The organism is Actinacidiphila rubida (assembly GCF_900110255.1).
GTDB classification, from domain to species: Bacteria; Actinomycetota; Actinomycetes; order Streptomycetales; family Streptomycetaceae; genus Actinacidiphila; species Actinacidiphila rubida.
Genome location: NZ_FODD01000055.1, coordinates 1 through 42570 on the forward strand (window position 1 = coordinate 1; position 42570 = coordinate 42570).

The 42570-nt window shown below is 72.4% G+C and carries 42 protein-coding genes; 26 read left to right on the plus strand and 16 right to left on the minus strand.

Features of this window, described 5'->3' with window-relative positions; all coding sequences use genetic code 11:
• The first annotated feature begins 455 nt into the window (after positions 1 to 455).
• Together BMW99_RS34735 and BMW99_RS34740 are read left to right on the plus strand one after the other, a co-directional pair.
• A complete protein-coding gene (locus BMW99_RS34735; protein ID WP_069466736.1) occupies positions 456 to 1085 on the plus strand; it encodes an HD domain-containing protein in 630 nt (209 codons plus the stop codon).
• A 13-nt stretch (positions 1086 to 1098) separates the two neighbouring features.
• Entirely contained in the window at positions 1099 to 1590 is a 492-nt protein-coding gene (locus tag BMW99_RS34740; protein WP_069466737.1) for a nucleotidyltransferase domain-containing protein, read from the plus strand.
• A gap of 90 nt (positions 1591 to 1680) precedes the next feature.
• Here the strand turns inward: BMW99_RS34740 and BMW99_RS34745 are convergent, their stop codons facing one another.
• Positions 1681 to 2397, minus strand: coding sequence for a histidine phosphatase family protein (locus BMW99_RS34745; protein WP_069466735.1), 717 nt, complete (start codon positions 2395 to 2397; stop codon positions 1681 to 1683).
• Positions 2398 to 2547: 150 nt separating this feature from the next.
• On the opposite strand from BMW99_RS34745, the gene BMW99_RS34750 reads away from it, so the two are divergent.
• Positions 2548 to 2997, plus strand: coding sequence for an HIT family protein (locus BMW99_RS34750; RefSeq protein ID WP_069466734.1), 450 nt, complete (start codon positions 2548 to 2550; stop codon positions 2995 to 2997).
• A gap of 91 nt (positions 2998 to 3088) precedes the next feature.
• Entirely contained in the window at positions 3089 to 3589 is a 501-nt protein-coding gene (locus BMW99_RS43245) for a DUF1963 domain-containing protein (protein ID WP_079138960.1), read from the plus strand.
• Here the strand turns inward: BMW99_RS43245 and BMW99_RS34760 are convergent.
• Positions 3517 to 4281 carry an SDR family NAD(P)-dependent oxidoreductase gene (locus BMW99_RS34760; protein ID WP_069466733.1) on the minus strand — a complete coding sequence of 255 codons (765 nt, stop codon included), beginning with the start codon at positions 4279 to 4281 and terminating at the stop codon, positions 3517 to 3519. The genes BMW99_RS43245 and BMW99_RS34760 overlap by 73 nt on opposite strands.
• Positions 4282 to 4538: 257 nt before the next feature.
• On the opposite strand from BMW99_RS34760, the gene BMW99_RS34765 reads away from it, so the two are divergent.
• The 3 genes from BMW99_RS34765 to BMW99_RS34775 all read left to right on the plus strand — a co-directional run bounded on the left by BMW99_RS34765 (position 4539) and on the right by BMW99_RS34775 (position 6914).
• Positions 4539 to 5126 carry a TetR/AcrR family transcriptional regulator gene (locus tag BMW99_RS34765; RefSeq protein WP_069466732.1) on the plus strand — a complete coding sequence of 196 codons (588 nt, stop codon included), beginning with the start codon at positions 4539 to 4541 and terminating at the stop codon, positions 5124 to 5126.
• Between the two features lie 59 nt (positions 5127 to 5185).
• A complete protein-coding gene (locus BMW99_RS34770) occupies positions 5186 to 5983 on the plus strand; it encodes a formylglycine-generating enzyme family protein (RefSeq protein ID WP_069466731.1) in 798 nt (265 codons plus the stop codon).
• A 79-nt stretch (positions 5984 to 6062) separates the two neighbouring features.
• Complete coding sequence (locus BMW99_RS34775; protein ID WP_069466730.1) at positions 6063 to 6914, plus strand: class I SAM-dependent methyltransferase; 852 nt, start codon at positions 6063 to 6065, stop codon at positions 6912 to 6914.
• Positions 6915 to 7012: 98 nt separating this feature from the next.
• On the opposite strand, the gene BMW99_RS34780 is transcribed toward BMW99_RS34775, so the two are convergent.
• Together BMW99_RS34780 and BMW99_RS34785 are read right to left on the minus strand one after the other, a co-directional pair.
• Positions 7013 to 7684, minus strand: coding sequence for a cysteine hydrolase (locus BMW99_RS34780; RefSeq protein ID WP_069466729.1), 672 nt, complete (start codon positions 7682 to 7684; stop codon positions 7013 to 7015).
• 155 nt (positions 7685 to 7839) lie between these two features.
• Positions 7840 to 8616 carry a polysaccharide lyase family 7 protein gene (locus BMW99_RS34785; RefSeq protein ID WP_079139126.1) on the minus strand — a complete coding sequence of 259 codons (777 nt, stop codon included), beginning with the start codon at positions 8614 to 8616 and terminating at the stop codon, positions 7840 to 7842.
• A gap of 313 nt (positions 8617 to 8929) precedes the next feature.
• On the opposite strand from BMW99_RS34785, the gene BMW99_RS34790 reads away from it, so the two are divergent.
• The 4 genes from BMW99_RS34790 (at position 8930) to BMW99_RS34805 (ending at position 11745) form a co-directional block, all read left to right on the plus strand.
• Positions 8930 to 9349 (plus strand): YciI family protein, encoded by a 420-nt coding sequence (locus BMW99_RS34790; protein ID WP_069467591.1) that lies wholly within the window; start codon positions 8930 to 8932, stop codon positions 9347 to 9349.
• Positions 9322 to 10677: an RNA polymerase sigma factor gene (locus tag BMW99_RS34795; protein ID WP_075018188.1), complete on the plus strand. Its 1356-nt coding sequence runs from the start codon at positions 9322 to 9324 to the stop codon at positions 10675 to 10677. The genes BMW99_RS34790 and BMW99_RS34795 overlap by 28 nt, the downstream gene beginning before the upstream one ends.
• A gap of 65 nt (positions 10678 to 10742) precedes the next feature.
• The gene (locus BMW99_RS34800; protein WP_069467612.1) at positions 10743 to 11219 is read left to right on the plus strand and encodes a DUF1579 family protein; all 477 of its coding nucleotides are present in this window, start codon (positions 10743 to 10745) and stop codon (positions 11217 to 11219) included.
• Between the two features lies 1 nt (position 11220).
• Complete coding sequence (locus BMW99_RS34805) at positions 11221 to 11745, plus strand: pyridoxamine 5'-phosphate oxidase family protein (RefSeq protein WP_075018189.1); 525 nt, start codon at positions 11221 to 11223, stop codon at positions 11743 to 11745.
• A 60-nt stretch (positions 11746 to 11805) separates the two neighbouring features.
• On the opposite strand, the gene BMW99_RS34810 is transcribed toward BMW99_RS34805, so the two are convergent.
• A complete protein-coding gene (locus BMW99_RS34810) occupies positions 11806 to 12405 on the minus strand; it encodes a PadR family transcriptional regulator (protein ID WP_069465717.1) in 600 nt (199 codons plus the stop codon).
• Between the two features lie 75 nt (positions 12406 to 12480).
• Between BMW99_RS34810 and BMW99_RS34815 the strand changes: the two genes are divergently transcribed.
• Entirely contained in the window at positions 12481 to 12963 is a 483-nt protein-coding gene (locus BMW99_RS34815; protein ID WP_069465714.1) for a hypothetical protein, read from the plus strand.
• 17 nt (positions 12964 to 12980) lie between these two features.
• Here BMW99_RS34815 and BMW99_RS34820 read toward each other — a convergent pair whose 3' ends face one another.
• The 4 genes from BMW99_RS34820 to BMW99_RS34835 all read right to left on the minus strand — a co-directional run bounded on the left by BMW99_RS34820 (position 12981) and on the right by BMW99_RS34835 (position 17304).
• Complete coding sequence (locus BMW99_RS34820; RefSeq protein ID WP_107451666.1) at positions 12981 to 13856, minus strand: carbohydrate ABC transporter permease; 876 nt, start codon at positions 13854 to 13856, stop codon at positions 12981 to 12983.
• Positions 13857 to 13877: 21 nt separating this feature from the next.
• Complete coding sequence (locus BMW99_RS34825; RefSeq protein WP_069465712.1) at positions 13878 to 14825, minus strand: carbohydrate ABC transporter permease; 948 nt, start codon at positions 14823 to 14825, stop codon at positions 13878 to 13880.
• Positions 14822 to 16162 (minus strand): extracellular solute-binding protein, encoded by a 1341-nt coding sequence (locus tag BMW99_RS34830; RefSeq protein WP_069465716.1) that lies wholly within the window; start codon positions 16160 to 16162, stop codon positions 14822 to 14824. The genes BMW99_RS34825 and BMW99_RS34830 overlap by 4 nt, the downstream gene beginning before the upstream one ends.
• A gap of 149 nt (positions 16163 to 16311) precedes the next feature.
• Positions 16312 to 17304, minus strand: a complete 993-nt coding sequence (locus tag BMW99_RS34835) for a LacI family DNA-binding transcriptional regulator (protein WP_245791758.1) — start codon at positions 17302 to 17304, stop codon at positions 16312 to 16314.
• Between the two features lie 252 nt (positions 17305 to 17556).
• Between BMW99_RS34835 and BMW99_RS34840 the strand changes: the two genes are divergently transcribed.
• From BMW99_RS34840 to BMW99_RS34870, 7 genes are all read left to right on the plus strand, one after another.
• Positions 17557 to 19563 (plus strand): glycoside hydrolase family 2 protein, encoded by a 2007-nt coding sequence (locus BMW99_RS34840; protein ID WP_245791759.1) that lies wholly within the window; start codon positions 17557 to 17559, stop codon positions 19561 to 19563.
• Positions 19564 to 19854: 291 nt separating this feature from the next.
• On the plus strand, positions 19855 to 21111 hold the full coding sequence (locus BMW99_RS34845) for a hypothetical protein (protein WP_069466630.1): 1257 nt from the start codon (positions 19855 to 19857) through the stop codon (positions 21109 to 21111).
• A gap of 133 nt (positions 21112 to 21244) precedes the next feature.
• Positions 21245 to 23338, plus strand: coding sequence for a glycoside hydrolase family 31 protein (locus BMW99_RS34850; protein WP_079138939.1), 2094 nt, complete (start codon positions 21245 to 21247; stop codon positions 23336 to 23338).
• 351 nt (positions 23339 to 23689) lie between these two features.
• Positions 23690 to 24682, plus strand: a complete 993-nt coding sequence (locus tag BMW99_RS34855) for a phospholipase D-like domain-containing protein (RefSeq protein ID WP_069466629.1) — start codon at positions 23690 to 23692, stop codon at positions 24680 to 24682.
• Between the two features lie 141 nt (positions 24683 to 24823).
• Entirely contained in the window at positions 24824 to 25441 is a 618-nt protein-coding gene (locus tag BMW99_RS34860) for an HAD family hydrolase (protein WP_245791760.1), read from the plus strand.
• A 96-nt stretch (positions 25442 to 25537) separates the two neighbouring features.
• Positions 25538 to 26281, plus strand: coding sequence for a phosphotransferase family protein (locus tag BMW99_RS34865; RefSeq protein ID WP_069464161.1), 744 nt, complete (start codon positions 25538 to 25540; stop codon positions 26279 to 26281).
• Between the two features lie 292 nt (positions 26282 to 26573).
• Positions 26574 to 27926: an MATE family efflux transporter gene (locus BMW99_RS34870; protein ID WP_069464162.1), complete on the plus strand. Its 1353-nt coding sequence runs from the start codon at positions 26574 to 26576 to the stop codon at positions 27924 to 27926.
• A 179-nt stretch (positions 27927 to 28105) separates the two neighbouring features.
• Here BMW99_RS34870 and BMW99_RS34875 read toward each other — a convergent pair whose 3' ends face one another.
• The 3 genes from BMW99_RS34875 to BMW99_RS34885 form a co-directional block, all read right to left on the minus strand.
• Positions 28106 to 28543: a universal stress protein gene (locus BMW99_RS34875; protein ID WP_069464163.1), complete on the minus strand. Its 438-nt coding sequence runs from the start codon at positions 28541 to 28543 to the stop codon at positions 28106 to 28108.
• Between the two features lie 188 nt (positions 28544 to 28731).
• Positions 28732 to 30273: a CehA/McbA family metallohydrolase gene (locus tag BMW99_RS34880; protein ID WP_069464166.1), complete on the minus strand. Its 1542-nt coding sequence runs from the start codon at positions 30271 to 30273 to the stop codon at positions 28732 to 28734.
• Positions 30274 to 30554: 281 nt separating this feature from the next.
• Positions 30555 to 30932: a LamG-like jellyroll fold domain-containing protein gene (locus BMW99_RS34885; RefSeq protein ID WP_075018191.1), complete on the minus strand. Its 378-nt coding sequence runs from the start codon at positions 30930 to 30932 to the stop codon at positions 30555 to 30557.
• On the opposite strand from BMW99_RS34885, the gene BMW99_RS34890 reads away from it, so the two are divergent.
• A complete protein-coding gene (locus BMW99_RS34890; RefSeq protein ID WP_075018192.1) occupies positions 30923 to 31240 on the plus strand; it encodes a hypothetical protein in 318 nt (105 codons plus the stop codon). The two genes, BMW99_RS34885 and BMW99_RS34890, sit on opposite strands and share 10 nt — an antisense overlap.
• A gap of 81 nt (positions 31241 to 31321) precedes the next feature.
• Positions 31322 to 31621 (plus strand): hypothetical protein, encoded by a 300-nt coding sequence (locus BMW99_RS34895; protein WP_075018193.1) that lies wholly within the window; start codon positions 31322 to 31324, stop codon positions 31619 to 31621.
• A 102-nt stretch (positions 31622 to 31723) separates the two neighbouring features.
• Here BMW99_RS34895 and BMW99_RS34900 read toward each other — a convergent pair whose 3' ends face one another.
• Together BMW99_RS34900 and BMW99_RS34905 are read right to left on the minus strand one after the other, a co-directional pair.
• The gene (locus tag BMW99_RS34900) at positions 31724 to 33529 is read right to left on the minus strand and encodes an alkaline phosphatase family protein (protein WP_075018194.1); all 1806 of its coding nucleotides are present in this window, start codon (positions 33527 to 33529) and stop codon (positions 31724 to 31726) included.
• Positions 33530 to 33794: 265 nt separating this feature from the next.
• Complete coding sequence (locus BMW99_RS34905; RefSeq protein WP_069464701.1) at positions 33795 to 34337, minus strand: RICIN domain-containing protein; 543 nt, start codon at positions 34335 to 34337, stop codon at positions 33795 to 33797.
• Positions 34338 to 34593: 256 nt separating this feature from the next.
• Here BMW99_RS34905 and BMW99_RS34910 point away from each other — a divergent pair, with 256 nt between their 5' ends.
• Positions 34594 to 36819: a hypothetical protein gene (locus tag BMW99_RS34910; protein ID WP_141726223.1), complete on the plus strand. Its 2226-nt coding sequence runs from the start codon at positions 34594 to 34596 to the stop codon at positions 36817 to 36819.
• A 95-nt stretch (positions 36820 to 36914) separates the two neighbouring features.
• Here the strand turns inward: BMW99_RS34910 and BMW99_RS34915 are convergent, their stop codons facing one another.
• Entirely contained in the window at positions 36915 to 37901 is a 987-nt protein-coding gene (locus tag BMW99_RS34915; RefSeq protein ID WP_069464699.1) for a class I SAM-dependent methyltransferase, read from the minus strand.
• A gap of 322 nt (positions 37902 to 38223) precedes the next feature.
• Here BMW99_RS34915 and BMW99_RS34920 point away from each other — a divergent pair, with 322 nt between their 5' ends.
• From BMW99_RS34920 to BMW99_RS34935, 4 genes are all read left to right on the plus strand, one after another.
• A complete protein-coding gene (locus tag BMW99_RS34920) occupies positions 38224 to 38652 on the plus strand; it encodes an SRPBCC family protein (protein WP_069464698.1) in 429 nt (142 codons plus the stop codon).
• A 135-nt stretch (positions 38653 to 38787) separates the two neighbouring features.
• A complete protein-coding gene (locus BMW99_RS34925) occupies positions 38788 to 41166 on the plus strand; it encodes a phosphoketolase family protein (protein WP_069464706.1) in 2379 nt (792 codons plus the stop codon).
• Between the two features lie 45 nt (positions 41167 to 41211).
• Positions 41212 to 41547: a hypothetical protein gene (locus BMW99_RS34930; RefSeq protein ID WP_141726222.1), complete on the plus strand. Its 336-nt coding sequence runs from the start codon at positions 41212 to 41214 to the stop codon at positions 41545 to 41547.
• Positions 41548 to 41646: 99 nt separating this feature from the next.
• Positions 41647 to 42126: a carboxymuconolactone decarboxylase family protein gene (locus BMW99_RS34935; protein ID WP_075018195.1), complete on the plus strand. Its 480-nt coding sequence runs from the start codon at positions 41647 to 41649 to the stop codon at positions 42124 to 42126.
• 91 nt (positions 42127 to 42217) lie between these two features.
• On the opposite strand, the gene BMW99_RS41625 is transcribed toward BMW99_RS34935, so the two are convergent.
• Positions 42218 to 42570, minus strand: a 353-nt coding sequence (locus tag BMW99_RS41625) for an aromatic-ring hydroxylase C-terminal domain-containing protein (RefSeq protein ID WP_456049155.1), incomplete at its 5' end; no start/stop codon positions are given.

Consider the following 42570-nt stretch of genomic DNA (forward strand, 5'->3'; position numbering starts at 1 on the left):
GGTGGGCCGGGGCCTTGCAAAGCTCTGCGGGGACACACCCGGATCGTCCCCTTCCGGCCGGTCCCCGTCTGCGGGAGGACAGAGCTTGGCCGTGTCCCATGTCCCCCGCCGCACGGTGGGTAAGCGGGAGGGGGTGGGGAGGAAGTGCTCCCCGCAGAGAAATGTGCGCGGCCCCCGGGCAACAACACGTGCGAACCCGTATGCACATTTCCGAGGAGACGCTTCCGGAGCGCCCCCGACCCCACGGACAAAGGGCACGCATACCAGGGGCGCGAGGTCCCCCAGCCTTCGGCCGGGAGGTGCCCCCAACGCGAACAACCACGACGAGACCCGCAGACGGCAGCGCGCAGCGCGAGGCACCCCGTAGGCCGAACACACCCACCGGCCGGTGGACGGCCGGGAGGCTCAGGGGGCTGGGCGAGCCCAGCCAACCCCGCGCGGGTAGCGTTGCGCGGATGCGCCTGCCCACACCCGCCGAAATCCGCGCCCTGCACGAGCGCCACGCACCGTCGGAAGAGCTGTTCGACCTCGTGCACACGCACTGCGAAGCCGTGTGGGCGATCGCCGAGGAGCTTCTCGGCGCGCCCGGCGCCGAAGCGGGTGTCGACCGCGAACTGGTGCGCGTCGGCTGCCTGCTGCACGACGTGGGGGTCTACCGCCTGTACGACGCGTCCGGTCGCAGGGTGCACGAGAGCTATCTGCTCCACGGGGTGCTGGGGCACGAACTGCTGCGGGACGAAGGGCTACCCGAGGAGCTGAGCCGGTTCTGCTCGCGGCACACCGGTGTGGGCCTGACCCGACGGGACATCCAGGCGCAGAAGCTGCCGCTGCCCGCGGACGACTACGTGGCCGTCACGGTGGAGGAGCGGCTCGTGATGTACGCGGACAAGTTCCACAGCAAGACCACGCCGCCGCGCTTCCTCACCGCGGACGCCTACGCGGCCGAGATCCGGCGGTTCGGCGAGGACAAGGCCGTGGCGTTCGCGGGGTTGCGCGCGGAGTTCGGCGAGCCCGACGTCCACGCGCAGGCGCGTGCCCTCGGGCACGCGGTGAAATCGTTGGCGCCTCCGGAAGCGACCGGTTAACGTGCGCCGGGTGATGACCGCTGAGGACGTCCTGTCCATCGTCGCCCTGGCGCGGCAGGCCGGCACCGACATCTGGATCGGCGGCGGTTGGGGCATCGACGCCCTGGTCGGCGCGCAGACCCGACCGCACGGCGACCTCGACGTGATGCACCGTCAGGAACAGGAGCCCGCCCTCGTCGCCGCCCTCGCGGCAGCGGGTTTCACCGAGACGCTCGACTGGCGGCCGGTGCGTTTCGTCGTCGCTCACGCGGACGGCCTGGAGATCGACCTGCATCCGCTGGTGTTCGCCGAGGACGGCTCCGCCGAGCAGTCCTCCCTCGAACCCGGGAAGCCCTTCGCCTATCCGGCCTCCTGCTTCGTCACCGGCACAGTCGGCGGCTCGGCCGTCCCGTGCCTGTCCGCCGAGCAGCAGGTGTACTTCCACCAGGGTTACGACCCGCGGGACCGCGACCTGCACGACATGGCCCAGCTCCGCGACCGGTTCGGCATCGCCACGCACTTCTGACCGGCGAACAGCCGGAGCCGCCCGCGGTGGTTGCCGACCGCGACGAGCAGCGGTGCCGAAAGTCGCCGAAGGCCTCGCGCGTGCGGTGCGTCACTGTCCGCCGAGGTGCGTGACGCCGCCGAACTCGGCCAGGCGCATGCGCGACCCGTCGCCGTCCCAGCGGGACACCGACGCGTTGGGGATCAGGGGTGCGCCCGGCGGCGGTGCGCCGATGCCGGAGAGGACCTGGCGCATCGCCAGCACCACGGCGTCGTGGGAGACGAGCAGCACGTGCGCGCCCTCGGGTGCGGCCGCCGACAGTTCGCCCACGAAGTCCCGCACCCGCACCACGACGTCGGCCATCGACTCGCCACCCGGCGGCCGGTAGTGCCAGTCGCCCACCCGCTCGCGGCGCGCCGCCTCGTCGGGCGCCCGGTCCCGCACGGCTGAGGGCGTCAGCAGTTCGAGGACGCCCATCTCACGGTCGCGCAGCCGCTCGTCGACGAGCGCGTCGCCGGGGGAGGCCCCGAGGTGCCGTGCGACGTCGGCCATCGTTCCCCACGTCTGCAGCGCCCTCAGATAGGGCGAGCACGCCACCACCGTCGGCCGGTCGTCGCCCGCCAGCTCACCGAGCCACCGCCCGGCGGCCCGCGCCTGCTCCACGCCGTCCGGGGACAGCGGCACGACGGCGTCGCACGGCTCCGGCACGGCGACCGCCGGATCGCCGGTCTCGGCCGCCGCCGCGAACACCACGTTCGCCGTGCTCTGCCCGTGCCGGACGACGGTCAGCCGCCGGAGGGCGCAGCGATATCCCAGGGGTTGCGTCACGGTCCCGCCTTCCTCGGTCCGAACCGCCGGCCGGCGGCCCGACTCGTCCCGACTCCTCCCGGCCGAACCGCCCCTCGCGGCCGGCAGGCCGCCGGACCGCGTCCGTACCGTGGCTGGTGCGCGGCACCCGGCCGCCGTACGCTCCCGATCATGACTCCTCCGGACTGCTACGCGTGCCGCATGGAGGCCGTGTTCGACGAGCTTCCGCCGCGCGAGCGCGTGGCGTGCGACGACCTGTGGCGCGTGGCGCACACGTTCACCACCGCCCTGCCCGGCTGGCTGGTGCTGCTGCCACGCCGCCACGTCACCGCCGTCCACGACCTGACGGACGCGGAAGCCGCCGCCCTCGGCGGCTGGCAGGTCGGCCTGTCACGTGCGCTGCGCGAGGTCACCGGGTGCGCCAAGACCTATGTGGTCCAGTTCGCCGAGGCCGAGGGCTTCGCCCACGTCCACTTCCACGTGGTGCCGCGCATGCCGGACCTGGCACCCGAACTGCGCGGCCCCGGCGTCTTCTCCCTGCTGCACGCGCCGGATGCGGAGCAGTTGACGCCCGAACGGGCCGACGCGGTGGCGCTGGCCCTTCGCGCCCACCTCCCCTGACCGGCCCATCCGGTCCCGCGGACGCCTGAGGTGACCGCCCGTCACGGCGGCCCGGCCCGGGGCACCAGCGGCCCCGAGGCTGACGACGGGGATGCCCCGGTCCGGACCGGCGACCCGACAGGCACGCTGCCGCGCGGGTCCGCTGCGTCCCGGCCGGCACGGCGGCCACCGTGGCCGCCACTCCCGACGGCCTCGCTCCGTATCCGCGTGTGCCGTTGGCGGCCGAGGTCGACTGCAGCGCGCCCGACCCCTGGCACCCGCGGACGCCGGCCGCGGTCAACGCCGGTGGCGGAATCCGGGACGGATCCCGCGCGACCCCGCCCTGGACGGCGAGGCACGGCGCCGGACGCTGCTCGCGCGGATCGACAGCGACGGCGACGCGGACATGGTGTGGGGCGACCGCGGCACCCGGTACTGGCCGATACGCCTCGATGACCTGGCCGCCGGGCGCTTCGGGAGGCCGGGTTCACCTGGCGGTGCTGCTGAGCGCGCCGCTGCCGCCGGTGGCCCGGCGCCCGGTCACCAGGTCTGCTCGGCGGCGCGGACGAGCATCTCGTTGACGGCGACGCGGCGGTCCCGGGTGACGATGTAGGACACGGCGTCGGCGATGTCCTGCGGGTGCAGGAGCTCGAGGTCGGCGACCTGCTGCTGGATGGTCTCGCGGATGCCGTCGCGCAGGTGGGTGCTCAGTTCGGTGTCCACGGTGCCGGGCTCGACGACGCTGACGCGCACGCGCTTGGCGATGAGTTCCTGGCGCAGGGCTTCGGTGAAGCCGTTGACCCCGAACTTGGTCAGGTTGTAGACGGCCGTCCCGGGCCGGGCGACTCGGCCGGCGGTGGAGCTGATGCTCACCACGTCGGCGACCCGCCGGGGGGAGTCCTCGGCGGCCCGCACCAGGTGCGGCAGGGCGGCGTGCGTGACGTACAGCAGCCCCTGCACGTTGACCTGCAGCATGCGGTCCCACTCGTCGAGGGGGGAGTCCAGTGCGGGTCCGACGCCCATGAAACCGGCGTTGTTGACGAGGGTGTCCAGGCGGCCGAGTTCCGCGACGACGGACTCGACGGCCGCTGCCGCCTGCTCCTGCTCGGCGATGTCGGCGACGACGACGAAAGCGGTCCCGCCGCCGGTGCGGATCTTGTCCGCGACCTGCTCCAGCCGGTCGCGCCGCCGTCCCAGGACGGCGACGGCCGCACCCTGCTCGGCGAGCTGGTGCGCGGTCGCCTCGCCGATGCCGCTGCTCGCGCCCGTCACCAGTGCGACGGTGCCCTGAAGTCGTCCAGTCATGAATCGGTCCTCCGAAATGCGGTGTGCCTGAATTGTCCGTTGCGGCGACCGGTCGCGCGTGCTGACGGCCGCCCGGTGGTCCCTTGCTCGGAGCTGGGGTCCTCGGTGGCGGCGTGCGCCGCCGAGCGGTCCCCGCGCTGGAGCGGCGGGACGGAACCTGCGATAGTGTCTCTATCCGGAACTGGTTCCGCTTCGAAGGTAACCGGAACTGGTTCCGGTTGCAAGCGTGAGCGGAGGCGCGAGGGAAGGAGCCCGTGATGACCGCCGGCGAGAAGGACGGCACCGAGCGGCCGCAGCGGCGCCTGCGGGCCGACGCCCAGCGCAACGAGGACCTGCTGCTCAAGGCCGCTGCGGCGGCCTTCGCCAAGGAAGGCGCCGGCGCCTCGGTCAAGGACATCGCCCGCGCGGCGGGCGTCGGCGTCGGTACCCTCTACCGGCGCTTCCCCTCCAAGGAACTCCTCATCGAGGCGACCTACCGCCACGAAGTGGAGCAGCTGTGCCAGGCCGCACCGGAACTCGCCGCCGCCCGGCCCCCCACGGAGGCGCTCCGCGGATGGATGGAGCGCTTCCTCGCCTTCATGGCCGCCAAACAGGGCATGGCCGACGCGCTGCGCCTGGTGCTCACCGACGAGGGCGAGCGGCTGGAGACCCGCGCCCACCTGACCGACGCCGTGGCGCTGCTGCTCGACCGGGGGCGCGACCAGGGGCTCGTCCAGCCGCACGCCGAACCCCACGCCGTCCTGATGATGCTCGGCGGGATCAGCCTCATGGCCGAGTCCGAGCGGCAGCCCGACCTCGCCGGGCGGCTCGTCGACCTGCTGCTGCACGGCGTCGTGAAGGACTGAGAGGAAGCGTGCCGGACCGGATCTGAGGTGGTGTCAGAGGCTCCTGGCACACTGCCGCCATGACTCTCGCGGAGCTCACCCTCGACCAGTGGCGCTCGTTCGACGCCGCCACCGCGCGCCGCGTCGCCCAGGACGCGGCGGACGCCGCCGGCGGCCGCCTCGTCGCCGTGGAAACCGTCGAGCACCTCGGCGTGCCCCTGCACCGTGCCCGGATAGAGCGCCGCGCGCAGGACTTCGCGCTGGTCCCCGGGGGCGCGGTGACGCTCGGCTTCGACGCCGGCACCTGGCACGGGACGCCTCAGCAGGAGGCCGACTACGCGCAGAGCGTCGCGGAGGGCTTCGGCCCCGGACCCGATCTGCGCGCCTACCTGCAGGAGGTGCTGAGCCCGCACCGGCGCGTGGTCGTGCCCACCGTCCTGATGGCCGTCGAGGACGAGAACCTCACCACGCTGCCCGCCGGGATGCCGGGCGCGCTGGCGGCCCGCGGGCTGCGCATGCCGAGCGCCGACGAGTGGGAGCACGCCTGCGGCGCCGGCGCCGGCACGCTGTTCCGGTGGGGCGACGAGTGCCCCCTCGACCGCATCCCGTACGGCTCGGGCTCCGGCCCTCAGCAGGAGCTGAGCGCACTGGGCCTGCACATCGCCTACGACACCTACCGTGCGGAGCTGACCAGCGACGTCACCGCGATCCACGGCGGCGACGGCGGTGAGTCCGTGTGCGGCGGCTACGGCAACGTCCTGGCGTGGCTGCCGCTGGCCACCGCCAACCGCAATCCGGCGATGGCCGAGTTCGTGTACGGGCCCGAGGGCCAGGACCTCTGCGAGGACTTCTCCACCCGGCCGGTGCTCCCGTTATGAACCGTCGTCAGGCGCCACGAGGCGGTGCGGGGGCCGCCCGCCACCAGGTGCGCCACCGCCCGTCTGCGAGAATCACCGCATGGCTGAGCACGGCACCGGCGGGGACGCGACACCCCTGGCCGGGCAGGACACCGACCCTGACGAGGGCTACCTGCTGGCCAACCGGCAGTCCGAGGCGGGCGTCCGCTTCAGCGCCTTCGCGGAACTCTTCGACCCCGTCACCTTCCGGCACGTCGACCGGCTCGGCATCGGGCCCGGCATGCGCTGCTGGGAGGTCGGTGCCGGCGGTGCCTCCGTGCCGCTCGGGCTGGCCGAGCGCGTCGGGCCGGGCGGTGCGGTCGTCGCCACCGACATCGACGTGTCCTGGGTCCGGGACGTCGCCGGGGGCCCCATCGAGGTGCTCTCCCACGACGTGGCCGCGGACCCGCCGCCGCCCGGCGCGTTCGACCTCGTCCACGCCCGGCTCGTCCTGGTCCACGTCGCCGACCGCGCCGAAGCCCTGCGGCGCATGGTCCAGGCGCTGCGCCCCGGCGGCTGGCTCCTCCTGGAGGACGCCGACCCCAAGCTGCAGCCGCTGCTGTGCCCCGACGAGTCCGGCCCCGAGCAGCGGCTCGCCAACCGCCTCCGCAACGGGTTCCGCACCCTCATGGCCGCGCGCGGCGCCGACCTGGCCTACGGCCGGACCCTGCCCCGCGTGCTGCGCGAGGCAGGCCTCGCCGACGTCCAGGCCGACGCGTACTTCCCCATGACCTCGCCCGCCTGCACCCTCCTCGAGGACGCCACCGTCCGCCAGATCCGCCCCCTCCTGGTCGAAAAGGGCCTCGCCACCGACGAGGAGATCGACCAGCACCTCGCCAACGTCGCCACCGGCCGCCTCGACCTCACCACGGCCCCCATGATCTCCGCCTGGGGCCGCCGCCCCCTCACCTGACGGCCGGGGTCCGCGCCGTCGAGACGGGTCCTCGGCGCCAGGGCGCGCAGGATCGGTCCGAGCCCTGCGGGGTGGACCGGCCGCACCGCGGCCGGATTTCAGGCGGGCCGGTCCGGGCGGGCCTGCTGGGCGGCGGACTTGAGGGCGGCGCGGAAGTCGTCCGCCGTGGTGAGTACGGAGTCGCCGGCGAAACGCAGGGACTCCAGCGAGCGGTGCGCGGCCTCCTCGTTGCCTGCGCCGCAGGCGTCGGTGACCACGATGGGCACGTAGCCGAGGTCCGCGGCGTGGCGTGCGGTCGGCTCGATGCCGATCTCCATGGCGCAGCCGATGAGCGCGACGGTCGTGATGCCGCAGTCCCGCAGCGCGAGGTCGAGCCAGGTGCTCTCGAACGCCGACATGGTGAGCTTGTCGAGCACCGCCTCGCGCTCGGTGGGGCGCAGCTCCGGGATCAGCTGGGTGTGCGGCGCGTCCGGCGGGAACGCGGAGACCACGTCGGCGGCCCGCTCCTTGCCCTGCCACGCCCGCCACATCCGCAGCTGCGACGCGCCCATCAGCTCGACGGGAAGCGTGACATGACGCAGGAAGTACGTCCGCACACCCGCGGCGCGCGCCGCCTCGACCACGCCCACCGCCTGGCCGATGACGCGCTCGCGGTCGCGGATCTGCCCGAGGATGCCCACCTGCATGTCGTAGACCAGCAGGGCGAGCCGCCGGGGATCGCAGAGCTCCTCAAGGGACCGGGGTACGGCGAGGCCGTTTCGCTCATCCACGGGGGTGACGCTACCCGTTGTGCGGCGATCTCCGCCCGCACCCGGACATCCGCCGCGCCCCGGGACCCGTGGCACCGGTGCCGGCGACGGCAGCCGGGCCCGGCGGTGGGGGGAAGGGCCGGGCCCGGCCGGGGCTGACGCGGGAGGGTGACGCGTCAGCTGTGGGCGACGGTCAGACCGTAGAACGCGACGCGGGCGCCGTTCGTGGTGCTGTCCGAGGACGACTGGTTGTACGAGCCGGCCTTGAAGTACATCTTGTAGGGGTCGAAGGACGACGGGATGGCGTAGTGCGTGGTGCTGCCGTTGACCGTCAGGTTGATGGTGTCGCCGCCGGTGACGCCGATCGTGTAGCTCCACGTCTTGCCGACGGAGACGTGACCCACGGGGTGCGGTGTCTGGCCGCCCGACGGGGAGTTCTCGACGCCGGCGACGATGTCGCCGTTGGAGTGGACGTACAGCTCGATCAGCGGCTTGGTGGACGAGCCGCCCGTGCCCAGGTGGATCTGGCCCACGCAGACGTTGGACGTCACGGACACCACGCGCAGGGTGGCCTTGAGCGTGTGGGTGCCGCCGAGCGCCCAGTCGGCGGCGCTGCCGTTGGAGTTCATCTCGCGCAGCTCGGAGCGCGCGTAGTTGGAGTTGGGGGTCGTGACGCCCTTCTCCGGCGCCCAGAACGTCATCGCCCCGTCGCGGCTGTCGGTGTAGAAGTAGCTGTCCTGGAACCCGTTCGCCCCCTGGAGCTCCGAGGACGGGATCGTGGTCGGCGAGCCCGGCGACCCGACCGGCTCCTGCAGCTCCCAGACGGACAGGTTGAAGTTGCCGCCGGGGGCCACACCCGGGGACGCGGCCTGCGCGGTGGTGCCCAGCAGGCCGAGCGTGCCCGCGATGCCGAGGCTGCTCGCCAGCGCGACAAGTGTGGTGCGTGAGGTCATGTGGGGGGTCCTTCCGCTTCAGGACGGTTCACATACACAGACACCGTCCACATTGTGGGGTGGAACTTGATTAGCACCACCCTCGGGACCCGGTCAACGCCCCTTGCGAACCTGGATAAATGCCCGAACGCCCACCTTGGCCTGGACCAGTAAGTTCATGGATGCAAACGCCCTGAGGAGTGTGCGGGAGGCACCCGCCGGCCCGCGAAAAATTTCCCGCGGCACGTTCGCCGGCCGTGTCGATCCGCGCGCGTGCCGTTCGACCTGTTAGTGAGAGGGTCGACAGGCGACCTTGGACCGAGGAGTGCGAACGATGGCGAAGTACATGCTGATCCTGCGGGGTACGGACGAGTCCGTCGCGAAGATGATGGAGACGCCGTTCGAGGAGATGCTCGAGACCATGGGGCGGTTCAACGACGAGCTGATCAAGGCGGGCGTGCTGGTGGCCGCCGAGGGCCTGGACGATCCGCGCGAGGGCGTGGTCGTCGACTTCGGCGGCGAGACGCCGGTCGTCACCGACGGGCCGTACGGCGAGACGAAGGAGCTCTTCGGCGGCTTCTACCTGCTCGACGTCGCGTCCAAGGAGGAGGCCGTCGAGTGGGCCAGGCGCATCCCGGCGATGACCGGCTCCAAGTGCGAGATCCGGCGCGTGCCGACGATCGACGAGTTCCCGCAGGACAACGAGTGGATCATCAAGGAGCGGGCATGGCGCGAGCGGACCGGCCAGCTCTGAGCGCGGAGGAGGACGCCCCGGGCGGCCCGCCGGACGCCGACGCGGCCCGGCGGGCCGTCGAGGCCGTGTGGCGGATCGAGTCCGCCCGCATCGTCGGCGCCCTGGCCCGCTACACCGGGGACTTCGCCCTCGCCGAGGACGTCGCCCAGGAGGCCCTGGCCGAGGCGCTCGTCAGCTGGGCCCGCGACGGGGCGCCGGACAGTCCCGCGGGCTGGCTGCTGGCGACCGCGCGGCGGCGCGCCATCGACGGCTTCCGCCGCAAGGCGGCCCTCGACGAGCGGTACGCGCTGCTGGCCGGCGCGCTCGCCGAGGGCCAGGCAGACGCCGGCGCGGCGGCCCCGCGGGACACCGCGGACGACCTTCCCTGGGACCCCGACCGGGTCGACGACGACGTGCTGGCGCTGATGTTCGTCGCATGCCACCCCGTGCTGTCGCCCGAGGCCCGCGTCGCGCTGACGCTGCGGGCCGTCGGCGGCCTGTCCAGCGAGGAGATCGCCCGCGCGTTCCTCGTCCCGGTGCCGACCGTGCAGGCCCGCATCACCCGGGCGAAGAAGACGATCGCCGCGGCCGGCGTCCCGTTCGAACTGCCCCCGGCGGACGAGCGGCGCGCCCGGCTCGGCGGCGTCCTCAGCGTGCTCTACGTCGTGTTCACCGAGGGCTCCACCGCGACGTCCGGCGACCTCCTGCTGCGCCCCGGCATCGCGTACGAGGCGATCCGGCTGACCCGCATGCTGGCCGCCCTGCTTCCCGACGAGCCCGAGGTCCACGGCCTGCTCGCGCTCCTCGAACTGACCGCCGCCCGCTTCCCCGCGCGTACCGGGCCCGACGGCGAGGCGGTGCTGCTGGAGGACCAGGACCGGCGGCTGTGGGACCGCTCGGCGATCCGCCGCGGACTCGCGGAGCTGCGCCGCGCCACCTCCCTCGGCCGCGGTCTCGGCCCGTACGGGCTGCAGGCCGCGATCGCCGCCTGCCACGCGTCGGCGGCCTCGGTGGCGGAGACCGACTGGGAGCGGATCGTGCTCCTCTACGAGGCGCTCGGCCGCGTCGCGCCGTCGCCGGTCGTCGAGCTCAACCGGGCCGTGGCCGTCGCGATGGCGCAGGGCCCCGGTCAGGCGCTGCCGCTCGTGGACGACCTGGTCGCGCGCGGCCGCCTCTCGGGATCCCACCTGCTGCCGAGCGTGCGCGGCGAACTCCTCACCCGGATGGGCAGGACGGACGAGGCACGGGCCGAACTGGAGCTCGCCGCGCGGTTGTGCGGCAACGCGCGGGAGCGGGCGGTGCTGCTCCGCAAGGCGGCCGCGCTCGGGGACGGCGGCCCGCGCCGATGAGTTCCCCTGCCCGCCGCCGTCGTACCTGAGGAGAGCATCCGCAACCGCATCGTGGAGGAACGGTGATGGGCGACCGCAGGGCGGACATGCTGGCACGACTGGAGGTCTTCACGGGCGACTGGGCCGTCGAGGCCCGCTTCCCCGGTGGCCCGCCCGGGCCGGACGGTGACGACGGGGGAGTGCCCGCACGCTGCCGGTTCGAGTGGGCGCTGGACGGGAGGTTCCTGCTGCAGCGCACCGAGATCGACATCCCCGAGGCGCCGGACGCCCTCGCGGTCGTCGGCCCCGACCCGGAGACCGGCGAGTACGTCCAGCACTACTTCGACTCGCGGGGCGTGGCACGGCTGTACGCGATGACCTTCGTCAACCGCGTCTGGACGCTGACGCGCGAGTCGGCGGACTTCACGCCGCTGGACTTCCGGCAGCATTTCGTCGGCACGTTCAGCGAGGACTCCGGCACGATCGAGGGGGCGTGGGAGACCGGCCAGGACGGCGGTTCGTGGCAGCACGACTTCGCCCTGACCTACCGCAGGGCGGCCTGAGATGACCACCCCGGGCACACCGGGCTCCCCGCGTACCCCCGGCTCCCCACGCCCCCGCGGCGCCCTGGTGCGCGAGATCATCGAGGCCAATCGCTACCTGGTGCTGTCGACGGCGAACGCCGCGGGCCGGCCCTGGGCGTCGCCCGTGTACTTCGCCCACATCGGTTTCACCGAGTTCTTCTGGGTGTCGTCACCCGAGGTCACGCACTCGCGCAACATCGCCGGACGCCCCGAGGTGGGCCTCGCGGTCTTCGACTCGCACGCGCCGATCGGCACCGGGCAGGGCGTCTACATGCCCGCGGTGGCCGAGGAACTGGCCGGCGCCGGCGCGGCCCGCGGGATCGAGGCGTTCTCCGCGCGTTCGCTCCTGCACGGCGGCCGCGCCTGGACGGCCGACGACGTGCGCCCCGGCGGCGAGATGCGCCTGTACCGTGCGGTGGCGGAGTCCCACGGCGTGCTGGCCAAGGACGGCCGGCCCGACCACCGCGTCACGGTGAGCCTCGCGGACGGCCACCCCGACCGCTGAACTCCGGCCCGCCGCCCGCGAGACCAACCGTCCCGGGTGCGACCCGCTCGACCCCGACGGTCAGCTCTCCGCCTGCGCCAGCGCGGCCAGACTGTCGAAGTCCCAGGTCAGCGTTCCGGACAGCAGGTCGCCCGTGACCGCGTCGAGCCAGCCCAACTCGGCGGCCAGTACGGCGCGCCGGTACTCGTCCTCCAGCATCGTCACGCGGGGGAGGGCGAGTTCGGCGGTGTGGCGGGCCGTGGTGTCCAGCGCCTCGATCGAGGCGCGCACCGTGTCCGCCCGCTCGGCCAGCACCTCGCGCGCCTCCGCGGGCGTGAGCATGAGCACGAAGGACAGGGCGGCGGGGAACTCCGGGTACTCCGTGCGCACTTCGGCGAGCATCTCGCGCAGCCACGCGCGCTGCGCCGCCCGGCCCGCGTCCGTGACCTCGTAGACCGTCCGCTCCGGGTACTGCTGATCCCTCTCCGTCTCGCGGACGGAGATCAGGCCGGCGTCGAGCAGCCGGTCGATCGTGCGGTAGAGGGCGGTCCGCTGGCTGACGTTGACGACCTGGTCCTTGCCCCACTGCTTGATCAGCCGCTGGATGCCGTAGGGGTGCAGCGGCTGCATGTGCAGCAGGGACAGCACGGTGAGGGCGAGAGGGGAACTGCGCATGGCCATGCTCACGAGTCTATCCGCAGACGTCACGTCGTTACTAGTTGACATGAGACTAATTGCACTGCAACTATCAATGCCATGGAGACCACGACACCGCTCACGTCCGCGGAGCGCATCCACGCGGACCACACCACCGTCAAGCACCTGGGCCACTGGACCGAGGCGACCGCCTTCGAGATCCGCGCCCGCCGGTCCTCCGTCGTCCTGGACCTGCGCTCGCCCGGTATCGACTGGCAGGAGCCGGTCACGATCCGCGCCGATCTGTCCGGCTGCGTGCTCAAGCTGCTGCTGCCGGACGACGTCACCGTGGACCACTGGGACCTCGCCTGGACCGGCCGCGGCAAGGTCAAGGACGCGTACGCCACGCCGGACGGGGGCAAGGGCGCCCGCCGGCTGGTGCTGTCGGGCACCGCCGCCGACGGCGAGATCCGCCTCCACCGCGGCGGCGTCGCCCAGCTGTCGGCGATGTGCTCCCGCGCCTACCTGCGGGACCTGCGCCGCGCCCACCGCGACGGCGACCTGCCCACCGTCGACGACCCGGCGCGCGCCGCCGTCCGCTGACCGGGCCGGCGCCCGGCCTACCGGATGCCCGTCGTCGCGACGCCCTGGACGATCTGCCGCTGGAACACCAGGAACACGGCCACCAGCGGCAGGAACCCGAGCACCGAGGACGCCATGACCTCGGCGTACTGGATGTTGCTGGGGCTCACCAGCGAGGCCAGACCCACCGGGACGGTCTGCGACTTCGTCTGGTTGAGCACCAGCAGCGGCCACAGGAAGGCGTTCCAGGACGTGATGAACGTCAGGATGCCCACGGTGGCCACCGCCGGCCGGCAGATCGGCATGGCCACCGTCGCGTAAACCCGCCACCAGCTCGCCCCGTCGATCCGGGCCGCCTCGATCAGTGGCCGCGGGATGCCGCGGAAGAACGCGTGGAACACGAAGACCGAGACCGGCGCCACCGCCGACGGGAGCACCAGCGCCCAGTAGGTGCCCAGCAGGTGCAGGGAGCGGTACTCGATGAACTGCGGCAGCACCAGTGCCTCGCTGGGCAGCATCAGGCCCGCGGTCACCAGCGCCATCGCCGCCGTCCGGCCGCGGAACCGCAGGTAGGCCAGGGCGAACGCGGCCATGGAGCACAGCACCACGGTCAGCACCACCGAAAGCCCCGAGATCACCAGCGAGTTGAGGTACCACGAGCCGATCGGGTAGTTGTCCCAGGCGTAGCGGTAGGCGTGCAGCGACCAGCCGCCGGCGAACAGCGACGTCGGGTGCTGGGTGATCGAGCCGTCCGGGCGCAGCGAGGTGACCAGCGCCCAGACGAACGGCACCAGCCAGATCAGTGCGAACAGCGTCAGGCACGTCGCGCAGAGCCGGTTGAACAGGGTGCCGGCGTCGGCGGTACGCGGCCTCGCGCCGCTCTCGGCGCGCCGCGCCGGGCTACTGGTGGTCACGGTCGTCACGGTGTCCTCCGCTCAGGCTGCCGCTCGGGAGGCCCGCCAGCGGCGCAGCCCGTACCAGGCCGCCGAGATCGCGACGATCACGGCGAAGTAGATCAGGGTGGCCGCGGCGCCGTAGCCGCCGCGGTACGAGGTGAAGCCGGTGTCGTAGATGTACTCGATGACCGGCCGCGTCGACTGGTTCGGGCCACCGCTCAGCAGGAGGTAGATCTGGTCGAAGACCTTCAGCGAGGCCACGATCTGCAGGATGACCACCAGGCTCGTGGTGCGGGCCAGCAGTGGGATGGTGATGAAGCGGATCTGCTGCCAGGGGGTCGCGCCGTCCAGCGCCGCCGCCTCGTAGACGTCGCCCGGCACGTCCTGGATCGCCGCCGTGTAGAGCACGAAGTTGAAGCCGAACGTCCACCACAGCGTCATCAGCGTCACCGCGGTCCAGCCGCCCGACGTGCTGCCGATGAAGTCCGGCACCGGCAGGCCCACCGCGTCGAACACCTTGGGCACGAGCCCGACCTGCGGGGTGTACATCCACAGGAAGATCAGCGCCACCACCGACGAGGGCACCACGTACGGCGCGAAGAACGCGATGCGGTAGAAGACCCGGGCGCGGCGGATCCGTGCCGCCAGCACCGCGAACAGCAGGGCCAGCAGCACCAGCGGAGGCGTGGTGAACAGCGTGAAGAGCACCGAGTGCCACATCGCCTGCCAGAACAGCGGATCGCCGCACACCCTGGTGTAGTTGGACAGCCCGACCCAGGCCCCCAGGCCGTTCTTGACGGTGGTCGTGTTGAAGAAGCTGACCACCGCGCCGACCAGCAGCGGCCCGATCACGAAGACCACGTACACGAGCAGGAACGGACCGCTGAGCAGCAGCCCGGCCCGCCCCTCCGAGGCGGACGGCCGGCGGTCGGCCGCGGCCGGCCTGGCCGGGGCGGGTACCGGCCGCGTCGAGGCGACGGTCGTCATCGGGAAGCCTCCTGCATCGTGACCGGCGGTCGGGCCGTGGTGTACCGCTTCAGGTCGGAACGCATCGCGGTCACCGCGCTCTTCGGGCTCATCCGCCCCGCCAGGACCTCGATGATCGTGGCGCCCACCGTGCTCTGGAAGTCCGATCCGGCGCCCGTGTACCAGGCCACCGGGTCGTACACCGCGCTGAACGCCGCCTGCACGTAGTTGCGTTGCGGCGACTGGTCGAGGAACGCCCTGCTGCGCTGCGTCGGCAGCCAGGCCGGCACGTGCCCGCCGTGCGCCCACACCGCGCTGTTGTCCAGCAGGCTCTTCACGAACGCCGCCGCATCGGCCGTACGCCGCGCGGAACGGCGGGAGTTGCGCGGCACGACCAGCGCGTGCGAGTCCGCGTACGCCACCGGCTTCGGCCCCAGCAGCGCCGGGAACGGCACCACGTTGAAGCGGAAGTCCTTGATGAGCCGGTAGGACGGGATCTGCCACTCACCGTCGAACAGGAAGCCGGCCTTGCCCGTGGAGAACAGGGCGTTCGCGCCCGCGCCGGTGAGGCTGCCCGGCATCAGCCCGCCCGAGGTGAGCTCGCGCAGGAACGCGAACGACTCCTCCATCGCCGCGTCGTCGACGGTGATCCGCGTGCCGGAGTCCGACACGACCGGACCGGCCAGGCCCGAGTACACCATGCTGAAGCAGCGCCACGCCGTCGACGGGTCCGCGGTGATCGACATCACCGCGCCGTACTGCGCGCCCGCGTCCTTCATCGCCTTCAACGCGCCGACGAAGTCGTCCTTGCCGCGCATGTCCTTGAGTCCGTCGCCCGCCGTGTTCAGCAGGCCCGCCTTCCGGGCGAGATCCGCGTTGTAGAAGAGGACGAACGGGTGGGTGTCCAGCGGCACGGCGAACACCGAGCCGGCGACGGTGGCCTTCTGCCAGGCGGCCGGCGTGAACCGGTCCCGCGTGACGCCGAGTTCGGCGACGCCGGTGTCCGCGACAGGCTCCAGCAGGCCGGACGCCGCCAGCAACGGCAGCCGCGAGAGATGTGCGATGGCCACGTCGGGAGGAGTGCCGCTGGCCGTCGCCAGTGCCAGCTTGGTGTAGTACGGGTTGCCCCAGCTGAGGATCGTCGCCTCGACCGAGGTGCCGGGGTGGGAGGCGCGGAAGGCGTCCTCCATGAGCACCATGTTCGCGCCGTCGCCGCCCGTGAACAGGTTCCAGAAGATGACGTCGGCGGTGTCGGGCTGAGTGCCCGTCAGCCCCGAGACGACCGGGGACGCGCACGCCCCCAGCGAGCCGGTGAGGGCGAGACCGCCACCGAGGGCGAGGAACCGTCGGCGTGCCATCGCTCCGCCCATGGGGCATCCACCTCGTCACCTCGATGTGAACTCGATGGCCGAGACCATGACACAGGATTTGCATCGATGCAATAGTTCGGAAACCACGGCCACCGGCCTCCACCACCGCTGGACGCCGCCACGGACGGGGGGCTCAATCAGCCCTCGGCGGGCCGGAATTGGGAGGACCTTCGGACCACCAGGCGGAACGGCGTCGGCTCCACCGCCGCCGGCTCCGGCGGACCGTCCGCCTCCGCGTCGGGGCTCGCCTGCCGCTCCAGCAGGTCGAGGGCGCGTTCGGCGATGGCGTCCAGGTCCGGCGCGATCGAGGTGAGCGGCGGATGGGTGTACGCCGCCTCCTGGATGTCGTCGATCGACGCGACCGCCACGTCGTCGGGCACCCGCACCCCCGAGGCGTCCAGGGCCCGCAGCGCTCCGACGGCCAGCGCGTCGTTGAACGCGAAGACGCCGTCCGGCAGCGGTCCGTCGCCGTCCAGCAGCTCCTGCACCGCCGCGTACCCCTCGGCCCGCGTCCAGTCCTCCACCGGCACGACCAGCCAGTTCACCCGCCGCACCTTGGCCTCGGCCATCGCCTGCCGGTAACCCTCCGTGCGCTGGCGCCCGTTCTCGCTGTCGTTGCGGCCGAGCGCCACGATCCGCCGGCAGCCCTGGTCCACCAGGTGGGCCACGGCGGTCCGGGCGGCGGCGACGTTGTCGATCCCGACCCGCGGCAGGTGGTCGCCCACGCTGTGCTCGCCGAGCATCACCAGCGGGAAGTCCGGCACGGCCGAGCCCACGTCGGCGGCCGGCAGGGTCAGGGCGCTCAGCAGGACGCCGTCCGCGACGTTCGTCAGGCCGCCGGACAGGATGCGGCGCTCCACCTCGCGGTCGCCGGCCGTCGACTCGACCAGCACGGTGATCCCGCGGCGGGCTGCCGCGTGGATGACGGCCTGCGCGAGCTCCGCGAAGTACGGCTCGGCGAGGAACGGCACGGCCAGGGCGACGAATCCGGTGCGGCCCGAGCGCAGCCCCTTGGCGAGGAAGTCCATGCGGTAGCCGAGCTCGTCCAGCGACCGCTGCACGCGCTCCCGCGTGGACGGGCTGACGTGGGCGTAGCCGCTGACCACGTTGGACACGGTCCGCACCGACACGCCGGCATGCTCCGCCACATCCCGCATCCGCACCTTGGCCACCGATCGGCCCCTTTCCGTTCTCCGTCGCGTCGGCACCCGGAGTCTGCCGCATCCGGCGGGTGCCGCGGGGTGCCCGCGGCACCCTGAGGCGGCCGGCCGGGTGCCGCCACCCGACTCTTGCATCGTTGCAAACGATCACTCATCATGACAGGGCTCTCGATGACAGGAACGCACCGTACAGCCATGGCCGGGCCGGCCGGAGGAGGACCCGTGGGGTCGACAGCGCAGGACGGAGGGCACGTGAGCGGTGACGGCAAGGAGACCGGTGGAGCGCCGGGAACGGGTCCGGTGGCGGAAGCACGGCATCTCCGGGGCGCGGGCGCCGACGACGGCAGTTACCCCCGGCCCGGGCTGCGCCGCCCGCGGTGGGAAAGCCTCGACGGTGTCTGGGAGTTCGGCTTCGACGACACCGGAACCGGCGCGTACGGCGGGTGGGCCGGAGCGGGCGAAGAGCCGGGCCACCGGCTCTTCGACGCGCTGTTCGACCGCGAGATCACCGTGCCGTTCCCGCCCGAGGCCCCCGCGTCCGGGATCGGCGACACCACCCCGCACCCCGTCGTCTGGTACCGCCGCCGCATCCCGCACCAGGTGCTGGTGCCGTCCGGCGCCCGCCCCGGCGACCGCTCACTGATCCACTTCGGCGCCGTCGACCACCGCGCCCGCGTCTGGCTCGACGGGCACCTCGTCGCCGAACACGTCGGCGGGCAGACGCCGTTCACGGCCGACGTCACCGAGGCGATGCGGCCCGGTGCGGACGAGCACGTCCTCGTCGTCCGTGCGCAGGACGACCCGGGCGACCTCGCGCAGCCGCGGGGCAAGCAGGACTGGCAGCCGCGACCGCACGCCGTCTGGTACGAGCGCACCACCGGGATCTGGCAGAGCGTGTGGTCGGAGACCGTCCCGGCCCAGCATGTCGCCGACCTGGCGTGGATCCCCGACCCGGCGCGCGGCGCCACCGCCGAACTGACGCTCGCGGCGGTGCCCTCGGCGCCGCTCGCCGTCGACATCGAGGTCAGCCTGAACGGGCAGGTCCTGGCCGCGGGTTCCACCGAGGTCAGCACCCCGCGCAGCAGCATCGACGTGGTGATCCCCGCCCTGCGCAACGGCATCGACCGCGAGGAACTGCTGTGGCGCCCCGAACACCCCGTCCTGCTGCAGGCGCGGGTCACGCTGCGGGGCCCGGGCGTTCCCGGCCAGGGCCGCGACACGGCCGGCGGCTCAGCGTCCCGTCCCGTGGTGCTCGACGTCGTCGAGAGCTATCTCGGTGTCCGCAGCGCCGGGGTCGGCGGCGGTGCCTTCCTGCTCAACGGCCGCCCGTACGAGGTGCGTTCGGTCCTCAACCAGGGCTACCGGCCCGACACCCTGCTGGCCAACTCCGGCACCGCGGAACTGCGGCGCGAGGTCGAGCTGATCAAGGCCATGGGCTTCAACGCGGTGCGGGTGCACCAGAAGGCGGAGGACCCGCGCTTCCTGTACTGGGCCGACCGGCTCGGTCTCCTGGTGTGGGGCGAGACCGGCGCGGCCTACGAGTTCGGTGTGGAAGCCGTGGAGTTGCTCACCCGCGAGTGGCTGGACCTCGTGCGGCGCGACCGCAGCCACCCCTCCGTCGTCACCTGGGTGCCGATCAACGAGAGCTGGGGGGCCGGCGAGATCCCGCGCGACGCGGCCCAGCGGCACTACTCGCTCGCCCTCGCGCACCTCACCCGCGCGCTCGACCCGACCAGGCCCGTGCTGTCGAACGAGGGCTGGGAGCACACCGACAGCGACATCCTCGGCGTGCACGACTACACCTCCGACCCCGAGACGCTGACCCGCCGCTACGGCGACCGGACGGCGTTCGAGGCGGTCCTGGAGGGTCCCGGCCCGGCCGGCCGCGTGCTGGCCGCCACCGACGCGCAGGCCGACCGTTTCCGTACCGGCGGAGTGCCGCTGATGGTCACCGAGTTCGGCGGCCTGTCGCTGCGCGCCGACGCGGGGGAGTTCTCCTACACCAGGACCAGCTCCGACACCCAGTACGCGGCGCTGCTCGCCGATCTGTTCGGCGCGCTGCGGGCCAGCCCGCTGGTGGCGGGCTTCTGCTACACCCAGTTCAGGGACACCGCACAGGAGACGAACGGCCTGCTCTTCGAGGACGGCTCGCCGAAGCTGCCGCTGGAGACGATCCGGCGCATCGTCACCGGTGAGAAGGACGGGGAGGCGGGCGCGGCCGAGGCGTGAGGGCCCGACGTCGCCCCGTGCGCCGGCCGCGCTGAGGCACGACGAGCTGCGGCCGCCCGGGGGAGTCGGGGCGTGTCCGGCGCGCCACCGTCCTCCGGACGGCGGCGCGCGGGGCGCGGCCCGCCCCGCCGGCCCGGCCCGCGCGGTCGGGGCGGATCGGCCGAGCGGTGGAGGCGAGGGCCCCGGCGGCGGCCCGTCCGGGTGAGATCGGCGGCGCCGGGGCGTCGTGGCGGATCGCGGGTGGGACCGATCTGGTTCGCGTCCATTGTCCTGCTGACGGGAGCTCAGGCCATGCCCCGCATGATCGCCACCCTCACCGCGACGGCCGTCGCGGCCGCCGTAGCGGCCGCGCCGCTGCTGTGCCCCGCGGCGCCCGCCGCCGCGACCGCCTATGCCATCCAGCAGGTCACGGCCGCTGACCTGGGCCCGTCCGGGCCGTGGGTGCGCCTGCAGGACAACCCGGCGAACGCGGGCCGGCCGGCCGGCGTCCAGCAGGTGGTGCCGTTCGCCGACGGCCAGCGGTTCAACGGCAGCCTCCACCTGGCGGTGTCAGGCGGTCGCGAGGCCCAGCAGGCACAGGCCGCCCACTACTTCAACCGCACGGTGCCGCTGTCCGGCATCGCGGACCTGGTGCCGTCCTACGACAGCTACGTCAGGGGCTGGACGTCCACCCCGTCGGCCGCCGCCTTCGGGGCGAACCTCCAGCTGCCGTCCTTCTGCAACGGCGCGTTCACTACCTTCAGCTTCCAGCCGCAGCTGGCCACCGACGCCCAGGGCCGCAGCGGCTCCGTCGTGGACACCTGGCGGCACTTCGTCGCCGGACCATCCTCGCTGTGGGCCACCTCCCGCGCGGTCAGCTCGTTCGCGGCGGGCAGCAGCCACCCGCTGAGCGCCTACGCCGCCGCCTGCAAGGCCGCGGGTGACGGGGCCATCGGCGTCATCGCCAACGTCGGGCGCCTGGGCGACGCGGCGGCGAGCCTGGACACCTACGTCGACAACATCGCGGTCAACGGCACCGTCTACGAATTCACCTCCGGCCGGGCGACCGCGCAGGGCCGCATCGTCACCTCCGCCGACGCGGGCCCCCGTACCCGGGGCGCCACGGCGAAGGCCGCCGGCCCAGCCCAGCGCGCGGGCGCGGGCACCGCTCCCGGCGGCCCGGGCGGCACCGGGGATCGGCCTGCCGGCACGCTCGACGGGTCGGTCACCTTCTCCAGCCCGCGCAACGGCCCGCTCTACACCTCGGTCGGCACCCGGCTGGTGTTCTCCCGCCCCGGCGGACTGGCGCCGGGCGACCTGGTGGTGACCGCGAACGGGAAGCCGGTGACCCTGGCAGCCGGTCCGGGGCGGACCCTCATCGCCGTCGTCAACCCGTCGGCGACCGTGGACCTCGGACCTGGCGGCGCCTACCGGACCGCGTTCACCGTCGCCCAGGGCAGCCCCCGCCGCGGCGCCGGTACCCTCTCGCTCACCGCCGAGCTGCTTGCGCAGGGCTTTCAGCCCCTGCAGAGCACGGGCGTGCAGGCGCGCGCCCTGCTGCGGCGCTGACCCGCGGAGGCCGAACCTCCATTTCCGCGGCGCGCGTTGACACCTGCCGAGTACTGCGTGAACATGACATGCATCGCTCAGGATCTTGCAGCACCGCTCAGCGATTCATCACTGTCTCAGTGGGAGAAGACGCGTGCACGCACGATGGAGCATTCCTCGCGGCACTCTGCTCGCCGCCACCCTGCTCGCCGTGACGGGGACGTTCCTGTCCCCGGTCACCTCGTCCTCCGCCGCCCAGCAGTCCGCATCGGCCGGACCCACCGTCGCCTCAGCGCCGGGCGCCGTCGTCCTGACCCAGCCTGGGAGCGCCGACGCCCCCGGCTACCGGCTCGACGTGGCCACCGGTCAGCTCGCCCTGACCACCACGCGGGCCGGCCGCACGGTCCTGGGCACCGCCCCCGGTGACACCGGCGCCCTGCGGTTCCGCTCCGGCGGCCAGTGGCAGCACGCCACCGGTGTCACCGGCTGGAGCTGGCACGACGGCGTGCTGACCCTCACCGCCGACACGACCGTCGCCGGTGCCACCGCCACCGCCCGGATCACCCCGCAGGCCGACCGCTACCAGCTCGACTGGGACGTCGCCGGCGGCAGTGCCGATCAGCTCGGCCTGGCCTACGACCTCGCGTCCGCCGGCCACTGGTACGGCCACGGCGAGACCGCCACGCCCAAGGGCGGCCCGGGTACCGACGAGCCGTGGCCGCTGGACAGCGGCCAGGTGGTGCACTCCGGGTTCGGCCCGGCGTCGTACGAGATGATCGACCCGTTCTGGTACACCTCCGCCGCCACCGGACTGCGGGTCGACACCGGCGACGTCATGGACGTCGCGATCAACGGGGGACAGGACGGGCTGGGGCGGTTCACCGTCGACTCGCCCGCGACGTACAAGGCCACGGTCTTCGTCGAGTCCACTCCGCTGGCCGTCTACCGCGACTACATCGGCATCGTCGGCAAGCCCGCCAAGAGCGACGCCACGTACGCGCAGTACCAGAAGCCGCTGTGGAACTCGTGGGCGCAGTACTACACCAAGGTGGACCAGCAGAAGCTGCTCACCTACGCGACCGAGCTGCACGACAACGGCCTCGACGGGCACACGATCCAGCTCGACGACCGGTGGGAGTCGGAGTACGGCAACCTCACCTTCAACCCGGCCACCTTCCCCGACCCGAAGGGGCTCTCCGACCGCCTGCACGCCCTGGGCGACGACTTCGGGCTGTGGGTCACGCTCTGGATCAACCTGGACTCCGTCAACTACCAGTACGCCGCCGACCACGGCTACCTGCTGAAGTCCGCGGCCGACCCCGCCAAGCCCTGCACCGTGTCCTGGTGGAACGGCACCGCCGGGATCGTCGACCTGGCGAATCCGGACGCCCAGGCCTGGTACCTCGGCAACCTGAAGAAGCTGATGAGCACGTACGGCATCGACGGCTTCAAGTTCGACACCCGCTTCTTCGACGAGTCCTGCAAGCCTGACGCCGGGTACGCGCCTGCGGACTACCAGCGGCTGGGCGCCCAGCTGACCGACCAGTTCGACCAGCAGGGCGTGGGCGTGCGCGTGCACTGGACGACCAACGCACACCAGGCCGGCTTCGTCACCCGGCAGATCGACAAGGGGACCGGCTGGAACTCCCTCCAGGCCTCCGTCACGCAGAACCTGGCGATCTCCACCATCGGATACCCGTTCGTGGAGACCGACATGATCGGCGGCTCCAGTGGACAGCCCCCGGCGACCAAGGAAGTCCTGGTGCGGTGGGCGCAGTCGGCGTCGCTGATGCCCCTGATGTACTCCTCGACCTCGCCTGTGGAGACCGTGGACACCACCACCGGAAAGCCGGTGGTCTACGACCAGCAGACCATCGACCTGTACCGGGCGGCCATCCAGCAGCACGAACGGCTCGCGCCGTACATCTGGGACCAGGTCCAGCACACCCTGGCCACCGGTGACCCGATCATGCGCCCGCTGTTCTTCGACTTCCCGCAGGACCAGGCCGCGTACTCCCTCACCGACGAGTGGATGCTCGGTCCCGCCGTCCTGGCCGCTCCCGTCCTGGCCACCGGTACCAGCCGTACCGTCCACCTGCCTCCGGGTACCTGGTACGACGTCAGCGGGCACCGCGCCGTGCACGGCCCGGCGACGCTCACCGGCTACCAGGCACCGCTCGGCACCACGCCGGTCTTCGTCAAGCTCGGCGCGCCCGGCGCCGCGAAGGCGCTCAAGGCACTCCGCTAGTCCCTGCCGGTAGTCCCTTCCCGACCGTCCCGCCCTTCCCGACCTTCCCGACCTGACGGCCGTGGGCCGCTCCACCTCGTGGAGCGGCCCACGGCCGTCGCGTTGAGCGGACCGGCCCGCCGACGGTCGCGGCAACGGCGGCAGCGGCGGCCCGTGCGCCGGATACGAAGATTTTGCGAACTCGCGGTCTCCTCGTGAACCGCCCCGACCTGCGCGTTGTCCGGAATGCCGCCTGGTTGGACGGGCGGTCACGACTTGTTCACGGCTCCGCTCTTTCCCGAGGTCTACGCGCGTGGTGTCATGCACACGCTCGCCAATGGGTGGGCCTCAACCGACTACCAGGAGTCACGCATGCTGTCGAAGGTCCTCGGACGCGCAGGTGTCGCCGTCGCGGCCGCCGCCGCCGTCCTCGCCACCGCGGTCCCCGCGAACGCCGCCAGCTATTCCGCGTTCGCCTTCTCGCAGAGCGGCAGCCAGCCCACCATCTACAGCTTCATCAACTCGGCCACCACCTCCCTCGACATGACGATGTACGAGCTGGAGGACACCACCGCGGTCAACGACCTCATAGCCCTGGAGCACAAGGGCGTCACGGTGCGGGTCGTCCTCGACCGGGCGCACCAGAGCGCCAACTCCTCAGCGTACAGCGCCCTGACGGGCGCGGGTGTGGGCGTGGTCTGGTCGCCGTCGGCGTTCGTGTACACCCACCAGAAGACCATCACGGTGGACGGCACGCAGTCGCTGATCCTCACCGGCAACCTGACCTCGCAGTACTACACGACCAGCCGCGACTACGGGGTCTTCGACGACGACACCCGCGACGTCGCGTCCATCGAGAAGGTCTTCAACGCCGACTACGCCGGCAGCTCGATCACCCCGACCGATGGCGACCACCTGTTGTGGTCGCCCACCGACTCGCGCAACCGGCTGCTGACCGTGATCAACGGCGCGACCTCCAAGCTCGACGTCGAGGAACTGGAGCTCAGCGACAGCACGGTGGTCAACGCGATCGTGGCGCGGGCCAAGGCTGGCGTGGCCGTGCGCGTGGTGCTGGAGACCCCGTCCAGCTATGCCAGCGAAGTGTCGGCGATCAAGGCCGCGGGCGGCAAGGTCGTCGGGTACTCCGACCCCAACGGCTTCTACATCCACGCCAAGGCCATGGTCGCCGACTACGGCCTGACCACCCAGCAGGTGGAGGCCGGCTCGATGAACATCAGCAGCAACTCGCTGAGCAGCAACCGCGAGCTGGGCCTGATCCTCACGGGGACCGGTGTCGCCGAGTCGGTCGCGACGACCGTCGAGACCACGTTCAACGGCGACTTCAGCGGCGGCACCCCGGCGTGACGCCGGCGCTCCACTCCTGACCCACCCCTCTGGCCACCCCGCGGGACGCGCCTCCCGATGCTTCCCCGGCACCTCCCGAACTCCGCGCCCGCGCGCCCCTGCCGCGCGGGCGCGGACCATATACCTGGCATGATCCCGGTCATGGACCGCCACGACTTCGATGCCCTGCTGTGCGACCTGGACGGAGTGATCCGCTTCTTCGACCACCGCGAACTGAACCGGCTCGAGGAGGAGTCGGGGCTTCAGGCCGGGGACACGCTGCGCACGGCGTTCACCCCCGAACGTGAACGGGCCCTCCTGCTCGGCCGGTTGACCCGCGCCGAGTGGGCCGCCTCCATCACCGAGGGTCTGACCGCCCGCGTGGGCGGGAGCCGGGCCGGGGAGCTGGCCGCGGCGTTCACCGGCGCCCCCAACCGCGTGGACCCCGAGGTCGTCGGCATGCTCGGGCGGCTGCGCGGCACCGTGCCTGTCGTCCTCGTGACGAACGCGACCGTCTGGCTCGACGAAGACCTCGCCCGTCTCGGCCTCCACGACGTGGCCGACGCCGTCGTCAACAGCTCACGTGTCGGAGTGGCCAAACCCGATCCCGCCATCTACGCGATCGCCGCGGAACGCGCGGGAGTGCCGGCCGGCCGCTGCCTGTTCGTGGACGACTCCGCCGCCAACGTCGAAGCGGCCCGCGCCGCCGGCATGTCCGGCCTCCACTATCGCGAGGTAGCGCAGTTGCGCACCGCCCTCGCCTCGCGCCTGGCCCTCTGACGCCGCGCCCGCCCGACGCCGCGACGCGGCCAGCCGCGTCGTCGCACGCGACAATCCTGGCGACGCGGGCGGTCATGCCCGTGATACTGGTCGCCCATGGATGAGGTCGAGGTCGTCGTCGCCCATTCCGAGCGCGCGACCCTGCGCGTCGGCGAGGTGTTCCTGAAGGTGGACGCGGATCAGGCGCGCATCGACGTCGAGGTCGAGGCGATGGCCCTGGTGCCGGTCCCGACCCCGCGGGTGCTGTGGCGCAAGCCCCCCGTGCTCGCGATCGCCGAGGTCCCGGGGACGGCGCTCGGCCGTCTCGGCGAGCCGTCGCCCGCGTCCCCCGCGGCGTGGGCCGCGGCGGGTGCCGCCGTCCGCAAGCTGCACGACGCGCCGTTGCCGCCGTGGCCCGGCCGGGGCAGGGAGCCCGCCCAGTTGGCTACGGACCTGGACGTCGAGTGCGAGTGGCTGGTGACGAACGGCGTCCTGCCCGCCGACCTGGTCAGGCGGAACCGCCAGGTCGCGGAGGCGGCGCTCCGGCCGTGGACGCCGGTGTTCGCGCACGGCGACCTGCAGCTCACCCACGTGTTCGTCGACGGCGAGGTGGTCACCGGCATCATCGACTGGTCCGAGGCGGGCCCGGGTGACGCCCTGTTCGACCTCGCCATCCTGACGCTGGGCCACGAGGAGCGCCTCGGCGACGTCGTCGCCGGCTACGGCGGCGACGTCGACCGCGACGTGATCCGTGCGTGGTGGTCGCTGCGAAGCCTGCTCGTGATCCGCTGGCTGACCGAGCACGGCTTCGACCCGTTCGCGCCCGGCTGTGAGGTCGACGTGCTGAGATCGCGGATGTGAGATCGGCGTGCCGGGATCGCGGAGGTGAGGTCGGCGTGCCGGGATCGCGGATGTGAGGCCGCGCGCGCCGGATTCCGCGAATGCGCTCGGAGGCGACGAAAGGCGCGGGCCGCACCGATAGGTGCTCCCGTGAATTCGCCCATTGAACCGGAGAAACGTCGTGGAGCCGTGTCAGCGCGCTGTGATGATGCGGCCAGGTCCGGATGGACATTCCTCGGGGAATTCCGGTACCGTCCCGGAGCCTTTCCTGAATTCGCGCCGCGCGCTGTGCCGTTGTACCTCGGGGGTCCACATGTTTTCCCTTGCCGCTCATGAAAGACGGGGCGTGTGGCGACACATCTCCCGCCTCGCTGTTCCGCTTCTCGTGGCCGAGTCGCTCAATTTCGCCGTACAGCTCGGAGTCGTCGCCATTCTGGGGCGCATGGGGGGAGAGGCCGTTTACCTGCGCTCGCTCTATCAGCCCGTCAGCTTCGCCGTTCTCGCCCTGTGTGTGGGATTCGGGGTCTGCAACCAGGTCGCCGCCGCGATCAGCAAGGGGGCCGGGCGTCCCCGGGACGTGATGGCGAACTCCGCCAGCCTGGCCAGGGTCTGGCTGGGGATCGGCGCGGCCCTGTACGTGATCCTCGCGGTCGCGGCTCCCTCCCTGACCGGCCTCCTCCATGTGGACGCCGAACTGCGGGGCACGTTCGTCTCCTTCCTGCGGTGGACCAGCGCCGCCGGTCTGCTGGCCGTCGGGGCGGAGCTCTGCGCGTCCGGCCTGCGCGGCTACGGGTACGTGCGCCAGGCCACGGTCCTGGTCCTCTGTACGGCGAGCGTGCGCATCGGCCTGGTGGCCGGCCTCGGGCTCGGTGCCGGCATCGGGATCGCGGCGGTGCCCGTCGCCGAGGGGGCAGCGGGCCTGACCGGCCTGGCCATGGGGCTGGTGCTGCTGCGCCGCACCGAGTTGTGGCATCCGCCGGCCGTCCGGATCTGGCGGCGCGAGGTGCTGACGGACCTGCGCCGCATCGGCGTGCCGATCGCCGTGTCCCTTCTCGTGATCTCCGCGTACAACCTCGCCGTCGTCGGCGTCCTCGCCGGCTACGGGGAGAACGCCGTGGCCGGGTACACGGTCGCTTCCACGCTGCAGAACGTGGTGCTGCTGCCGGGCACGGTGCTGGGCACGGCCACCGCGATCACCATCAACCAGCAACGCGGGGCCGGTGATTGGCCGCGGATACGTGCGTCGATGCGCGGCGGCATCGAGGTCACGGTCGTGACCTACGCGGTGGTCGCGGTGCTGGTGTGGTCGGTGCACGACCCGCTGGCGCGGCTGATCGCCGGCGACGCCAGGGTGGCCGCGGAAGCGGGCGGTTATCTGGGCGCCGTGGCGCTCACCTACGCGATCCAGGGACCCGTGCTCGCCTCGCTGACCGTCATGGAGGAGACCGGCGGCGGCCTTCGGGCCATCGTGCTCAACGCGATCTACTTCGGCCTGATCGTCGCCGTCAGCGCGGCGGCGGCACACGCGGCCGGCAGCGCGGACGGCTTCTACGCGGCGGTGGCGTACTGCAACCTGATCGGGGTGACGGTGCCGCTCGTCGCGGTGCGCCACATCCGGGCGCTGTCGGCCAGGGGCGGGGCCCAGCCGGTAGCCGTCCCTGGCTGAGGCACCGGGAGCAGGACGTCGACCGGCGCGGGGCGGTCGTCCCGCCGGGGCCGGCAAGCTGCGGGCGAGGCGTCCCGCCACGCGCGCGGACGCGGCACACGAAGGCCGCCGGCCCCTCGTGCTGACACGAGTGACCGGCGGCCTCGGCGGATGTGCGGGCGTCCGTCGACCCGGAGGGGTCAGGACCGGCCGCGGACCAGCAGCACCGACACCGGCGCGTTCTTGGCGACGCCGTTGCTCACGCTCGCGTGCAGGAAGGCCGAGAAGCCGCGGTAGTGGCCGGGGCCGACGGCTATCAGGTCGCTGCCCAGGGCCTCGGCGCGCTCCACCAGGATCGCGGCCAGCTCCTCGCGCAGACCCTCGTCCACCTCACCCTCGGCGGCGATGCCCTCGGCCCGCAGGCGCGTCAGCGCCGCCTCGACGACCTCGGTGCCCTCGTTGGCCTCCTCGGTGGACACCACGACGCCGGCGGTGATGCCACCCGCGACGACCTGGTCGGGACGGATGTGGATGACGTGGACGCTCGCGCCGCTCAGCTTGGCAAGGGAGGCCACGGTGTCCAGCACGGCCTGGCCGTTGTCCGAGCCGTCGACAGCGGCGAGGATCTTCTTGTACATGCGATCAACTTCCTTGTCACAGGGGGTCCGAGGCATCCGCGGCCCGACTGTACGGTTCAGCTCCGCTCACTCGGGTTCCATTCCCGCCCCGAGCGTGACGGACGCCACTCCGGGAGTCCGGCGCACGCGGCGGCGGGCCCGTGACCTGCGCGGATTCCGCCCGGTCACGAGCCCGTCGCCCGGTGGCGTCAGCCCTTCTTCTGCGCCACCAGGAACACCGGGTTCGTCAGCGCGGCCATCGGGCCCCACTGGAGGGCCGGGCCCATGGTGTTGCCCTTGCCGGGCGTGCCGTCGGCCATCGGGTGGCGGACCTCGGCGCGGACGTAGGCCGCGAGCGAGGTGGTGGTGCGCCACACGACGGTGCCGGTGCCGGACGCCGGCAGCGACTCCTGGTGCATCTGGCCCTCGTCGGTGATGAACCGCACGGTGCCGTTCGGCACGCCGGACACGTCCAGCCGCACGTCCAGCGGCGCGTCGGCCGGCAGCGTCAGCTCCTCGCCGATGCCGGCCTGCCGGCCGCCGCCGGTCGCGGTGAACGTCAGCTGCACCGCGGAGGACTCGGCGATCCAGTTGCGGCCCGCGCGGATGCCGTCCATCAGCGCGTCGGTCGCCAGGTCGTCGGCCAGCACGACGTTGTGCGGCAGGCCGATGACCTGCGGCTCGCTGTGGGCGTCGCTGTTGCCCATGGCCGGCAGCCACTTCTTCCCCGAGCGCAGTGCCTCGCCGAGCCGCGCGTCCCAGGTGTCCACCGCGGACTCGTCGTCGTACGTCCACGGGCCGTTCCACACCTCGACGGCGTCCGCGTCGTCGTAGCCGAACTTCCACTGGCAGGCGACGTACGGGCAGTACGGGTGGGCGGGAACCACCAGGCCGCCGGAGCGGTGCACCTTGCGGGCGAAGCGGTCGAAGGAGTCGTCGCGGGAGCGGTAGCGCCAGTCGATCCACTCGCCGGCCGGCAGGCCCAGCGCCAGCCAGTGGCCGTTGCGGGTGGTGATCTCCTCACCGGTGACGATGAGCAGGTCCGGGCCGGAGTACTGGCCCCAGACGCCGTGCGACGAGGAGGTGTTGTGATCCGTCGAGACCATGAAGTCCAAACCGGCGGCGCGGGCCCCGGCGGCGACCTCCGAGGGGAGGCGCTTGCCGTCGGAGTACACGGTGTGCAGGTGGCAGTCGCCGCGGTACCAGGCGCGGCCGCGGCCCTTGGCCCGCTGCGGCGGATACGTGGGCACGAACCGCGGGCCCTCGGGGCCGTAGGTCAGGGTGATCTGGACGTTGTAGTTCAGGCCCTGCGGAGCCACCTGGTAGGGGCCGAGGACGATGTTCCAGGTGCCGACCGACACCGGGCCGGGCAGGTAGCCGGGGGTGGCCTCGCCGTTGCTGATCTCGAACGAGGTGCGGAAGCCGCCCGACCAGCCGCGGAAGCCCTGGCTGTCCAGGGCGGTGCCGCGCTGGTCGAACACGCCGATGTCGCAGGAGTTGCCGGGGGTGCCGGCGGGGACGGCGGGCTTGTCGTACGAGTACGAGACCGCGATCTTCTGCACGCCCTTCGGGATCTCCACCGGCAGGTACACGAAGTCGGCGACGCCGGTCTCCAGGTGGCCGGTGACGGTCCTGGTCTCCTGCGAGCCGGCCGGGGGAGTGCTGCCGGACGACGACCCGTCGGCGGCCGAGGCGAACGACACCGGGCCGAGCGTGACGGCGGCGGCACCGACCGCCCCCGCGGCGGCCATGAGCAGGCCTCGGCGGCCCACCCCCGGCGCCGTGCCGGCGGCCCGTGCCGACGCGTCCGCGTCGAGCTCGTCCGCGTTGTGCTCGCAATATCCGTCAAGACACATGCTTGTCCTCGCTGAGATCGGGGAGTGAACCGCCCGAGACGGGTTCTCGGGCGGTGGGGGCGGGGCGCCCCGGATCCAGGCGGCACGGTCTCTCCGCCCGGTGAACGGCAGGTGTGCACCGAGCGGCCGGGCAGCCAATGCCGCATTTGAGTCTGGGAACCCGGCCGCTCGGTCGACTACCGAGCGTTCATGAACTGGCTGATCGGCAGCGGTCGGTCCACGATCCTGACATCGCCGAGCGTGCCGCGGAAGACCTGGTTGATCGCGCCGTGCCACCCGTAGCCGCCGACCAGGAATGGCATGCCGAGGGCGGTGAGGCCGTTCGCCGGGGTGGTGGGGTTGCGGCCCTCCTCGCAGCCGTTCACGTACAGCTTGACGAACCGGCCGTCGTTGACGACCGGTTCGTGCCACCACACCTGCTGCCACTTCCCTGGCCGGAGGGTACGGGGCGTCGCGGCGACATTGTCAGGGGCACGCCAGGTCCGTACTGTGGTGCCGCCGCTACACGCGTAGCGTCCCAGCCCCCCACCGTCCGGGATGTGACATGACGCCACTGCGCCGCCTGCTCACCGCCGCCTCCGCGCTGGCCCTGCCCGCCGTCGTCGCCGCGGTCCCGTCCGCCCACGCCGCCGTGCCGCCCGAGCACGCCGTGGTGACCTGCCAGACCGCGAGCTTCTACGCCAACTACGACAGTGCGAACGGCCCTTCGGGCTTCCTGCGCACGCTCACCCTCGGCAACAAGATCGGCCACACGCCCGGCGTCCACCCGGTCTACAACGGCTGGGCGGCCAGCTTCGACTACGGCCCCAACGACTGGGGCTACCTGCGCATCGAGTGCATCGGCGGCTACGACTCCTGGTAGGCCGCCGCCTGCCCGCGAGACCCCCGCCGCCTCCCCGGCACCCTGAACGCCCCCACCGTCCCCGCTCCTCCAGGAGTCGCCATGCCGCGTTCCCTGCCCGCCCGCCTCGCCGCGACCGCCGCCGGCACCGCACTGGCCGCCTCGGCCCTCATCGCCACGACGGCCGCCCCCGCCCACGCCGCCGACGGCACCGTCGGCGTCCGTGAGACGGTCTGTGCCGACAGCCTCTACGTCCGCACCGAGCCCGTCGGAGCCTGGATGGGCACCCTCTACCACGGCCAGACCTTCCTGGTGGAACAGCTCGACGGCTCCTGGGTCTACGGGTTCGCCTACGGCGACATCAACCGGCACGGCTGGGTGCAGAACGGCTGGTTCTGCTGACCGTGCGCGTCCCGGGCCGCGCCTGCGAGCCGGGCCCCTGACGCCGTCGCCACCGCCCGCCCGGGAACGCGATCCCGGGCGGGCGGCGGCCTGTGCGGACCGTCAGCCGACGGTCACGTGGAACGGCCCGGCCAGGACCGAGTAGCCGTCGTTGGACAGGTAGTACGCGTCGTAGGAGCCGGGCCCGTTGAGCTTGCCGGTCGCCAACGTCAGCGCGCCGCTGGCATTGGGGGCGTAGGACCAGGCCAGGGAGGACTGCTGGCCCGGGACGACACCGGCCGGGTAGAGACCCACCCAGTTCTTCGCGCTGACCTGCCCGGCGGACGGCACCGCGTAACGCAGCGTGACGCCGCCGCCGTTCGCGACCGCGTTCAGATCGCCGGTGAGCGTCGGGACGGTGGCCGTGGACGGGGCGAACGCGGCGTTCAACGGTGTCGCGTACCGGTCGTTGGCCGTCAGCGTCGGCAGGCCCAGCGCCGTCTCGACCGTCCGGCCGATCCCGTAGTGGTCGTAGTGCAGCGGGCTGCTCGTGCCCGCCGGAACCGTGCCCTGGGAGCCCACGACGACCGTCGCCAGGTGGTTGTAGGCCTCGCTCGCACTCTCGTCCCAGGTGAGCACCAGCAGCGAGCGCTGCTGCGTGAACGCCGGGGACGCCAGCACCGGCGCGAGCGTCTGCTTCAGCCAGCCGTCCTGCGTCTTGAGGCTGGTGGCGCTGCCGTTCCCCGACGCCTCGCCGTCGTCGTAGTCGTCGGCGGCGATCCACGAGAGGTTCGGGGTGGTCGCGGCCGAGCGCAGGTCGGTGGTCAACTGCGTGGTGTCGAAGAGGTGCGCCGCGCAACGGGCCTGGTTGCCGCTGACGTCCGTGTAGTTGATGAACGGCGCGTCGTCCGGCTCGTAGTACGAGTCGTACGCGGTCGTGGTGTTGCACGGCGTGCCCATGCCCTGCTCGTACGCCTTCCAGGTCCTGCCCGCCGCCTCGGCGGTGTCACCCAGGTTGCGCTGGGGCGAGTTGATGTTCGGCCAGTACGTACCGCCCTTGGTGTACGTGTCACCGCCCGCGATCGCCAGGTAGTTCTCGTCACTGGGGTGGTACACGCCGTGCGCGTCGGTCAGTGTCGCGCCCTGCGCCATCAGACCGTGCATGTAGGGCGTGTCCGCGGGGTCGTTCATGACCTCCGTGTAGTCCGTGTTCTCCATCATGACCACGAACACATGGTCGTACCCCGGCACTTGGGACGGCGGCGGGGTCAGCGGGGCAGGTGCGGTCACCGGAGTGTCGAGGGTGAGCGACAGGTTGTCGAGGTACCCGGTCTCGCTGGCCGTCGACAGGAACTGCACCTCGACCTGGATCGACCGGGTGCCCGCCGGTACCGACCCGGTGGCACTGCGGGACAGGAACGCGGTGGCCTGCCCGCGGTCCGCCGCCGACACCGTCGGCAGCTTGGCGGTACTGCCGAGCGGCCGGCCCGAGGCGTCCCGGAAGTGCAGGCCGACCGCGACATAGCCGCCGTAGGACGTCCAGCCGCCCAGCCAGCCCGACAGATCGAAGTGCACGCCGCCACCGTCGATCGCCGACGCGGCCGAGGACACGTCCACCGTCTGCGACATGGCACCGTCGCCGAAGTTGCCGGGCCCGAAGAAGCCCTTGCCGAGCGACTTGCCGTCCGCGGGCACCCCGAACGAGCCGACGGACGGGCACATCACGTCCAGGCCCCCGGCCTGCACGGTCCAGCCGGGCACGGTACTGGCCGCGGCCCAGTCGGAGGTGCAGTAACCGCCGCCCTCCGCATCGCCGTTGACGATCAGGTTGCCGCTGCCGGCCGCCGCGTGGGCGGGCGACGGAGCGGCGGTGACCAGCGCGCCGATGAGGGCGACCAGCCCCGCGTAGGAGCTCCCGCGCAGTCGCATGGGGTACCTCGTCCCTTGGGTGGGGGTGCCGTGGCGGATGAGGCCAGGGCTGCGGACGGTGAACGGGACATAGGTACCGGCTCGGGCTGTGGAGCGGAAGAACGCGGATCGAATTCCGCCGGACGGGAGCACGTCGGACGGCACTTGGCCAGCGCGCGGACGAACGCGGCTTCGGGTGAAGGCAATTGGGGCAAGGAGAAGGCGGTCCCCCGTGGCCTCGGCCACCGGGGACCGCCGCCCCACCGCTCAGCGCATCAGCACGCCGTCAGGCACCCACGTACCAGGTCTGGTTGGTGTTCGCTCCGGCGTTGCAGCCCCACTGCTGGACCACCGCACCGTCGACGGTCAGGTTGTTCTGCAGGTCGAGGCACTTGTCGGTGTAGTACGGCCGCAACTCCCAGTACGCGCCGCCCTTGCTGTTCAGCCGCCACTGCTGGCTGTACGCGCCATAGCAGGTCCAGGTGAAGACGGTCTGGCCGTCGGCACTGCCGTTGCCCCACAGGTCGAGGCACTTCCCCGTGCCCACGTTGACGATCGGACCGTAGGGCACCGTCTGATCGATCGACCACTGCTGGGCGGCACCGCCGTTGCAGGTCGTCTGCGTGACGGCCGCGCCGTCGCCACTGCCCAGCGCCGTGAGGCACTTGTTGGACAGCTTGCTGACGACGCGGACGTTGACGGCCGTCTGCGGCCGGGCGATCCGCGGCTTCGCCGCGTGCGGCGCACCGCCGGGCGCCGCGGACGCGGCGCCGAGGCCCGTGACGACCAGCGTGAGCGCGGCGACGAGCGGGACGATGAGGCGTTTCATGGGCATCCCCCTGAAGGCGAGGTGAGACCCGCCGCACCGGGTGGTGCCGCGAGCCGTGGCCGGCATCCCCGCCGGCCCACGACGGGACGGTCGCAGGGCGCTCTGCACGCGGACTCCACGCCGTCTGGACGTGCTCCCCGCGGCCGCCGGACGACCGGGCGCGCACTCTTCACCGGGCGAGTCGCCCACTTGCGCCGTCGCGTTCCCGGCGGCCGTTCCCGGACACCTCGGTACCGCGCATCGCTACGCTGAGCCAATGCCCTTACGGACCCGGCCGTTGATCGCCCGGCAGTACGCCCCGTGGACGGGCCCGCTGGCGCTCGCCGCCTCCGCCACCGCCGTCGCCGCCATGGTGTTCGCGGCCCTGCGGGTCTCCGTGGACAACGCCGGACCTGGGCACATCGGGAAGGCCGTCGTCGTCCTGGTCCTGGGCGGGTTCGGCGGCGCCGTGGCCTTCGCCGCGACGTTCCTGGCGATGCACGTGGCCGTCACCGTGCGCGCGGTCGCCCGGCGCCATCCGCGGACCACCTGGTGGGTCGGCCAGGCGGCCGGCGCTGCCGTGCTGCTCCTCGCGGCGGCCGTGGCCGTGACGCGGGGCTGGTCGGGAGAAGCCGCAGGCGCCGCCGCGGGCACGGTCGTCGCGGTGATCTGCGCGTCGGCTGCCGGCACCGTCGCGGCGGTGCTGCTCCTCGGCTGGACGCTGTCCGGGCCGCACGTGCGGGTCATGCGGCCGGTCGTGGCCGCGGTGAGCGTGTTCCTGGCCGCGACGTGCTTCCTCACGTTCCGGCACCTGGCGCCCGGCGGCACCTTGGCCGGGGTCGCCGTCGCCGTGGCGTTCGTGTGGACGGCGATGGCGCGCGGCACGCCGGCCGCCCCCGAGGTCATCCTCGGCTTCGGGCTGCTGTTCGCCCTGACGGTCTACCCGCGAACCGGCGGATGGACGGACGGCGCCGCGCGCGCCGCCTTCCAGACGGCCCTCGCCGCCGTCCTCGGCACCGTCACCGTCCTCTTCGTGCGGCGTCTCGCCCGATGGCACGGACGGCTCATGCGGTACGCCAACCTCGCGGCCGTCCTGCCGCTGGCCTATGTCCTGTTCCTGCTGTTCGACGGCCAGTTGCTCGGCGGGCCCCTCGAAGTCCCGCTGTTCGCACCGATGGTGTGGCTGATCCTCCGGCTGTGGCGGCGCATGCAGCAGGACGGCCGTACGGTCGTGAACGCGGCAGCGGACATCGTGTGCGCCCTGCTGCTCGGCGGACTGGTCGTCCTGTTCCTCGTCTGGCTCGCCAACCTGCTCGACGTGCCGGTCGCCGAGGTCCGGGCGCTGCGTGCCGGCGCCTCCCACCTCGGCGACCTCATCGACCTGCCCTGGTGGACCTGGGTCTCCGTCGACGTGCTGCTGAGCGCGGTCTTCCTGGCCGCCGCCGTCGGCGACCGGCGCGGGCGCCGGATCACCCGCTTCCTCGGCACGATACGGCTGCCCGGCGCGCTCGAGATCGTGCGCCGCGCCCTGTCCGCCCTGAAGATCGCCCTGCTGACCCTCGTGTTCCTCGGCCTCGCCGGGCCACCCGCTCTCGACCCGGTGCTGAGCCGGCACATACGCGCCCGCTACACCGCCGACCTGCGCGCCGAACTCGACGCCCGCGGCCGGTCCGCGCTCCTCCAGGAGATCAGCCTGCGGTTCGCGCGCACCCCCGGCGCCCTGCCCGTCCTCACCGACATGCTGATCCGCGTCCACGACAGCGCCGCGCCGGGCACCCGCGATGCCGGCGGCGACACGGAACCGACCCCGGCCGCCCGCGATCTGGCCCACCGGATGGGGGAGTTGCAGTCCCTGACGCTGCTGCCCTTCTTCGACCTGCCGTCCGCCGGCCACTCCGCGCCGTCGGCCGAACCGCCGACGAGCGGCGCCGTCCACGACGCCGGGCTCGACGGGACGTCCGCCGGCTCCGCCGACCTCTCCGCCCGCCTCACCCGTGCTCAGGACGAGCGGCGGACCGCAGCGGACAGCCGGCACCAGGCCGACCAGGCCGCCGAGCACGCCGCGGCCGTGGTCACCGGCGCCCTCGGCAACCTCACGTTCGGCCACGGGGAGGCCATCGGTCTCGTCCGCGCGTACCTGGACGGCCTCGCCGAGTCCGGGCTGCGCAACGTCTTCCTGAGCTGGGCGGAGCGGCTGCGTTCCACGAGCAGCGCCGACGAACCCCCGGACGCGCAGCACCTCGTGGAGCCCGAGCCCGACGCGCTCCGGCGTGCCGCAGACGCCCAACTGTCCGGCGAACTCTCCGCGTCGGGCGTCCGGTTCGGCGGCGACCCGGCCCAGGACCGTGCCGACCGCGAGGCCCCACTGGCCGCCGCGGTCGACCTCGCCGAACACACCAGCCGCCTGCAGCACGGCACCGACCCCTGCACCGGCTGCGTCCACTACGTCGAGCCGGGTGAGCACGGCGGCGGACACGAGGAGCCGCGGATCCACGTGGAATGACGGCCCGGATCGCTCACGCGCGGGCTCGCGGCGCCGGAGCCGTACCGGTCACGCGTCGTGGCGGGTCGTCCGAGCCACGACGGCGACTCCGGCCGTCAGCGGTCGCGGCACCGGGCCGCGACGAGCACGGGGCCGCCCGGGACGGTGGGGAACCGCTGTGCCTCCGTCAGGCCGGCGGCGGTGAGGATCTCCGTCATCCGCTCCGTGTCATAGGAGTTGCCGCCGTTGCGCACGGCGTTCCACCCGGAGACCGCCCGGCGTAGCGGATCGGTGGCCGCGGGGTTGGTGCCCACGACGATCCACCCGCCCGGCCTGAGCGCGTCGACCAGGCGCGGGACGGCCGCGGTGAGGGCCCCTTCGGCCAGGAACGGGGCGGGCAGCCAGACGAGGTCGTACGCGTCCCGTTCCGTGACCTCCGAGACGTCCTGGTGACGGAGGGTGATCCGCCGGGCCGCGTCCGGTCCTGCGTCGGCCAGCTCCTTGCGGGCCAGGTCCAGCACGCGATCGACGATGTCGATGCCCACGACCTCGGTCCCGGGAAGTTCCCGCGCGAGGGCGAGCGCGAGTGCCGCCACGCCGGTGCCGACGTCCAGAACGCGGCCGCCTTCGCCTGCGAGCCGTTCCGCCAGGCCGGGCAGTGCGGGAACCAGTCGGGTGGCCAGCGCGCGGCCGGTCATGGCGGACGCCCGTCCCTGGTCCAGCAGAACCTCGTCGTCCTGGTCCGCCCAACCGCCGCCCGCGCGGTCGGCGGGGCCGCCCGTCGCGGCCGCGACCACCTGGCGCAGCGCACTCACACGTGCCGCCACGGCGCTGCGGCTCGTGGGCCCGTCGGCGTACACCAAGGACGGGTGTGCGACGAACCGGCCGCCCTCCCTCCGCACGAGCCCGACGGACTCCAGTACGGCGGTGCGCGGTGGGTCGGCCTCGAGCACATCGTCGAGAGCCCTGTCAGCGGCGTCGTCCAGCGTCCCGATCACCGCGGCCAGCGCCCACGAGGCGGCTTCCAGCGCGGCCACCGGATCGTCGCCGAGGTTCACAACGGGGCCCGCCAAGGGGCCGGAGGACGAGGATGACGCAGACATGGGAGACCTCTTGCTCGAGAACGGCGGTAGCACGTGTCGACTCCACCCTACGAAACACCTGTCCAGGCGTGTTCGGCGCACCTGTCCTCCCGTCAGCCGGCGACGGCTTCGCAGCGTCCCCCACACGTGTGTCGACAGCGGGACGGTCACCCGCTCACACGCGGGACACCGTGAGCTTCGCCCTCCGGCCGAGCCGCGTCCTGAAGCACCCGCCGGCCCCTGCCGGCGCCTGCTCTGGCAAAGGCGCGCGTCAGGGTGAGGATTCCGCCGTTCCGGTGCGCCTCCCACCGCCCTGCGCGCGCTGGGCGCCTAGCCTGGCCACGTGCCCCTGTTCGAGATCGAGCGGACCACACCGCTGCCACCCGCCGAGGCCTGGCGTCGTCTCACGGCCTGGGAACGGCACACCTCCACCGTGCCGCTCACCAGGATCGACGTGCGCACCCCGCCTCCGACCGGGCGCGGCACGGTGTTCGTGGCGCGCACCGGCCTCGGGCCGCTCGGCTTCGACGACCCGATGGAGGTCACCGACTGGCAGCCGGAACGGCACTGCCGCCTGGAGAAACGGGGCCGCGTCGTCCTCGGATGGGCCGAGATCGACGTCCTGCCCGACCCTGCCGGAGGTCCCGGTGCGCTCGTACGCTGGCGCGAGGACGTCCGCGTGCGGGCCGTGCCACGCGGATTGGACCCGGTCACCACCACGGCCGGCCGGCTGATATTCGGCCGCGTCGTCGACACCCTCCTCAAGCCCTGACGCACCCGGGCGGTCCCTTCCTTCCCCAGTCGCTCTCGCTGCCCGCCCCTGCGCCCGCGGCGCCCTCGCCCCCTCGCCGTTCCACGACCGCCGTTCCGCCGCACGCCGATGTGCCACGACCGTCTGGAGACGATCATGTCCGACGCCGATGCACCCGCCCTGCTCTCCGACGACGAGGTACGGGCGCTGGACGCGCACTGGCGTGCCGCCAACTACCTCGCGGTCGGCCAGATCTACCTGCTGTCCAACCCGCTCCTGACCGAGCCGCTGCGGCCCGAGCACGTCAAGCCGCGCCTGCTCGGCCACTGGGGCACGTCACCCGGCCTCAACCTCGTCCACACCCACCTCAACCGGGTGATCCAGGCCCGGGACCTCGACGCCATCTGCGTGTGGGGCCCCGGTCACGGCGGACCGGCGGTGGTGGCGAACTCCTGGCTCGAGGGCAGCTACACGGAGACCTACCCGGACATCACCCGCGACGCCGAGGGCATGGGCAAGCTCTTCAAGCAGTTCTCGTTCCCCGGCGGCGTCCCGTCGCACGTGGCCCCCGAGACGCCCGGCTCGATCCACGAGGGCGGCGAGCTCGGATACGCCCTCTCGCACGCCTACGGCGCCGCGTTCGACAACCCCGATCTCGTCGTGGCCTGCGTCATCGGTGACGGGGAAGCCGAAACCGGGCCGCTGGCCGCCTCCTGGCACGGCAACAAGTTCCTCGACCCCGTCAACGACGGCGCCGTGCTGCCGATCCTGCACCTCAACGGCTACAAGATCGCCAACCCCACCGTTCTCGCCCGCCTCGCCGAGGGCGAACTCGACGATCTATTGCGCGGATACGGCTACGACCCCCTGCACGTCACCGGTGACGATCCCCTTCAGGTCCACCAGGCCATGGCCGCGGCCATGGACACCGCCCTCGACCGCATCGCCGCCTTCCAGCACGCCGCACGCGACAAGGGCGCCACCGAGCGGCCGCGCTGGCCCATGATCGTGCTGCGGACGCCCAAGGGCTGGACGGGTCCCGCCACCGTGGACGGGCTGCCGGTCGAGGGGACGTGGCGGGCGCACCAGGTCCCGCTCCCCGAAGTCCGCACCAACCCGGCCCACTTGCGGCAGCTGGAGGAGTGGCTGCAGTCCTACCGCCCGCAGGAGCTCTTCGACACCGGAGGACACCCGCGCGAGCAGGTGCTGTCCGCCGTCCCCGGCGGCACGCGCCGCCTCGGCAGCAACCCGCACACCAACGGCGGCCTGCTGCTGCGCGAGTTGCCCATGCCCGACCTCGACCGGTTCGCCGTGCCCGTCGACAAGCCCGGGGCCACCCTCCACGAACCCACCCGCGTACTGGGGCAGTTCCTCGAGCAGATCATGGTCAACACCGCCGAACGCAGGGACTTCCGGCTCGTCGGCCCCGACGAGACCGCGTCCAACCGCCTGCAGGCCGTCTACGACGCCACCGGCAAGGCATGGCAGGCCCGAACCCTGCCCGTCGACGAGCACCTCGACCCGCACGGCCGGGTCATGGAGATCCTCTCCGAACACACCTGCCAGGGCTGGCTTGAGGGCTACCTGCTCACCGGCAGGCACGGGCTGTTCTCCTGCTACGAGGCGTTCGTGCACATCGTCGACTCGATGGTCAACCAGCACATCAAGTGGCTGCGCACCACCCGGCAGCTTTCCTGGCGCCGCCCGATCGCCTCCCTCAACTACCTGCTCACCTCGCACGTGTGGCGCCAGGACCACAACGGCTTCTCCCATCAGGACCCCGGCTTCATCGACCACATCCTCAACAAGTCGCCCGAGGCCGTGCGCGTCTATCTGCCGCCGGACGCCAACACCCTGCTGTCCACGGCCGATCACGTGCTGCGGTCCAAGGACTACGTCAACGTCATCGTCGCCGGCAAGCAACCCTGCTTCGACTGGCTGGACATGGACGGCGCCCGGGCCCACTGCGCCCGCGGCGCCGGCATCTGGGCGTGGGCGGGCACGGAGGACGGCACCCGTGAACCCGACGTGGTCCTCGCCTGCGCCGGCGACGTCCCCACCCTGGAGATCCTGGCCGCCGCCCAGTTGCTCCGCCGCCACCTGCCGCAGCTGTCCGTGCGCGTCGTGAACGTCGTCGACCTCGCCCGGCTGCTCCCCAAGGACGAGCACCCGCACGGCATGCCCGACCCCGAGTACGACGCCCTGTTCACCCACGACAAGCCGGTGATCTTCGCCTACCACGGCTATCCGTGGCTCATCCACCGCCTGGCCTACCGCCGCACCAACCACTCCGAACTCCATGTGCGCGGCTACAAGGAGATCGGCACCACCACCACGCCGTTCGACATGGTGGTCCGCAACGACCTCGACCGCTACCGGCTCGTGATGGACGTCATCGACCGGGTCCCCGGCCTCGCCGTCTCGGCCGCCCCCGTGCGGCAGATGATGCAGGACGCCCGCCAGCGCCACCACGACTGGATCCGCGTCCAGGGCACCGACCTCCCCGAAGTCGCCGACTGGGCCTGGCAGCGCTGAGGAAACCGCATGCCCGCCCGGGCACCGTTGTCCTACGCTCCGGGCGTGAGCCTGACGGACCTCAGCTTCGGCTTTCGCGACGAGTCGCAGCGCCGGCGTGTCCAGGCGGTCGTCCACGACCGCCTGGCCGACGACCGGGACCAGCAGGAGTGCCGCTGTCTCATGCGGTTCTGGTGGCAACTCTCCATGCGCTACAGCGAGGTCACCGCCGAGCAGCTCGCCGCGAACGTCAGCCGGGCGAAACTCGACACGATCGAGGCGCTCATCCAGGCCATCCGCACGTCGCACGCCGCGATCGACGCCTGGGTCACCGACGCGGAGAGGGCCTTCGGTCTCATCGACGACCGCGGCTTCTGGGCCGCTCTGGAACGCGACTTCTGACGTCCGGCCGGTCCGTCCCGCGGGCACCGGTGTCACGGCGGGGGCGGTTGCCTCGTCTTCTGAGATGACGGGGAATCGGCAGCTGTGAGGAGTTTTGCGGTGGAACCGCGTTTGAGTTTTTCCGGAAGTGCCGTCGCGTCGCAAGCGATCCGCCACCTGGGGGCCGCGAGCAAGGCGGTGTTCGACAGCACGTCGGTGCCGAAGGCGACGCAGGACATGGTGCTGCTGCGCGCGAGCCAGATCAACGGCTGCGGCTTCTGCACCGACATGCACACCAAGGACCTCGCCCACGCGGGGGAGAGCGCGGTGCGCATCAACCTCGTCGCCGCATGGCGGGAGTCGACCGTCTTCACCGACGCGGAGCGCGCCGCACTGGAACTCACCGAAGAGGGCACGCGCATCGCCGACGCCGCGGGGGGCGTTCCCGACGAGGTGTGGGAGCGGGCCGCCAAACACTACGAGCAGGAGGACCTCGCCGCCCTCGTCTGCCTGATCTCGCTGATCAACGCGTCCAACCGCCTGTGCGTCATCACCCGCCAGCCCGGCGGCTCCTACCAGCCGGCCGGCCGGCAGGGTTAGCCGCCGCGGACTGGCGCCGCGTCGTCAGTTCGTCAGCACCGTTCGTCCCAAGCCCCGGGCCCTGTCGGCTCGGGGCTTTTGCTGTACCCCGTCAGTCTTTGTGTGGGGTTCCGAGGTAGTGGGTGAGGGTTTGGGTGAGGTGGGTGGGGTTGGTGCCGGTGTAGGCGATGTAGCCGTCGGGGCGGATGAGGATGGTGTGGTTGGTGTGGGGGTTGGGGGTGTGGGGGGTGGTGTTGAGGGTGCCGGTGATGGTGGTGAGGTGGTGGTGGTAGCCGTGGGTGGTGGTGGGGAGGTGGGTGTTGGTGGTGTGGGGGGTGGTGGTGTGGTTGATGAGGAGGGTTTTGGCGGGGTGGCTGACGGTTCCGGCGATGTGTTTGGCGACGGTGGGGAGGGTGAGGAGTTCGGTGTAGAGGTCGCGGAGGGGTTGGGTGGTGTGGTTGCCGA

Excerpts from the sequence above, each read along its gene's own strand:
- BMW99_RS34735 (WP_069466736.1), top strand. The coding sequence starts at position 456 with ATGCGCCTGCCCACACCCGCCGAAATCCGCGCCCTGCACGAGCGCCAC.
- BMW99_RS34740 (WP_069466737.1), top strand. The coding sequence starts at position 1,099 with ATGACCGCTGAGGACGTCCTGTCCATCGTCGCCCTGGCGCGGCAGGCC.
- BMW99_RS34750 (WP_069466734.1), top strand. The coding sequence starts at position 2,548 with ATGACTCCTCCGGACTGCTACGCGTGCCGCATGGAGGCCGTGTTCGAC.
- BMW99_RS43245 (WP_079138960.1), top strand. The coding sequence starts at position 3,089 with ATGCCCCGGTCCGGACCGGCGACCCGACAGGCACGCTGCCGCGCGGGT.
- BMW99_RS34760 (WP_069466733.1), bottom strand. The coding sequence starts at position 4,281 with ATGACTGGACGACTTCAGGGCACCGTCGCACTGGTGACGGGCGCGAGC.
- BMW99_RS34765 (WP_069466732.1), top strand. The coding sequence starts at position 4,539 with ATGACCGCCGGCGAGAAGGACGGCACCGAGCGGCCGCAGCGGCGCCTG.
- BMW99_RS34770 (WP_069466731.1), top strand. The coding sequence starts at position 5,186 with ATGACTCTCGCGGAGCTCACCCTCGACCAGTGGCGCTCGTTCGACGCC.
- BMW99_RS34775 (WP_069466730.1), top strand. The coding sequence starts at position 6,063 with ATGGCTGAGCACGGCACCGGCGGGGACGCGACACCCCTGGCCGGGCAG.
- BMW99_RS34785 (WP_079139126.1), bottom strand. The coding sequence starts at position 8,616 with ATGACCTCACGCACCACACTTGTCGCGCTGGCGAGCAGCCTCGGCATC.
- BMW99_RS34790 (WP_069467591.1), top strand. The coding sequence starts at position 8,930 with ATGGCGAAGTACATGCTGATCCTGCGGGGTACGGACGAGTCCGTCGCG.
- BMW99_RS34795 (WP_075018188.1), top strand. The coding sequence starts at position 9,322 with ATGGCGCGAGCGGACCGGCCAGCTCTGAGCGCGGAGGAGGACGCCCCG.
- BMW99_RS34800 (WP_069467612.1), top strand. The coding sequence starts at position 10,743 with ATGGGCGACCGCAGGGCGGACATGCTGGCACGACTGGAGGTCTTCACG.
- BMW99_RS34805 (WP_075018189.1), top strand. The coding sequence starts at position 11,221 with ATGACCACCCCGGGCACACCGGGCTCCCCGCGTACCCCCGGCTCCCCA.
- BMW99_RS34810 (WP_069465717.1), bottom strand. The coding sequence starts at position 12,405 with ATGGCCATGCGCAGTTCCCCTCTCGCCCTCACCGTGCTGTCCCTGCTG.
- BMW99_RS34815 (WP_069465714.1), top strand. The coding sequence starts at position 12,481 with ATGGAGACCACGACACCGCTCACGTCCGCGGAGCGCATCCACGCGGAC.
- BMW99_RS34825 (WP_069465712.1), bottom strand. The coding sequence starts at position 14,825 with ATGACGACCGTCGCCTCGACGCGGCCGGTACCCGCCCCGGCCAGGCCG.
- BMW99_RS34830 (WP_069465716.1), bottom strand. The coding sequence starts at position 16,162 with ATGGCACGCCGACGGTTCCTCGCCCTCGGTGGCGGTCTCGCCCTCACC.
- BMW99_RS34845 (WP_069466630.1), top strand. The coding sequence starts at position 19,855 with ATGCCCCGCATGATCGCCACCCTCACCGCGACGGCCGTCGCGGCCGCC.
- BMW99_RS34855 (WP_069466629.1), top strand. The coding sequence starts at position 23,690 with ATGCTGTCGAAGGTCCTCGGACGCGCAGGTGTCGCCGTCGCGGCCGCC.
- BMW99_RS34860 (WP_245791760.1), top strand. The coding sequence starts at position 24,824 with ATGGACCGCCACGACTTCGATGCCCTGCTGTGCGACCTGGACGGAGTG.
- BMW99_RS34865 (WP_069464161.1), top strand. The coding sequence starts at position 25,538 with ATGGATGAGGTCGAGGTCGTCGTCGCCCATTCCGAGCGCGCGACCCTG.
- BMW99_RS34870 (WP_069464162.1), top strand. The coding sequence starts at position 26,574 with ATGTTTTCCCTTGCCGCTCATGAAAGACGGGGCGTGTGGCGACACATC.
- BMW99_RS34875 (WP_069464163.1), bottom strand. The coding sequence starts at position 28,543 with ATGTACAAGAAGATCCTCGCCGCTGTCGACGGCTCGGACAACGGCCAG.
- BMW99_RS34880 (WP_069464166.1), bottom strand. The coding sequence starts at position 30,273 with ATGGCCGCCGCGGGGGCGGTCGGTGCCGCCGCCGTCACGCTCGGCCCG.
- BMW99_RS34890 (WP_075018192.1), top strand. The coding sequence starts at position 30,923 with ATGACGCCACTGCGCCGCCTGCTCACCGCCGCCTCCGCGCTGGCCCTG.
- BMW99_RS34895 (WP_075018193.1), top strand. The coding sequence starts at position 31,322 with ATGCCGCGTTCCCTGCCCGCCCGCCTCGCCGCGACCGCCGCCGGCACC.
- BMW99_RS34900 (WP_075018194.1), bottom strand. The coding sequence starts at position 33,529 with ATGCGACTGCGCGGGAGCTCCTACGCGGGGCTGGTCGCCCTCATCGGC.
- BMW99_RS34905 (WP_069464701.1), bottom strand. The coding sequence starts at position 34,337 with ATGAAACGCCTCATCGTCCCGCTCGTCGCCGCGCTCACGCTGGTCGTC.
- BMW99_RS34910 (WP_141726223.1), top strand. The coding sequence starts at position 34,594 with ATGCCCTTACGGACCCGGCCGTTGATCGCCCGGCAGTACGCCCCGTGG.
- BMW99_RS34915 (WP_069464699.1), bottom strand. The coding sequence starts at position 37,901 with ATGTCTGCGTCATCCTCGTCCTCCGGCCCCTTGGCGGGCCCCGTTGTG.
- BMW99_RS34925 (WP_069464706.1), top strand. The coding sequence starts at position 38,788 with ATGTCCGACGCCGATGCACCCGCCCTGCTCTCCGACGACGAGGTACGG.